The sequence below is a fragment of the Pseudorhodobacter sp. MZDSW-24AT genome (assembly GCF_002794355.1).
In the GTDB taxonomy this organism is placed as follows: Bacteria; Pseudomonadota; Alphaproteobacteria; order Rhodobacterales; family Rhodobacteraceae; genus Pseudotabrizicola.
In genome coordinates, this window is record NZ_PGOI01000001.1 from 167573 (window position 1) to 222114 (window position 54542).

Sequence of the window (54542 nt, forward strand, 5' to 3'; positions counted from 1 at the left end):
CAGCGCGAGGGGCTGCGTCCGGGGGTGGTGCAGCGGCTGATCCCGGACTTCTTCATGGCGCCCGAAATGCGCGGCGCGGGCTGTCAGACCAAGCTGTGCATGTTCGAAGCGGGCGTGGTGCCGGATGATCTGCCAGCCGTGTTCATCGATATCGACACGGTGGTGCTGGGGGATCTGACGCGGCTTTTGGCCTTGCAGACCGAGCGGCGGACGGTGGCGATCTTGCAAAGCGCGGTGCTGCCCTTTGGCGCTTTGGCGCGGGGGGTGTTCCGGCTGACCAAGGGGCGCAAATATGCGCGCGGAAATTCCTCGATCGTGGTCTATCACCCGGCGGAAACCGCGCATATCGCGGCGCGCTACCGGGCTTTGGTGGCGGCGCATGGCTTCAACGGCCTGCGTCCGATGATTGCGGATGAGCGCTTCATGAGCTGGGCGCATCAGCCGCAGATGCGGGCGATCCCGCGGCGCCTTGCGGTGAAGCTGCCGACCGAATTCATGCTGCCCTATCGCTGGTTGATCCTGCTGCGCGCGCGCCTGCCTTGGGTGCGCCGTCGCTGGGCGGGGCTGGTGGCGCTGACCCTGCCGGGGGCGGAGGTGAAGGGCGAGGCGCTCTTGGCGCTGCCGGAGGGTGGCGAGGTGGTGGACCGCAAAGGGCGGCGGCTGATCTGGTCAGAGGCCGCCTTGGGCCCGGTGAAGGCGCGGTTGACGGACTATTACACATCCCTTCAGGCAAGCGGGAGGACACCTTGATTCTAGGTCATATCGGGGCGCGCAAAGGATCGAAGGGCGTGCCGGGCAAGAACTTTCGCACGCTCTGTGGCAAGCCGCTGATCGACTGGTCGCTGGACCAGCTGTTTGCCAATCCGCGCGTGGGCGCGGTGGTGGTGTCGACCGATGATCCGGCCATTTACGCCCATGCCGTGGCGCGCGGCGCGCTGGCCATTGGTCTGCGCCCGCCGGAACTGGCCACCGATACCGCGCCCAAATGGGGCGTGTGGCAGCACGCGCTGGCGGCATCCGAGGCGATCTGCGGGCCGGTTTCGGCCTTTCTGGATCTGGACTGCACCTCGCCCTTGCGGGTGCCCGAGGATATCGACGGCGCGCTGGACCGGTTCGCAAGCGAAGCCCCCGATATGGTGATGAGCGTCTGCGAGGCGCGCAAGAACCCCTATTTCAATCTGGTGGAACCGGATGCCACAGGCGCCTTGCAGGTGTCAAAGCCGCTGCCCGGCGGGGTTTGGGCGCGGCAGGATGCGCCGGTGGTTTATGAGCATGTCGGCGTCGTCTATGTGGTTGATCCCGCCTATCTGCGGCGGGCAAAAACCATCTATGAGGGGCGCGTGCTGCCCTTCGTGCTGCCTTCGGAGCGCTGCCATGACATTGACACGCCTTACGATTTCCGGCTGGTCGAGTTCCTGTTGAGCGAGCAGCTGGCGGCGGGGGTCAGGAAGGTCTGATCGCCGCCAGAAGCTGCGGGATCGCGGCCATGGTTTTGGCGGTGGCATTGGAATGCGCGGCGGTGAAGGCGGCGATGCGGGCCGGATCGGTGGCGGCATCGGCGATGAGGGCGGCGGCAAGGGCGGCGGCATCGGGGACGGAGGCGGCCACACCCGCCGCCTCGGCCTCGGCGAAGGGATATTCGATGGTGTGGGTGTGCGGACCGGTCAGCACCGGCTTGCCCAGCACCAAGGCTTCGGAAATGTTATGCGCGCCCTTGGGGTTGAAGCCGCCGCCGACGATGACCTGATCGGCGAGGGCAAGGTAGCCATACATCTCGCCCAAGGAGTCGCCATAGAAGATGTCGGGCGAGAGGACGGGGGACGCGCCCCAGACGGCGGGGTCAAACGCGGGGCCAAGGCTGGAGCGCCGCAGGAGGCTGAGGCCTTCGGCGGCGAGGATCTGTGCGACCGCATCGAACCGCTCGGGGCGGCGGGGCACGTAGACGAAGAGCGGCATCGGCAGGCCCCGCGCGGCGTGATCGGCGCGCAAGGCGTGGATGGCGTGGAGATAGGTGGCATCCTCGCCTTCGATGGCGGAGGCGATGGTGAGGACGCGGCGGGCGCTGGCGCCGAGCCATGGCCGGGCCGCCTGCCCTGCCGCCACCAGCGCAGGCGGCACCGGTTGGTCAAAGCGCAATTCGCCGGTGACGGCGATGTTGCGCACGCCCACCGCGGCAAAGCGCTGCGCCTGCAGATCCGATTTCACCAGCGCCCCGGCAAAGCCCTGCATCACCTTTTGCCGCAAGCGCAGACCGCCACTGTCACGTGCGAGGGCGCGGCGGGGATATTGCGCGTTGCACATGAAGAGCGGCACCTTCTGCGCACGGGCGGCGGCGACCATGCGCGGCCAGATCTCGATTTCCATCACCAGACCATAGGCGGGGCGGAAGCTGCGGAAAAAGCCGCGGTAGGCCCAAGCGGTTTCAAACGGCACCCAGACGGCGGTGAGTCGGCCTTCAGCGATGTCTTCGGCGAAAATGCGATGCGCCTCGGCCCGGCCCGCGGGGGTGAAATGGGTGGTGACGACTTGGCTGCCGCTGTCGAGCAGCGCGCGGATCAGCGGCACGGCAGAGCGCAACTCGCCCAGCGAGACGGCATGGACCCAGATGGCGCGTCCGGGCACGAATTTTCTGCGAAAATTCGGCGACGGACGGTGGCGGCCGAAACGCTCGGCCAGATGGGAGGTATAGGCAGGGTCCTTGCGGCCGCGCTTCCACAGATAGGCGAGGAGGAGTGGCAGGCCCAGTGTCCAGAGCGCCGACCACACAAGGAGAAAGGCCCGAATCATGGGCGCACCAGCCTGAGCAGATCGGCGGCCAGCGGGTCGAGTGCATCGGCGGCGCGGGTCACGATGGCCTGCGCGCGCGCGGCCCTATGGTGCAGGTCGGGCTGTTGCAAGGCTGCCGTCAAAGCGCCCGGCGCGACGGCGATGGCCGCCGCTTCGTCTTGCAGGGCTTTGTAATCGGCGATGAAATTCGCGACATCGGGGCCATGCAGGATGGCTGCGCCCAGATGGGCAGCCTCCCATGGGTTATGGCCGCCGATGCTGTCGAACCCGCCGCCGATCAGCGCGGCTTCCGCAAGACGATACCACAGACCAAGCTCGCCATAGGTGTCGGCCAGCCAGACCGCATCTCCGGACGCGGGCACCCGGCCAAGGCTGCGGCGGGCGAAGGGCAGGCGTGCATCGGTCAGGCGAGCGGCAATGGCGCCTGCGCGGGCGGCATCGCGTGGGGCAAGGATGAGGAGCCAGCGCGGGTCTTGCGCCCAGAGCGCGGCTTGGGCGGCCAGTGCCTGCGTCTCGTCGCCGGGATGGGTCGAGGCGGCCACCCAGACGCGGCGGCCTTGCACGGCGGCCTTTGCCGCGGCCAGCGTGGCCGGATCGGCGGCGAGCGGCGGCGCGGCGGATTTGAGCGAGCCGCTGACCCAGACGCCGTCGCCGCCCAAGGCCCGCAGGTGCGCGGCGCTGCGCGCATCTTGCGCGGTGATGCGGGCGAAGCGGGCCAAGAGATCGCCATAAAGGCCGCCCGCCTTGGCGCGGCGGGCAAAGCCTGCGTCGGTCATCCGGGCGTTGACCAGCGCCAAGGGCACCCCCCGCGCATGGGCGGCCACCACCGCACCGGGCCAGAGCTCTTGCTCGGCCCAGATCGAGAGAGCGGGCTGCCAATGATCGAGAAAGCGGGCAAGGTAGCGCGGCGCGTCCAGCGGCAGGAATTGGTGGCGGGTGCGCGGCGGCAGGTTGCTGGCGATCACCTGCGCCGAAGAGCGTGCCGAAGAGGTGATGAGAAAGTGCAGCTCGGGTTCGGCGCGGGCGAGCGCCGTGATCAGGCCGCGCAAGGCCAGCACCTCGCCCAAGCCCACCGCATGCAGCCAGATCAGCTGTCCCGGCGGTCGGGGCGCGCTGGGATGGCCGCGCTTTTCGGCGACGCGGGCCGGATCTTCCTTCCCGCGCGCGAGGCGGCGGCGCAGCACCAAGGGCCCTGCCAGCGCAATCAGCGGGCTGGCGGCCAGATAGGCACGCAAGGCAAGGCCCATGGGAACGGGTTCAGCCATGGTCTTGATCGCGGAAGGCCTTTTGCAGGCCCTGGGCCCAGAAGGCGGGATCGGCCAAGGTTTGGGCGAAGCGGTCGGCCGCCCTGCCCTCGCCAAAGCCGCTGTCGCGGGCGGTGCGTCGACCCCAATGGTCGGCCAGAAACCGCGCCACCGCGGCCCCATCACCGGCGGCGGCGAAGGCGACAGAGGCCGCCATTGCCCGGTTTGTCTGGCGGGTGCCGACATCGAGCGAGGGCAGACCGAGGAACGGCGCCTCGCGCACGCCCGCGCTGGAGTTGCCCACCATGCAGGCGGCATGTTTCATCAGTTCCGAGAAATGCGCGAAACGCATGGAAGGGATCAGACGGAAGCGGTCTTTCGGCAGGCCAGCCAGCACCGCGAAGATCTGATCCGAGCCGGGGTCGTTGTTGGGGGCGATCACCACGAAGTTGCGCCCCGAGGCATTGAGCGCACCGAAAAGCGCCTCTGCCTGCGCGCCCATGCTCGCCTGTTCGCTGGTGACGGGATGAAAGACCGCGATGCCGTAATCGTCGAAGGGAATGTCATAGCGCGCCCGCACCTCGGCAAGGCTGACGCCCGAGGGGCTGGCGTGGAAATCCAGCTCGGGCGAGCCGATGACATGGATGGTCTCGGGCGGTTCGCCCAGCGTCATCACCCGGCGGGCGGCGGCCTGTGACGACACGAAGTGATGGGTGGCAAGCTTGGTGTTGCAATGGCGGAACACCTCATCGATGGTGCCCGACACCTCGCCGCCTTCGATATGGGCGGAAGGGATGTAGTTGGTGGCGGCGACAAGCGCGCCTGCCAGCGCCTCGATCCGGTCGCCGTGCAGCACGATCAGATCGGGCTTGTGTTCGGTGATGAAGTCGGAAAAGCCGACCACGGTCTTGGCCAGCACGACATCCTGCCCATCCCCGGGACGCTGGTTGAGGAATTCATGCACCCGCACGCCCGGCATCCGCTGCACCTCAAGCTTGGTCAGGCCATAACGCTCCATCATATGCATGCCGGTGACGAAAAAGGTCACCGCATGCCCCGCATCGCGCGCGGCAGCCGCGAGAGGTTCAAGCTTGCCGAAATCGGCGCGGGTGCCGGTGAGGAAGAGGAGATGGCGGGTCACAATGTACGCTCTGCAGTTCTGGGATCATGGGAGGCGACAAGCGCCTTCACTTCGGCGTGGAGTATAGGATCAGGCGAAGCGATGTGGCCATCTTCGATCGCAAGAAGATACTTGTTGCGCATATCGTGGAAATAGGTCTGCGAGTTCTTTTTCAAATACGTCATGCCAAAGAGCTGATGCCAAGCCAGACAAAAACTGGTGTTGAACGGACGCCGCAAGGCGACATTTCGCAGATGCGCCAAAGCGCGCTGACGCCAGACATCGCTTTCCTCATAGCTTGCAAGCAGCGCTTGGGCTTCACGTGCATAATTTGCATCCGCATAAGCGCCATAGTTGAGGACGAGACGCAAAAAATCGGACGGGCAGCTTTCGATCCTTTCGAGAAAGAGCGACCTGCGAAGCAAGCCCGAAAACTTTGCCCCTCGTGCCATTGCATAAGCCGAAAACCCGATTTCGCCATTTTTGATCGTATAGCTCTTGTCGCTCGACATGCGATACTGTCGCCAGAAGCTGCGAAACAGATCAGATTTCCAAAACTCTGATGAGAACAAATAGAAGTAGGACTCTATGTGCCGCAATTCGTATTTTACCGACCCGTCCGGCTGATAGCGGATCTTTTCATCCTGGTTCAGGCCTGCTGCATCAAGACGATGCTCATCAAGATGGGCTTCCACCGTCTGGATCGGATCGCCTGACATCGGGAACCACACGCTGTCATTCATGATGATCAAGCGCTCGGGGTCGATCCCACGTTCTTGCAGGAGTCTGATACCGTCTTGATAGCCGCCGAAATCGTAGCCAAAGTTTGGACGCTGCAAGAGGAGCCAAGCATAGCGGCGCAATTGGCTTTCGCTGCCCTGCGGAACCTTGCCGTTGATCACGATCAGGGGGGTATAACCGCTTTTCAAGAGGTAGGTGAGCGTCAGAAAGACCGAGCCGGGGATCGACTTGGGTTGAAAAAGCAAGAAAATCACGACCTTTTGGCCGAGCGGCACCTCTCCCTCTGTCAGTTGGACCAGCTTGTGAAAGTCGCGGCGATAATTGAGCACCTCGCGCCGCTGCGCGATCTTTGACGGGGTCGAGGCGATTTTCCGCGGCAAGCCTGTGATCTGACGCGCCAGTCGAAGCAATTCACGTCGAATTTTCCATCGGGGGATCATACGTCTACCTTAATAATGACAAAATAATACAGTGACTTAGACATCACAGTGCAGCGCGGAGCACAGCACTGCGCATTACGGGTGCCAAAGCGCGGGGGCCACCGGCAATAGAAATGGGCCGTCGGCACCAGAGGCTTTGCCTCCAGCCATGGGGGTGGCGGCGAGGGGCGTGCGGGGCAACGTGTCCCAGTTGGTTGACATCTAAACGCCCACCCATTTTCCTGAACCGACGCAACCGGGTCCCGATTGGCAGTCTGGCGACTTGCACGCGCGCGAAACCAAGCCCTGACGTCACAGGCTTGGCCCCAAGGCCAATAAGGAAAAGGAGGTGACGGGTCATGCGGATCGCTTTTGCTGTCGGTGGCACCTATCTGCAAAACGCTTTGGGCGCAATGTCGGTGGGTTGTGGCGATCGGCAAGATCATGCATATCGATGCCACCATCGGCATAGGAATTCAGCGTCAAAATGACACGGATTGTTGTCTCGCTTACTGCGGTTCCTCCGCGGTTCCCGTTCCTCAACGATGTTTTATCGGGTTTTTTGAACCAGACGGTGAAGCCTGTCGAGATCTTGCTGCATATTCCGGATGCGTATCGGCGGGCCAGTTTCAATCCTGTGGTGCCGCCTGTGGTGCCGGAGGGGATCACGCTGAACCGGGTCGCGCAGGACTTTGGGCCAGCAACCAAGGTTCTTCCCACAGTGCAGAGATACCGGAACGAAGATGTCCTGATTTTCTTTTGCGATGATGACAAGATTTATGACCCCAAAGCGCTGGAGCGCTTTGCGGAGGCGGCGGCCAAGCGCCCTGATTGTTGCATCGTCGAGGAAGGCAGTGATCTGTTCGAATGCACGGATGTGCCGTTTCGTGGGGCGCTGTTGCCGCGATACGATCGGCGCAAGAAGGATTTGATGTATCGCCTGAAACGTGCGGCAAGCCTTGGGACATGGAAATCGCGCAAGGCCACGTCCAGCGGTTATACCGATATTCTGGAAGGCTGGGGCGGCGTCATGGTGCGCCCGCATTTCTTTGGGGATGATGTTTTCGACATTCCACACCCCTTTTGGATGGTGGATGATGTCTGGCTGTCAGGACATCTTACGGCGCGCAATGTTCCGATCTGGCTTGAATTTGGCGGGCCTCGCGTGCGGGGATCGCGCAATGAGGTGAAGCGCGTCGCGCTTCACAAGCAGGTGGTGGACGGGATGGACCGTATTGCCCTGAACACAGCCTGTGTGCGCTATTATCAAGACAAGCATAAAATCTGGCTGCCCTGAACCCACCGATCAGCGGGAGGGCAAGAGCATCCCGTGTTTGCCAAGCCAAATGGCACGGCGCAGGTAATTGGCTGCGCGCATGGCATAATTCCCGAGCCGCTTGTGGCGGGGCGGTTTTGTCACCTCTGCGAAGTTTTGTCCGGTGATGGTGCTTGTTCCGCCGTCATCAACGTGGCTGGGGAAAGGCTCAAGACCCATCAGGCGAAAATCATGTTCGAAAAAGCGCGTCGCTTCATAGTCGACGGGGAGCCGGATCGGCAGCATGGCGGGGAGCAGTCGCAGGGCAAGATCGCGTTTCAGCAGATAGGCGCCAAATCCCGTGGCCGGCCCCAGATAGGCGTTCAAAGACCAGTTCCCCACCCTGCCCTGCCGGACCGGGATTTTGGCACGGATGCGGTTGAGCTTCAGCATATCCCATTGGTCGCTGACAGTCAGCGCCGCGCGAATGGCAGGCAGGAAGTCGTCGTGAAAGACCACATCATCTTCGAGCACCAAGCCAACCTCTGCCCCGGAGTCCACCAGCCTTTGCCAAACCTCCAGGTGTGAAAGGTAGCACCCCAATTCCGCCGACAGCGGCGGACGGCCCATCAGCTTGGCGAAACCGGGCATATCGGCCATGGGCGCAAGGCGCGCGGCCTCGGCCTTTCCATCAATGGCCGGAACGCGCGTGACGGTGAGGCCCATCGCTTCAAACTGCGCCTCCATCTTGGCACGACGCTCGGTGGCACGATCAAGGTTGATCATCCAGATCGGCAGGCGCAGACCGTCACTCACGCGAGGTCGCTCCACTTCAACTGCGTGTTGCGCGTTACGCTGCGGGTCAGGCGTTTGCCGAGCACTTTGTCGAAGTCATAGCCCGCGATCTCGCCCGAGCCGGGGCGGCGGGCCCAGATGTCTTGTTCGCGGATCACATGGCCTTCGGGCAGGTCGGCGTCGGCCACCACAGAGGCGCGGGCGAAGCGGTAGACGTCTTCCTCGGGGGCGGAGCGTTGCTTGGGGTTGTTGGCGGCAATCCAGATCTCACGCGCGCGGTCAATCAGGTGGCGCAGTTCCGACGGGTCCATCGAGTTGATGATGTCGGGGCCTTTGCGATAGCGGGTGTCGGTGTAGTGACGCTCGAGAATGCAGGCGCCCAGCGCCACGCTGGCCAGCGCCATCTCGGGGCCGATGGAATGGTCGGAAAAGCCCACCACCGCCTTCGGAAAGGCGCTGCGCAGCTCTGTCACGCCGCGCAAGGACACGATTTCGGGCGGGCTGGGATACAGGTTGGTGCATTCCAGCAGCGCATAATCCACCCCCGCCGCATCCAGAATGGCCACGCTGGCACGCAGGGTTTCGATCGTCTGCATTCCGGTGGACAGGATCACCGGCTTGCCCTTGCGCGCGATGTGGCGAATGAGCGGCAGGTTATCCGCCTCGCCGCTGCCGATCTTATAGGCGGGCACGTCGAGGCTTTCGAGGTAATCGGCGGCGGCGCGCGAAAACGGCGTGGAAATCCAGATCATGCCAAGGGATTCGGTGTAGCGCTTGAGTTCGGCCTCGTCCTCGAGGCTGAGCGCGCAACGCTCCATCACATGCCAGATCGAGACATCGGCATTGGGCGGAAAGATCGACTTCGCCTCGTCTGTCATCTCGTCTTCAAGGATATGGGTCTGGTGCTTGATCATCTCGCAGCCTGCCCCGGCGGCGAGGCGCACCATCTCTTTGGCGACGTCGAGGCTGCCGCCATGGTTGATGCCGATTTCGGCGATGACCAGCGGCGGGTGGTGGGGGCCAATCTCACGAGTGCCGATTTTCATGGGGGCGGTCCTTGCAAAGGGTTTGCCCTGATCTACCCCCCTCACCCGCGCAAGGGAAGCCCTATGCCCGCAAGCGCGCCGCCAGATGGGCGATCCTTGGCCGCAGGTCATCGCGCAAGGGGCCCTCGCGCGGCGGATCGAGAAGCGTGGTGAGCAGATGGGGGGCGGGCGGCGGGCGGCCACCGCCGCCCCAAGACAGCGCGCGGAAGATGGCCTGCGCCGCGTCTGGCAGGGTATCGGGGATCTCATACCCCGCAAGCGTGGCCCAAAGCGCGGTCCAGCAGCGTCCCACGCTCCACGGGTTATAGCCGCCGCCCCCCAGCAGCAGCAGGCGCGGGGCAAGGGGGCGCAACGCCCGCAGCACCTCGATATAGGCGCGGTTCGAGAGCGACAGGCGGGCAAGCGGATCTTCCTCGAGCGAATCCGCCCCGGCCTGAAGCAGGATGACATCGGGCCGATGCGCCTGCACATGCGGCAGGATCACCTGATGCAGCACCGCGCGCATTTCGGTATCGTTCAGCCCGCGCGGGAGCGGCAGGTTCACGCAATTGCCGCCGCCATCATCGCTCAGCGCGCCGGTAAAGGGCCAGCGCCCTTCTTCATGGGTGGAGACCAGCAGGGTTTCGGGATCGCCCGCAAAGCCGTGCTGGACGCCGTCGCAATGATGGGCGTCAATGTCGACATAGGCGATGCGGGCAAAGCCCGCGCGCCGCAAGGCAAGGATCGCCAGCACGGGGTCGTTGAGGTAGCAAAAGCCATTGGCCCGGTCCGGCAGGCCGTGATGGGTGCCGCCGCCCGGCACATGCACCGCGGGCGTGCCGCTGGCCAGAAGCTCGGCCGCCAGCATCACCCCCCCGGCCCCGGTGGCGGGGCGGGCATAGATCTCGGGGAAGATCGGGTTTGACAGCGTGCCCAGATGGTGACGCGCCTGCACTTCGGGCGACACCGTCCCCTGCGCTTCGGCAGCTTGCAGGGCCGCGATATAGGCGGGCGTGTGCCAGTGAATGAGGGCGGCAGGCTTGGCACGCGGGCTGGTGCGATATTGCGCGGGCGGCAGCCAGCCCAGCGCATGCCCCAGATCCATCACCGTGGAGACACGCGGCACGCGCAACGGATGCGTGGCGCCATAGGACGAGCCGCGATAGACGGCGGAGCCGACAAAGATCGGCAAGGTCACGGCAACAGCGGCTCGATCTGACGGGTGATGACGGCGGAGGTCGGCTTGACCGCGGCGCCCCAGGTGCCCACCACCTCCCCCTCGGGGCCGAGCAGCACCTTGTTGAAATTCCAGCCGGGCGTGAAACCCTCTTCCAGCGCGAGCCACTGATAAAAAGGATGCGCCTTTGGACCGCGGACATGGGTGATGTCGGTCATCGCAAGGGTCAGGTCAAAGCGCAACGCGCAGAACTCTTTCACGGCCTGCGCATCGGCCAGTTCTTGGTTGAAATCATCCGAAGGCACCGCCAAGACCAGAAGGCCGCGCGGGCCGTAGCGGTCATGCAAGGCTTGCAGGTCATCAAACTGCCCGGCAAATCCGCAAAGCGATGCGGTATTGACCACCAGCACCGGACGCCCACGCCAGGTTTCGAGCGCGATCTGGCCGCCATCGATCGAGGCAAAGGTGAAGCGCGGCGCCTCGGCCGCGGCCCCTGCACCGCCCGCCTGCAAGGCGAGCGCCGCTCCAAAGCAGGCAAGAAACGTCCGACGGCGCATGAAACCCCTCCCCTTCTCTACGGCGCAGATAGTCTTTCTTGTCCTTGCGTCAAAGGGGCAAAACAGCCTGCGCAAAAAATGCGCGGGAGGCCGCCAGCGAGGCGGGCGCAGGAAAAGTTTCAGTGCAAGAGGGGGTGACAAGCTGTGCAAGAGCCTCAATATAGGATTGCACAGCCGCGCAATGGTCCGATGCAAGGATTTTTTTCCGAAGTCCGCGTATCCGAAAAATCAGACGCAGGCATGAGGCAGGCCCAGACCAAGAAAAACACGCCATGAAACAGACAGCGCCAGAGCAGTTCCACCCGAGCCCCGCCAAGAAAAGCGGCAGCCAGATTGCCGCCCTGTGTTGGCGGATGCATCGCGGGCGCGTGCAGGTGCTGTTGATCACCAGCCGCGACACCGGCCGCTGGATCGTGCCCAAGGGGTGGCCGATGGTCGGCAAGACCGCCGCAGAGGCCGCGGCCACCGAGGCTTGGGAAGAGGCCGGCGTGCAAGGCGCGCTCGAAACAGATGAACCCATCGGCCGTTATGGCTATGACAAGCAACGCGCCGCCAAGGCGCCGCTGCCCTGCGACGTAAGCGTGTATGCGCTGCGCGTCAGCGCCTTGGCCGAAAAATTCCCCGAGCGCAAAGAGCGGCGGCGCAAGTGGTTTGACGCGCGCAAGGCGGCGCGCAAGGTGGCCGAACCAGAGTTGCGCAGCCTGCTTGCCGGACTGTGCCTTGACGGACAAAACCTGTCGCAGCGGCCAGCACAAGAGAAGGCGACTTGAATTTGACCGGGCGATCGTTAGCTCTGTCGCTGAAGACACCGCCCCGATCCATGGTTTGCCGATGATCCGCTACAGCCTGAAATGCGCCCAAGCCCATGAGTTTGAAAGCTGGTTTCAATCGGCTGAAGCCTACGACGCCTTGCGCAAGGCCGGGCATGTCAGCTGTGCCGTCTGTGGATCGGCAGAGGTGGACAAGCTGTTGATGGCGCCTGCGGTGCGCCCGGCCCGCAAAGCGGCACAAGGAGCCCCGGCCCCGCTGTCACAGCCGCAATCCGAAAAGGAAAAAGCGCTGGCGGCCTTGCGCGCGCAGGTCGAGGCGAATTCGGAATATGTCGGGATGAACTTTGCCGCCGAGGCGCGCGCCATGCATGACGGCGCCGCCCCCGAACGCGCCATCTATGGCGAGGCGCGCCCGGAAGAGGCGCGCAAGCTGATTGAGGATGGCGTGCCCGTCGCCCCCCTGCCGTTCCTGCCGCGCCGCAAGGCAAACTGACCAGGGCCAGCGCCCTGCCCGGCCGGGGGATGCCTCCGGCGGGAGTATTTCAGAAAGGTGCAATCAAGGACAGCGCGTCAGGATTGCACCTTTTCCAAATACTCATCTTATTTCCCGAACTTGCCCCGCAGCGCATCGGCAAAAGGATTGGCGCTGTTGCCTTGCGGCGCGGATTGCATCGGCAGCGGTTTGCCGCGGGGGGCGGGTTTCTCGGCGCGTGTGGCGGCGCGGTCGCGGGCCGTTTCGCGCGCGTCGCTGCTGTCCTTGCGCATGGTCAGGGCAATGCGTTTGCGGGCGGCGTCCACCTCGACCACACGGACCTGCACGACATCTCCGGCTTTGACCACCTCATGCGGGTCTTTGACGAAGCGGTCGGCGAGTTGACTGACATGGACCAGACCGTCCTGATGCACACCCACATCGACGAAAGCGCCAAAGGCCGCCACGTTGGTGACGGTGCCTTCCAGCAACATGCCGGGTTTCAGGTCGCGGATTTCGTTCACGCCTTCGGTGAAGGTGGCGGTGCGAAAGCTGGGGCGCGGGTCGCGGCCGGGCTTTTCGAGTTCGGCCAGAATGTCCTTGACCGTGGGCAGACCAAAGCGGTCGTCGATGAACTGTCGCGGGTCGAGTTTTTGCAGCGCCGCCGCATCGCCCATCAGGCTGCGGATGTCGCGGCCGCAGGCGGCGGTGATGCGGCGGGCGACGTCATAGGCCTCGGGGTGGACCGAGGAGGCGTCAAGCGGTTCCTTGCCGCCGGCGATGCGCAAGAAGCCTGCGGCCTGTTCAAAGGCCTTTGGCCCCAGCCGCGCGACCTTGAGCAGCTCGCGGCGGGTGGTGAAAGGGCCGTTCGCGTCGCGATGCGCGACGATGGCCTCGGCCAGACCCGGCCCCACGCCCGAGACGCGGGCCAAGAGCGGCGCCGAGGCGGTGTTGAGGTCCACCCCCACCGCGTTCACCGCATCTTCGACCACGGCCTCCAGCTGACGCGCGAGGCGGTGCTGATCGACATCGTGCTGATACTGGCCGACGCCGATGCTCTTGGGTTCGATCTTCACCAGTTCGGCCAACGGGTCTTGCAGGCGGCGGGCGATGCTGACCGCGCCGCGCAAGGACACGTCGAGATCGGGAAACTCGCGCGCGGCAAGCTCGGACGCGGAATAGACCGAGGCCCCGGCTTCCGACACGATGACCTTCACCGGCTTTTCCGCCCCCGGCAGCACGGCCAGCAGGTCGGCCACCATCTTTTCCGTCTCGCGGCTGGCGGTGCCATTGCCGATGGCGATGAGCTGCACCTTGTGCTTGGCGATCAGCTGCGCCAGTGCCACCTGTGCGCCGCGCAGGTCATTCTTGGGCTGGAACGGATAGACGGTGTCGGTGGCGAGCACCTTGCCGGTGGCATCCACCACCGCGACCTTGACCCCGGTGCGGATGCCGGGGTCCAGCCCCATGGTCGCCTTGCCGCCTGCGGGGGCGGCCAGCAAAAGATCCTTGAGGTTGCGGGCAAAGACGTTGATCGCCTCGGCCTCGGCGCGGTCGCGCAGCTCGCCCATCAGGTCGAGGGTGAGCGAGGTTTTCAGCTTGATCCGCCACGCCCAGCTTGCAGCCTCGCGCAGCCACGCATCAGCAGCCCCCTTGCCCGCCGCCGAGAGCGCCGCACCGCAGGCGAGTTCTGCCGGGCTTTGGCCGCGCGGGGCGTCGGCGTCGATCTCGAGATCGAGGGTCAGAAAGCCTTCGTTGCGGCCGCGCAGCATGGCGAGCACCCGGTGGCTGGGGGCGGTGGCCCAAGGTTCGTCATGCGCGAAGTAATCGGAGAACTTGGCGCCTTCCGCCTCTTTCCCCGGCACCGCCTTGGCCGAAAGGCGGGAGACTTGTTTCATGTGGTCGCGCAGACGGCCCAGAAGGCTTGCGTTTTCCGACAGGCCTTCGGCGATGATGTCGCGCGCACCCTCCAGCGCGGATTTGGCATCGGGCACGGCTTCGGTCACAAAGCCTGCCGCCAGTGTCGCCGGATCGGCGGTGCGGTCGGCCAGAATCGCGTCGACCAGAGGTTGCAGCCCGTTTTCGCGGGCGATCATCGCCTTGGTGCGGCGTTTGGGCTTGTAGGGCAGATAGATGTCTTCCAGTTCGGCCTTGGTGGTGGCCTTGGCGATGGAAAGGGCCAGCGGATCGGTCATCTTGCCCTGTTCCGTGATAGACCCGAAGATCGCGGCGCGCCGGGCCTCCATCTCGCGCAGATAGACCAGACGATCGGCCAGCAGGCGCAGTTGCGAATCGTCCAGACCGCCCGTCACCTCTTTGCGGTAGCGCGCGATGAAAGGCACCGTGGCGCCTTCGTCCAGCAAGGCCACGGCGGCGGTGACCTGAGGCGTTTGCGCGTTGATTTCGGTGGCGATGGTCTGCGCGATGCGGCGGGTGGTGTCTGGCGTCATGATGGTCTGGTCCCTCTCGGTCGGAGGGCGACCATAGCCAAGCCGCAGGCGGAGCGAAAGAGGAGGAGAGACGCCCCTGCCCCCATGCGGCGGCGTGTCGCCCGAAGGACGACCAGACCGCACGCAAGGAGGGAGGATGGTACCAGCTCCCCGGCTCGAACGGGGGACCCCTAGATCCACAATCTAGTGCTCTAACCAACTGAGCTAAGCCGGCACACGGGGCGATTTAACGCCCCTTACCCGGGATTGCAAGCGGGGTTTGCCGCAAAAATTTCGTGAATCGCACGGAGAGGGGCGCGCGGGCACATCAAGACTTGGGGCTGCGGCTTGCGAAACGGACCAAAGGGCGCTAGGCGGAACGCACTGCCACAAAGGGGATCACGATGGGCATCGACAAGGAAAGCGATATCGCCGCAAACCTTCAGATCGGGCCGACCTCGGCCGGAATGGTGCGCATTTATGTGGAAGCCGATGGGGGAATCGAGCTGCCACTGGATTTCGAACCGGAAGAGGCCGAGGAAATCGCCGAAGAATTGCGCGCGGCCGCCGAAGCGGCGCGGGCGATGGGAACCGGCAAGCCCAAGGCTAAGCCCAAGCGGAAATAACGCCTGCCGGATCGCGCAATGCTTGCAGCCGCAAGGCGGCGTGGCGCGCGAAGCCTTGCAGCACGGCCTTGCGCCGGGCGGGTGCCAGCGGTGTTTCTGGCCCCATGCGCATGATCTCGGCCCCGTAGGCATCGGCCAGAATCAGGCCGCTGTCCGGTGGCAAAAGCGTTTGCGGGAACGCGGCGTCGACCGCCCAGAAGAAGCGATCACACCACGGCAGGTAGTTTTGCCACTTGCGGTCGGATTGAAAATCGGCGCGACAGGATTTGCATTCGATCACCCAGACCTGCCCTTTCGGGCCCAGCGCCATCAGATCGACACGCAGTCCCGGGGCGGGAACCAGCTCTTCCACGGAGACAAAGCCCATGTCGCGCAGGCCACGGGCGACCCCGCGGGCAAGGCGTTGGCCGGGCATCGGCGGCAGGACTTCTGATGTATTTTCCATGCGCAGAGTATGAATAAAACGTGAACATCTGACAAGAGGGGCCGTCGCGGAAGCTTTACGCGCCGTGGCAAGCGATTGGCTGCGTGCCGGGTCTTGTTCTGAACCGGCGGGGCGCCTATCTTGGTGCTTGGCGGGTGCTGCTCTTCGCGTGCTGGGGCTTTTTTCCAGTGGCCGATAAGCAATCGAATGGGTGCTGGCTCTGGCAGGATCCTGGTCTTGTTACCTGGTGCCCCCCTGAGACCTCTGGCTCTCGGGAAACCATGCCGCCCACGGTCGCTGCGGGCCCGCCACCTTCTCTTTTACCGGCAGATACGAAAAAGGGGCGGATTTCTCCGCCCCTTTCCGGCTGTGTGGGGTTATCCGGCTCAGAAGCCGAACACCAGCGAAACGCCCAGCTTGTTGTCGGTTTTGATCGCACGGCTGTCGTTATACTCGGTCAGATAGCTGACGCGGGTCGAGATCGTGTCGGTCATCTTGACGTTCAAGCCCAGATCGTTGTTGGCGCGCAGAGCCGAGTCAGACTTCAGCACGTCGGTATCGTTGGTCACGAAGAAGTTGTCGTTGATCTTGTAGAAGAACCGCGACGCGGCCAGATAGCCGGTTTCCGTTTCGGATTCCCGTGCCCCGTTTTGCAGGTAGCTGACGCCGATACCGGCCTGCACACGCCAGGTCATGTCGGGCGTGTTCACCAGACGGTAGCCGGGACCGAAGCCCAAGAAGCCGTCGCGACGGTTGTCTTCAGCGGTTTCGGCCAGACCGTTGGTTTGCAGACGCGCCAAGGCGAATGCATAGAAGTTCTGGTCGAAATAGTAGTTGGCGTCATAGACGGCGAACACGTCTTCCTTGGTTGCGGTGTTGTTCGATTCCGAGAAATCGAGTGCCGCGCCAAGGGTTTGCACGAACTGGCCTTGAGCATAGCGCAGACGCACGCCGGCCGAGATATCTTGCGACTCGTTGTTGCCGGTCTTGCCCGAATAGCCAATCGAGGCGCTTCCGCTCAGGCCCGGACGGAATTCCGGGTTGCCAAAGCGGGCTGCGTCTTCTGCGCGCGCCATGTCATCCGCAACAGCCTCATTGATGTCGTCGAGCCGGTCGTTGAGGGTTTCGACGCCCGTGATTTCCACCTGAGCCAGAGCAGCAGGCGTGAAAGCGACTTGAGCGGCGGCAATGGCAAGCACGCCAGCACCAAGGGTGCGGAGTTTGACTGTCATCATGTTATCCTTTTCACACACACCGGCCTCTCTCGTGCCGGTCGCGGAGGAAACGTCTGGACGGCGTTCAAGTTCCGGCTTCTCACCGTCCTGTTACCCGGCGTGAGGTGACCCTAGGGCAAGCATCGGCTTGGCGCTGTGCTACGGCGGCCATGCAGACAGGGGGATGACGTCCGGGGCTTCAGCGGCGGTGGAAGGGTCGCCGGGGGGCCGATGGGGTGACGCGCACCGGGATGGGGTCTTGGCGCAGGCGCGGGCCGCGCGGCGGGGTGTCGTCGCTTTCGGCGAGCCGCATGATGGCGATGGCAAACTGGACCCCGGCAAAGACCACGCCATTGAACATGACCAACATCAGCGCCGCCACCCAGCCCATCGGCGCCTGCAAGATCAGGCGCTGCAACCCGCCGACATCCAGCCAAACGAGACCCGCGACAAAAGCAGCGGCGATGGCAAAGCCGATGGCGACATTCACGATGTAAAGGCGGATGAGTTTGGGCATGGCACACTCCTGATCACGTCCTGACGATAGCGTGACTGCGGCAAAGGGAAAGGCCCAAATCGCCGCAGGCGCAGGCCGCCCTAGTTCATCGGGCGGACAAATTCCATGCTGCCGCCTTTGGGGCCGGTCAGCAGCAGGGTGGTGGGGCCGGTGACTTCGGCGCGGGTCATGCCTTCGAGTGCGGCAAACATCGCGGATTCGGCGGCGAGATCGGCGCAAGCCATGCGGGTGGAGACGAGCGCGCCGGGGCGGAAGTCGGGCAAGGTGCCGTCATAACGGCCGGAGAACCGGTTGCAGGGGCCTTGCCCTGTCACCTCGCCCGGGGTGGCAAGATCGATGCGGGCCTCGGCCAGAAAGGGCTGGCCATCGATGGCGACCAGTTTCCATTCGATGGCGGTGTAATCGGCGGGCACCGGTTGCGCAGGGGCAGGCAGGCTGGCGGCAAGGGTGAGCGCGAAGGCGCAAGCAAAGACAGAGGCGGTGCGGGACATGATCAGGCTCCTGTAAAAAGCGGTTTGTCCCTGTGACGCATCAGAAGCCTTCGGGCTTGGCCTCATGCGCCATGTGATCGAGCACCGCGTTGACAAACTTGGATTCTTTTCCGTCTGGAAAGAAGGCTTTGGCCACGTCGACGAATTCGGTGATCACCACCTTGGGTGGGGTGGGCATCTGCGTCATCTCGGCCCCGGCGGCGCGGAACAGCGCGCGCAGCACCGGATCGATGCGGTCGATCGGCCATTTCGCCACCAAAGCGCGGTCGGTCATCTGGTCGATGCGCGCCTGATAGTTCACGGCGTGATCGACCAGCAGGCGGAAGTGATCGACATCGCCTTCGGCAAATTCGCCCTCGTCATAGGTGGCGCCAAAGCGGTGCACCTCGAATTCGCGGCAGACGGCTTTGATGGTCTGGCCCGACACTTCCATCTGGAACAGCGCCTGCACGGCATAAAGCCGGGCGGCAGAGCGCATCTGCTTTTTCTCGGCGTTGCTCGGCTTGGCGGCCGGTTTTGACTCTGTCATGCGCGGAATCCGATCCCTTTCGTCTGGCCCGCCCATTTGCGCGAAAGCGCGATCAGGTGCAAGGCCGCCGCAGCGGCGCCGCCGCCTTTATTCTGCCCGGCCGGATCGGCGCGCACTTCGGCCTGCGTGCGGTTTTCCACCGTCAGAATGCCATTGCCGATGCAAGCGCCTTGCAGGCCCAAAAGGCTGATGGCGCGGCTCGAGTCGTTGCAGACGGTGTCATAATGCGTGGTCTCGCCCCGGATGACGCAGCCAAGGGCAACGTAGCCGTCATACTTGGCTTGGCGTTCGGCCATGGCGATGGCGGTCGGCACCTCGAGCGCGCCGGGCACTTCGACCAGATCGACCTCGGCCCCGCATTGGGCGGCGATGGCGCGGGCGCCCGCAACCATATTGTCGGCAATGTCCTTGTAATAGGGCGCGACCACGATCAGCAGCTTTACGGGACGATCAAATTCCGGCAGCGGCAGGGTGTAATGGGTTTCGTGCGTGGCCATGGGTCACTCCGTAATCCGGCGGGTGCCGGTAATTGACAGGCCATAGGCATCGAGCCCCACAACCTTGGGCTTGGGTGAGTTCGTGAGGAGTGTCAGTTCATTGACACCCAGCGAGACAAGGATCTGCGCGCCGATGCCATATTGCTTGAGCGTTTGCGGCGAGGCTTCGGTGTCCGAGGTAAGCTTGCGGTCCAGCTCGCGCAAGAGCACCAGCACACCACGCCCCTCTGCCGCGATCAGCTTCATCGAGTCGGCGAATTCGGCCGTGCGCCCTGCCCCGCCCAGACCCACCACATCCAGCAGCGGATCGAGCGTGTGCATCCGGGTCAGCACCGGGCCGGGGGTGGTGATGTCGCCCTTGATCAGCACCACATGCTCAGCGCCTTCGGTGACATCGGTGTAGATGCGCAAGGCCCAGTCGCCGCCAAACTCGGACGTGACGCTGCGCTCTTGGCTCAGCTTCACCAGATTGTCGTTGCGGCGGCGATAGGCGATCAGGTCGGAAATGGTGCCGATCTTCAGCCCATGCTTTTGGGCAAAGGTGATCAGGTCCGGCAGCCGGGCCATAGTGCCATCGTCATTCATCACCTCGCAGATGACGCCCGACGGGTTCAGCCCGGCCAGCCGCGACACATCGACCGCCGCTTCGGTATGACCCGCGCGCACCAGCACGCCGCCGTCGCGCGCGCGCAAGGGAAAGATGTGGCCGGGGGTGGCAATGTCCTGCGGGCCCTTGGTCTGGTCGATGGCGACTGCAACCGTGCGCGCACGGTCCGCCGCCGAGATTCCGGTGGAAATGCCATCGCGTGCTTCGATCGACAGGGTGAAGGCCGAGGCGTGACGCGACTGGTTCTTCGGGCTCATCGGTTGCAGGCCCAACTGATCCACCCGCTCTTCGGTCAGCGCAAGGCAGATCAGGCCGCGGCCATGGGTGGCCATGAAATTGATCGCCTGCGGTGTGCACATCTGCGCCGGGATCACCAGATCACCTTCGTTTTCACGGTCTTCGTGGTCGACCAGAATGAACATGCGGCCATTGCGTGCATCGTCGATGATGTCTTCGACGGACGAGATGGCGGCGGAATATTGAGTCATTGCGCGTGTTCCTGAACGGGTTTGACAGGCTTTACCGCGACAGAGGCACAAAAGCCAGAGGCTGGCCGTGCAGAGCGGCTGTGCGGGAAAGTGCCTCAGGCGCCGAAATAGCGCGCGGCAGGCAGGTATCCGGCAAGGCGGCCCGCGGCGCACCACTCGGCCTCGAGCCCGTGATCACCGATCAACAGGACGGTGTCAGAGGGCGTTTTGCCCAGCACGGCCCGCAACTGATCGCGCGCTTGGTTGAAGCTGCCCAAAAGTGGCGGTGCGCTGTGGGTTTGCGCGAGGATCGGCGCGGCTTCAGCAAGGGTTTGGGCGGCCAGTGGCGGCACCGCAAGGCCGATCAGCCGGGTGGACTGGATGGCCCCAAGCTTGACCGCGCGGTCGGCGGGGAGCGCCTGACCTTGGCGCAGGATGCGCAAGGCATTGGAGGAAAACAAAAAGGCCACCAGATCATGCCCGGTGCTGGCGCGGATCCCGGCGTAGGTCTTGTAGTCGAGCCCCAGTTCCGCCGCGCGTCGCACCCGCAGGCGCACCACCTCGAGCGGCAAGTTTGGCAAAAGCCGGGCCCGCGCCGTGCGCCAGCAATGGCCGCGCCAAGACAGGCCCGCCAGTTCGGGGCCGCCGTTGTGGCCCAGACCGGCGCTCAGTCCCATTCGCGCAACCGTGCGACATAGCGCGCCATGGTATCCACCTCGAGATTCACGAGATCCCCCACCGCCACATCGCCCCAAGTGGTGGCCTTTTGCGTATGCGGGATGAAGTTGATGCCAAAATCGGTGCCCTCCACTTCATTCACGGTCAGCGAGGTGCCGTTCAGAGCCACCGAGCCTTTGGGCGCGATGAAACGGGCCAGATCGCGGGGGGCGCGGAAGGTGACGCGCAGGCTGTCGCCTTCGGGCTGCACGGCCACCACCTCGGCCACGCCATCGACATGGCCCGAGACGATGTGGCCGCCCAGTTCATCCCCCACCTTCAGTGCGCGTTCCAGATTGACGCGCGCGCCGGGTTTCCAGCGGGCCAGATTGGTCTTGCGCACGGTTTCGGCCGAGATCTGCACATCATACCAGTTGCGCGGACTGGTGCCGGTGGCGATCACCGTAAGACAGACGCCGTCTGACGCGATGGAGGCCCCGATGTCGATGCCCGCCACATCATAGCGGGTGCCGATGCGGGCGCGCAGATCGCCTTGCTGCTCGGTTTCAAGCACTTCGCCGATATCGCTGACGATCCCTGTGAACATGGCCGATCTCCTTTGCTGCAAGGACTAGCCTGCGACCCGGGCCTGCGCAAGGTCAGACGGATTTTGTCAAAAATTCGCCGTGCTTTGACCTTGCCCCTTCGCTATTGGTCAAGAGGGCCGGACCTAGGATGGCTGCGAAGCAAACTGACGGGCAAGATGCGCAAGACCGGGGAAAACCGCCACTTTCTGTTCTTGCAAGGGCCGCACGGGCCCTTTTTCCACCAGTTGGGCAAGATGGTGCAGACGGCGGGCGCGACGGTGTGGCGCGTGGGATTCAACCGGGGCGACCGGGCATTCTGGCCATCGAACGACAGTTTCATCGCCTTTCGTGACCCGGCCGCGCTTTGGCCAGAGCGGATCGCCGCGCTGCTGCGCGATCTGACCATCACCGATCTGGTGCTCTATGGCGACACCCGCCCCTTGCATGCCGAAGCGGTGCGTGCCGCCAAGGCCGCCGGGGTGACAGTGCATGTCTTCGAAGAAGGCTACCTGCGCCCGCATTGGGTGACCTATGAACGCGACGGCGTGAACGGCCATTCCCGGCTGATGCAGATGCGTGTCGCTGACATGCAGGCCGCTTTGGCCGAAGCCGAGATGGACCAGCCCGAAGCCGCTGCGCGCTGGGGCGACATGCGCCAGCATATCTTCTGGGGCGCGCTCTATCATTGGTTCGTGCTGACCGGGTTTTGGGATTTCCGCCATTTCCGCCCCCATCGCAAGCAGACGGTGTGGCAGGAATTCCTGCTCTATTGCAAACGCTTGGTGATGTTGCCCTTTCACCGCTGGGAAAGGATGATCGCGCAATTTCGCATCCGGCACGGTGGATTCCCCTATCATCTGGTGTTGCTGCAACTGGAACATGACGCAAGCTTTCAGATGCATTCCCCGTTCCAGAGCATGGCTGAGTTTCTGGCCGTGGTCACCGAAGGCTTTGCCAAAGGTGCGGCATCGCACCACCATCTGGTGTTCAAGGCACATCCGCTGGAAGACGGGCGTGCGCCGCTCAAGGCCGAGATCCGGCGGCTGGCGCGGCTGCACGGGGTGGAAGGGCGGGTGCATTTCGTGCGGGGCGGGAAGCTGGCGCGCCTGTTGAACCATGCGCGCTCTGCCGTCACCGTCAATTCGACCGCGGGGCAACAGGTGCTTTGGCGCGGCATGCCGCTGAAAATCTTTGGCGCTGCGGTCTATGCCAAACCCGAGTTCGTCTCGTCGCAACCGATTGCGCAGTTTTTCGCGCATCCCTCCCGTCCGGATGCACGCGCGTACCGCGAGTATCGGCACTACCTGCTGGAAACCAGCCAGATCACCGGTGGCTTCTACAGCGCGCGCGGGCGGCGCGAGGTTCTGCGGCAGGTGGTCGATATGATGCTGTCGGCGGAAGATCCCTATGACGCCCTGGTGTCAGGAAACGCGGCGCCGCGGCAACAGTTGCGGCTGGTGAATTGAGCGCCAAACCCGGCACTTTCATTTTCTCGGGTCATTCTTTAGACTTGCACGCAAAACTTGAGGCAAATCCACTTAAAGGAGCCCGAGCAGTGAAAGTGCTTGCAACGAAAGGGGCGAAAGCCCTTTGCCTTGTCGCGTTGATGGCGACCACGGCAGCCTGTGGCCTGCCAAGATCCGGGCCCAACAAGGCCGAGATCTTCCGGGGATCTGTGCTGAAGGACGGGGATGCCTTTGTCGTGACCGTCAATCAGCGCGTGACACGGGCGACGGCGGTGGTGCCGGCTTTTGGCTTTTCCTCGGCCTTCCTGAATGCCGGCGTGGTGGGATCTGATACGATCAACCCCGGCGACACGCTGGCGCTGACCATCTTCGAGAACGTGCGGGATGACCCGCTTTTGGGCAACACCGGCCAGCGTGTCAGCGCGCTGGAGGAGGTGCAGGTCGATGGTCAGGGCTTTATCTTCGTGCCCTATGCCGGGCGGATCAAGGCCGCAGGCCAGACGCCAGAAGGGCTGCGCAGCGCGATCACCCGGAAGCTGGACACCCAGACGCCCGATCCGCAGGTGACGGTGGCGCGCGTGGCCGGAGACGGATCGACGGTGTCTGTCCAAGGGGCCGTCGGGGCGACCGGGGTTTATGCCATCGAACGCCCCACCCGCAAACTTTCGGCGATGATCGCCCGCGCGGGCGGTGTGGCGATTGAGCCCGAGGTGGCGGTGATCCGTGTCACGCGCGGCAGCCACACCGGCAAGGTTTGGTTGCAGGATCTGTATTCCAACCCGGCGCTTGATATCGCGCTGCGCCCCAGCGACAAGATCGTGGTGGAGCGCGACACGCGGGCCTTTGTGGCGCTGGGGGCGACAGGAACCCAGAACCGCGTCCCCTTCGAGACGCAGACCCTTTCGGCGATCGAGGCGATTGCGATTGTGGGCGGGTTGAACACCAACCTCGCCGATCCGACCGGCGTCTTTGTGTTCCGCAACGAACCCGAAGCGATTGCCAACGCCGTGCTGGGCCGCAATGATCTGCGCGGCGACCAGCGGATGGTGTATGTGCTGGACCTGACGCAGCCAACCGGCATGTTCGAGGCACGGGATTTCGTCGTGCGGGATCAGGATACGGTTTACGTGACCGAGGCCCCCTTCGTGCAATGGCAGAAAACGCTGTCGGCGATCACGGGCACGACCGGGGCAGCCAATTCGCTGTCCGACGTGGGCAGCGGCGGCTGAGGCCCGCTTGGCACCCCGCCCCGATGACAGACCTGAAGCCGCCGCGGACCTTCCCCGGCGGCTTTACCATTACAACGCCGGCTTCTTGCAGAACAAAAGGCTGCGGCGGATGCTGGAATTGTCCGGCCATAGGCTTGCGCTTGGCCTGCCGGGCCCCGAGGATGGCGTTGTCGTCTGGGGACGCAGCCCTTTTGCGCAACGCGGCGAGCGGGTGGCCACCCGGCGCGGGGTGCCGCTGATCCGACTGGAGGATGCCTTTCTGCGCAGCGTGAAGCCAGGGCGCCTGGGTGGCGGGGCGCTCGGGCTGATGATTGATCCGCTTGGCGTGCATTTCGACGCCAGCATGCCATCGCGGCTGGAGCAGATCCTCAGCCGCAATCTATTAGACGATTCCAACCTTTTGTCGCGTGCACGGGATGGAATAGGGCGCCTGCGCGCGCTTGAATTGTCAAAATACAATATACACGACCCATGCGCCGCCCTGCCGCGGCCGGGCTATGTTCTGGTGATCGACCAAACCCGTGGCGATGCGGCGATCCGCTGGTCGGGCGCCACGGCGCAGAGTTTCGCGCAGATGCTGGCTGCGGCGATGGAGGCGCACCCCAAGGCTCGGATCGTGATCAAAGTGCATCCGGAAACCGCGCTTGGCCTGAGGCCGGGGCATTTCTCGGCAGCGGATGCCTCAGATCGGGTGAGCATTCTGGCCGCGCCGGTTTCGCCCTATCCGCTGCTTGAGGGGGCGATCGCGGTCTATACCGTGTCTTCGCAACTGGGGTTCGAAGCCATTCTGGCGGGCCACCGCCCGCAGGTGTTCGGCCAGCCCTTTTATGCCGGATGGGGGCTGACACAGGATCAGATCGCGCCCGCGCGCCGGGGCCGGACACTGACCAAGACGCAGCTTTTCGCGGCCGCGATGATTTTGGCGCCGCTGTGGTATGATCCTTGTCGTGACCGGCTGTGCAGCTTTGAAGAGGCGGTTGATCAGCTGGAGGCCGAGGTGCGGGCGTTTCGAGAGGACCGCGCGGGCCATGTGGCGATCGGCATGCGGCTGTGGAAGCGCGCGCGGTTGCAGGCGGTGTTCGGACAAGAGCGGCCGCTGATCTTCCGCGACCGTCCCGGCACGCTTGATGGCCGAGGGATTCTGGTCTGGGCAGGGAAGGAAAGCGCCGATCTGCCGCAAGGCGCAGCCCCTGTCCGACGGGTGGAAGATGGGTTCTTGCGCTCTCGGGGGTTGGGGGCGGATCTGGTGCCGCCCCTGTCACTGGTGACGGATGATCTGGGCATCTATTACGATCCCCACCGCGAAAGCCGGTTGGAGCGGTTGATCCTTGCGCCGCCGCCGCCGGGTGGGCTGGCGCGGGCGGCGCGCTTACGCGCCCGGCTGGTGGCGCTCGGGCTCACGAAATATAACCTGCCGGGCGCTTTGCCCGACCTGCCGCCCGGACACCGGATTCTGGTGCCCGGACAGGTGGAGGATGATGCGTCGATCCTGAAAGGGGGAGGTGCTGTGCGCAGCAACCTTGGCCTGTTGCAGGCGGCGCGTGCGGCACATCCAAAGGCGGTGCTGATTTACAAGCCCCACCCCGATGTCGAGGCTGGGCTGCGACCGGGGGCGATCTCTGCCGCTGATCTGGCGGGGCTGGCAGATGTGGTGGCCGCTCGCGCCGATCCTGTGGCGCTGATGGCGGCTTGTGACGAGATCTGGACGATGACCAGCCTGCTGGGCTTTGAAGCGCTGTTGCGCGGCAAAAAAGTGACCTGTCTGGGCGCGCCCTTTTATGCGGGCTGGGGACTGACGCAGGATCTGGGCCCGGTCCCGCAGCGGCGGGTGCGCGGGGCGGATGGCGGGCTGCTGCCGCGCCCCAGCCTTGACCATCTGGTGCATGCAACACTGATCGCCTATCCGCGGTATTATGATCCGCTGAGCCGACGCCCTTGTCCGCCCGAAGTCGCCATGGATCGGTTGGCAGCGGGAGATCTGCCACATCCGGGGCTGGCGAACCGGTTGCTCGCCAAGCTGCAAGGGCGCTTTGCCACCCATGCCGCGTGGTGGCGTCAGTAGATGTAGCGGATCTGATCGGTCCAGAAGCGTTCCAAACGCTTGAGCGCGTGGTTCACCTCTTCCATCCCGGCCGGGTCGATGATGGCCTTGCGCAACAACACCTCGGCATGGCGGGTAAAGAGATCCTTTAACAGCGCCCGCACCCGCCGCCCCTTTTCCGTCAGGCGCACACGGACCGAGCGCCGATCAAGTTCGGACCGCTGGTGGTGCATATACCCCAGCTCAACCAGTTTCTTGAGGTTGTAGCTGACATTGCTGCCTTGGTAATAGCCACGGCTTTTCAGCTCTCCGGCGGTGACTTCATTGTCACCGATGTTGAACAGCAAAAGCGCCTGCACGGCATTGATTTCCAGCAGCCCCAGCCGCTCAAACTCATCCTTGATGACGTCGAGCAAAAGACGGTGAAGCCGTTCAACCAAGGCAAGGCTTTCAAGATAGCCCACCGTCAGAAGCTTATGTGTGCCATCCAGAACCGGTGCCTGATGGGTCATGCGTCCCCTCCGCCTTGCGAGAAACAGGGGCAGAATCAGCATAAACCTCCAACATTCGGTAAACCCACCCTGGGTTTGGCTCAAACCTTACGCAATCTGTCACGGGCGAAGGCTGTGATCCGCTCAAGAAGGGGGGCAATCTCGGGGCGTGGCTCGGCCTGATTGAACAGGCAGGCCATCAAATCCTGATCATTTTCCGCCAAGAGAAGCTCGTATATGTCCAGCTCTGCGGCGGTCAGCTGTTCCAGATGGGCGTCCGCCCATGGCCCCAGCACCAGATCCATCTCTTTGGTGCCGCGCCGCCACGAACGCATCTTCATCCGCTTCAGCCGGTCTTGCGGGGTTTCCGTTCCGATCATTCTGCATCCACCTGTTGCCGCCGCATCAGGTGATGCAGCCGGGTTTCCATCTGCCCCAGATCCTGCGCCAAGGCCAGCATCTGCGCCCGCATGCGGGCCAAATCTGCCAGCGCCTCAAGCGTGGCGGCATCATGGCTGACGGGGGCCATGGGTGCATCGAGCCCATCGCCCTGCCCTGTCAGCAACCAGCGGATCGAAACGTTCAGCATGCCTGCCAGCATCTGCAAACGGTTGGCGCGCGGTTCGGAGGCGTCATCTTCCCACGCCTGCACGGTGGTCAGGCGCACACCCAGCCGCTTGGCCAGATCGCTTTGGCTGAGCCCTGCCGCTTCGCGCGCCCCTGCGAGCCGGTCTCCGAAGGTGGCCACTTCGGCTGAAAACCACGTCGCCGCCATGTCATTATCCGCCATCTTGCCTCTCCTGAAGGTCGATATCGCTTGATTGGGTTCACGGGCGACCATAAGAGCAAAGGCCGGAAATGACAAATCAGGAGCCGATGATGCCCTTCTTGTCCGACACGCTGGCACGCGTGAAACCTTCGCCGACCATTGCGGTGACAACCAAGGCGGCGCAGCTGAAAGCGGCGGGCAAGGATGTGATCGGCCTCGGCGCAGGCGAGCCGGACTTTGACACGCCCCAGAACATCAAGGATGCCGCCAAGCGGGCGATCGATGCGGGGCGCACGAAATATACGGCCGTGGATGGCATCCCCGAACTGAAAGCGGCGATCTGCACCAAGTTTCTGCGCGAGAACGGGCTGACTTACACCCCTGCACAGGTGACGGTGGGGACGGGCGGCAAACAGATTTTGTACAACGCCTTGATGGCCACCTGTAATCCCGGCGATGAGGTCATCATTCCCGCGCCGTATTGGGTCAGCTATCCGGATATGGTGCTGCTGGCGGGCGGCACGCCGGTGCCGGTCGTGGCCGGGATCGAAACGAATTTCAAGCTGACGCCAGAGCAGCTGGAAGCGGCGATCACGCCGAAAACCAAGTGGTTCATCTTCAACAGCCCGTCGAACCCGACAGGTGCGGGCTATACCCGCGACGAGCTGAAGGCGCTGTGTGCGGTGCTGTTGCGGCATCCGCATGTGTGGATCATGTCGGATGACATGTATGAGCATCTGGTGTTCGGCGACTTCACCTTTTGCACGCCAGCCGAGGTGGAGCCTGCGCTCTACGACCGCACGCTGACCTGCAACGGGGTGTCGAAATCCTATGCGATGACGGGCTGGCGCATCGGCTATGCGGCGGGCCCGGTGGCCTTGATCAAGGCCATGGGCACGATCCAGTCGCAATCCACCTCGAACCCGTCGTCGGTCAGCCAATATGCGGCGCTGGAGGCCCTGACCGGGCCGCAGGAGTTTCTGGCCGAGAACCGCAAGCTGTTCGAACGGCGGCGCGATCTGGTGGTGTCGATGCTGAACGCGGCCGAAGGGGTCACCTGCCCCAACCCGGAAGGCGCCTTTTACGTCTACCCCGATATTTCGGGGTGTATCGGAAAGGTCAGCGCCGGGGGCACGTTGATCACCAATGATGAGGTCTTTGCGACTGCGCTGCTCGAGGAAACCGGCGTCGCGGTGGTGTTCGGAGCGGCCTTCGGGCTTTCGCCAAACTTTCGGGTCAGCTACGCTACGTCAGACGAGACGCTGCGCGAGGCTTGCGCGCGCATCCAGAGCTTTTGTGCTGCACTGACCTGAGGAGCCTTCATGGCGGGCGATTTGCCGGAGTATTACTTCCGCATCCGCGAAAACGGGGCGGCTGTGTTCAAGGTTGATACGGAAAATCGCCAGCGCCGGATCGAGATGGAAGAAATCGCCATCGCGAATGTCCGGAACGGCACCATCAAGCCGCATGGAGACCGCAAGCTGACGGCGGCCGAAACCGCCGTCATCGCCGACTGGATCGCGCGACGCAGCGCCATTTTGGCCGAGCGCGATGTGGATGACATTCACCGCGCGGTGGATCACCTGAACCTTGTGACGCAATGGGCCCAGTCAAAGGCGAGCGCGGCGCAATTGGAAGAGGTGACCGATGCGCTGCTGCTTGCGATGCACGACCTGCGCAGCGTGCTGGTGCGCAAGAAAGCCGATCGTCTGATGAAAGAGCACCCCGAGGCCGAATAGGCCTCAGGTCCCGCAGAAGGTGACATAATCGCCAAAGCCGGTGGGCGCAGGCAAGACATAGGCCTCACGCCCCGGACGGTCTGTGTAAGGATCGGTGACTTCGGCGACAAGCGCGCGGAAGGGCGCGAGATCTCCGAGATCTGCGGCCTCCAGCGCGGCCTCGACCATGTGATTGCGCGGGATGACCACGGGATTGGCTGCCCGCAGATGGGGGGCTGCATCGTCGCGCCGACGGCTTTGCCAGTGGGGCAACCACAGATCCAAGCGCTCTGGATTAGCAAAAAGCGCGCGCAGCGGGGACACATTGCCTTCGGCGGCCTCGGCCAGACGGCGGAAGGACAGTGTCCAATCGGCCCCCTGCCCTTCCATCGCAGCCAGAAACCCGGTGGCAAGATCGGCGTCGCCTTCTTCCTCCCCCGCGAGGGCCAGCTTGCTCCGCATGACGGCCAGCCATGCGGCCTGATAACGCGCCTCAACCGCAGCCAGACGGTCGTTCAGCAAGGCGACATTGGCATCGGTATTGCCCAGCAGCGGCAACAGGCTTTCAGCAAGCTTGGCAAGGTTCCAGCCCAGTATCAGCGGCTGATTGGCATAGGCATAGCGGCCTTGCCGGTCGATCGAGGAAAAGACGGTGCCGGGGGCATAAGCCTCCATGAAGGCGCAGGGGCCGTAGTCGATGGTCTCTCCCGACAAGGCGACGTTGTCGGTGTTGAGCACGCCATGCACAAAGCCCAAGCCCATCCATGCCGCAACCAGACGGACCTGACGGGCCGTGACACGATCAAAGAAGGCAAGCACCCTGTCTTCGCGCCCGATCAGATCGGGGTCATGGCGCGCAATTGCATAATCGACCACCCGCGCAAGCGTGGCATGGTCCCCCCGCGCCGCCCAGAACTGGAGGGTGCCCACCCGCAAGTGGCTGGCGGCCACCCGTGTGACCACCGCTCCGGGCAAAAGGCCCGGCTCGCGCCGCACATCTTCCCCCGTCAGCGCGACCGCAAGGCTGCGCGTGGTGGGCACGCCCATGGCGGCCATGGCTTCGGAAATGACATATTCGCGCAGCATGGGGCCAAGCGCGGCCTTGCCATCTCCACCGCGCGAAAAAGGTGTGCGGCCAGATCCCTTGAGCTGGATGTCACGGCGCTGCCCGGCGGGGGTCAGATGCTCGCCGATCAGATGCGCGCGCCCGTCCCCCAGTTGCGGAGAAAAGCCGCCGAACTGATGTCCGGCGTAGGCCAAAGCGATGGGAGCCGCGCCTGCCGGCAAAGCGCCGCCCGCGAACCAGCCGGGGTGCTGCGCAAGACTGGCGGCATCAAGCCCCAGATCCGCCGCCAGCGCATCGTTCAGCACCAAAAGCTGAGGAGCGGGCGCGGTATCGGGAGCCTGTTCGACATAGGTGCCCGGCAGATCACGGTGCCACGAATTGTCAAAACGGAAGCCGCCGTTCGAGGCGACGGGCGGCGATGATAGATCGGTCATTTTCCCTCGGCAGTCTGCCCATCCGTTGCGGACTGGCCTTAGGGATATGGGGAGACGACGGCCAAGGACAAGCGCAGAGTGACGCAGATCAGGGCAGAACCTCGATTGTGGTCAACTGCCAGATCGAGCGGGAATAGCTGACCTCATTCTTGTAATCTGGATTGGTGTCATAGGGGTAGACCATCCACAGCGGCCCCTTGTCGCGCGGCGACAGGTCGATGCCATTCATGCGATAGGCGAGCAAAGGACCGCCTTCCACCGCCTCGGTCATCGGGATCTCCACCGCATATTCGTTCAGCGCGATCAGCCGTAGGTGAGACCCGTGCGCGCCCAGTTTCTGCATCAGACTGGACAGTTCGACCCCTTCAAAGGTGCTTGTGCCCTCGGTCCAGATGGTGCCGGTTTCCATCGTCTTCACACCGACAGATCTGAGCGCCTCAAGATCAAGCTGCACGTCAACGCCGCCGGGCGTGGCCGCCGTCTCTCCGCGCACGGTCAGGACGACCGGTCCTTCGGGTGGCCCGAAGGGTTCGGCCATAGGTTCGGATGGCGTGCAGAAAAAGGTTAGCGTGGCCACGCACAGGGCCTTGGCCCATGAGCAGCGTCCCATCCAACGCATCGCATGCATGCAGGATCTCCCACCATTGTCTGCACTGGCATAGCGGATCACCGTGCAGCGATCTCCTATCCATCCGCATAGGAGGGCCGCTTCTGACCGCCATGTGATCAGGAGCAGCGCATATACTGAGGCCCGCGCGAAGGAAATGGGCGTTCTGTGCGCGCGTGGAACCTGCGCGGCGCGGGCCTTTGTGGCCGCAAATCGGCTGTATGGGGCTTGCGCGCGGGGCACCTGCCTCTGCCCTCTCACATTCCGGAAACGGAGTGTTTCAGCAAAGCAAAGGGAAACCAAGCAGAAACCACTGTCATGATAGTGGGGTCATGCGGCATAGATTTGTGACAGGGAAGACTCGTTTCCCCCTCAGTAACGATGGGTGTGTAGTAAATGGTGGAGTAAAAGTAATGTCCAGGCTGCCGCCTGGCTGGTGGATCGTTCCGGCCTTTGTGATCTGTGCGTTTTTGTGGCTCGCCCTGATGGGGTGGATATTATGAGCCTCGCGCCGTCTTCACACCGTGCCATATGGCGAAAACGGTCCCGCCTGATGCGCGGCGTCAACAAGCCCAGAAAACAAGCATATTCCGCACGCAGTCGGAACGACGGCCCTCAGCCGCTGCCCATTGCCGCGCCCGCAGCCAAGAGCGTTGGCGGCCCCTGCGCCCCGCGCCTGCACAGCAACATTTTTAAAAGCCTTTTTTTGTCCCCGGGTGACGGGAGGCCCGAGTACTGACATGCCCAAAACGATTGAATTGGAAAACCCCACTGCCTTTGCTGGCCGCGCTGCCACGGGCCGACCAAGGCTTGCCTCGGGCTGGTGGATCGTGCCCGGTGTCGCGCTTTGCGCCGTGTTCTGGATCTGGCTGGCGTCTTGGGCTTTTGCCGCAGTCATTCGCGAAGATCGCGGCGGCGGCTTGGCCGAGCGTCTTGCCCAGATCGAGACCTTGCGCCAGAGCGGGGAGCGGATCGAGATTGCGGGCTGGTGCGCCTCGTCCTGCACGCTGTATCTGGCCTTGCCCAACACCTGCGTGCGGGCGTCGGCACGCCTTGGCTTTCACGGCCCCCAGTCCCAATTCTACGGCATTGGCTTGCCCCCCGCCGAATTTGACCACTGGTCCCGTATCATGGCCGCGCACTACCCCGCACCGCTGGCAGGATGGTTCATGCGCGAAGGCCGCCATGAGATCCTGGATGTCATCCGGCTGAGCGGGCACGAGGTGATCCGCATGGGCGCCAAGGAGTGCTGAGGCGCGATCACAGCGGATGTCGGGCCATCGCCTGACAGCGCGCGACAGGGGGCCGCAAAGTTTCACTCTCGAGTCAGCACCAAAGGACCTATGCGCCCTGCTATGTGCGCAAGCCAATTACTTTTGGTCTGTGAAAGATGGTCGGGGCGGAGGGATTCGAACTCTCGACCTACGGTACCCAAAACCGTCGCGCTACCAGGCTGCGCTACGCCCCGACTGAGGGGGTCTTAGCGAATGCCAAGCGGAATGAAAAGGGCTATTCGGCACAAGGCCATGCGGGATTTGAAATTGAAGGATGGCGCATCTCGGCCCCTTCGGCGATGCCAAGCCGGGCAGCAAGCCCGCCGTTGATTTCCAGCACGAACTTGACACCCTCACCACCGTCGATGGTGGTCAGGTCTTGCGGTATCGCATTGGCATGCACCTTCGTCACCCGCCCCGAGGGATCGGCAAAAATCATGTCGAGCGGAATCAGGGTGTTCTTCATCCAGAACGTCGCCCGACGCGGCGACTCGTAGATGAAGAGCATACCGGCCGACCGCGCCATCGACTCGCGATGCATCAAGCCCCGGCTGCGGGACGCATCGGTATCCGCCACTTCGACGGTAAAACGCGCCTGCCCGCCGGGCCAGCGCACCTCTACCTGATCGTCACGGCATGCCGCTGCTGCCGGGGCCGCGATGAGCCCCGCAAGGATGACCGATGCCGCAAGAGACCCGATCAGCCTCCGGCGCGTGTTGCTGCTTCCCATGATGCCACCTGAACCGCCATGCGCCCGCGCTTGCCTTGGATGATCCGCAGGCACACCGCTTCGCCTGCTTGTAGATCGGCAAAGCCCGACATGCGCAACACTTCAATGTGAATGAACACGTCATCGCCATTGCCAAACACATTGGCAAAGCCGAACCCTTTGGCCTTGTCGAACCATTTCACGCGCGACGGCTCCAGCGGCAAGGCTGCAACCTCTTCGGCGCTGATCATGCTGCCTTCATCAGCCAGCGGAATTCCACCGCCGGCAGGGGCTTGCACGGACAAGACCTCTACCGCCTGAACCCCCCGCGGGCTTTGCTGAACGCGCACGGAAATTGTGGCGCCGTCCGCGACGGAGTTCTGGCCGTAGTTCCGCAAGACATTGGCATGCAACAGAATATCGCTATCAGCCTCATCCGAAACGATGAAGCCAAAGCCTTTTGCCGGATCAAACCATTTCACTTGGCCATGCACAATATGCAGGACCTTATCTTCTTCAGTCATAACAGAGCCGTTCCCCAGATAGACCCCAAGCGCCGACATGACGCTATTCGGGGACGGGATTCAAGAGCATTTCTGTAAGGAATCCTTATACATTTGTATGGAAACCCTACACCTTTACGCGCTCAAGGACAACAATCAGGGGTTGAGCCTTTGGATGTCCCATGACCCCGCCCCCGGCTCGGTGGTCCACCGAAACCGGTCATGAAGCCTGAAAGCCCCGTCCGCCCAAAACTCTATCTCAACCGGGCGCAGCCGGAAACCTCCCCAAAAGGATGGGCGCGGCGGATTGGGCCCTTTGGTCACCGTAAGCTTGGCCACCTCGGCCATAAGATGCTCTCGGCTGGACAAAGGCTGCGATTGCTGGCTTGCCCAAGCCCCCAGACGTGATTTCAGGCTGCGGCTGGCGTAATACTCATCGGCCTTGGGCCCCTCTTCCCGCTCTGTGAAGCCGCGCACCCGAATCTGGCGGCGCAGGGATTTCCAATGCATCACGAAGGCGGCCTTTCCGGCCCCCTCAATCTCTTGTGCCTTCTTGGACCCGTAATTGGTGTAAAAGACAAAGGCATCGGCCTCGATCTCTTTGAGAAGAACCATGCGCACATTGGGCAAACCTTGCGCGTCCACCGTGGCCAGCGCGATGGCATTGGGATCATTCGGTTCGGTGGCCTCGGCCTCGGCAAGCCAGCGCCGCGCAATGGCAAACGGGTCGTCGCCCGCGAAAATTCCGCTCCGGTCCATGATCGCAGTCCTTTGTTCTGGGCGATGCGCCCGTCAGCCTCTGGCTTGAACGGGAATTGCCTTTCGCCTACACGTCAATCTCAACGCGAGAAATGTGCGAGGGACAACAGATGTCAACAGGGCTTATGGCGGGCAAGCGCGGGCTGATCATGGGACTTGCCAATGACAAGTCCATTGCATGGGGCATTGCCAAGACGCTGGCCGACCATGGCGCAGAGCTTGCCTTCTCGTATCAGGGTGAGGCGCTCAAAAAGCGGGTGGAGCCTTTGGCAGCCTCGCTTGGCACGGTGCGCATGGCAGAATGCGATGTGGCCAGCGAGGAAAGCATGGACGCGCTGTTCGCTTGGCTTGAGGCGGAATGGGGCACGATCGATTTCGTGGTCCATGCGATCGGCTTTTCCGACAAGAATGAACTGCGCGGCCGCTATGTCGAAACCAGCCGCGCCAACTTCCTGATGTCGATGGATATTTCGGTCTACTCCTTCACGGCGATCTGCCAGCGCGCGGCCAAGCTGATGCCCAAGGGCGGCAGCCTGCTGACGCTCACCTATTACGGCGCGGAAAAGGTGATGCCACATTACAACGTGATGGGGCTGTGCAAGGCCGCGCTGGAGGCTTCGGTCAAATACATCGCCGAAGATCTGGGCAAGGATGGCATCCGCGTGAATGCGATCTCGGCGGGTCCGATCAAAACCCTTGCCGCAAGTGGCATCGGTGACTTCCGCTACATCATGAAATGGAACGAGCTGAACTCGCCCCTGCGCCGCAATGTCACGCAGGAAGAGGTCGGCAAGGCCGCGCTGTTCCTGATCTCCGATCTCGGCTCGGGCACCACGGGCGAAAACCTGCATGTGGATGCGGGCTATCATGTCGTCGGGATGAAGGCGGTCGATGCGCCCGACATCGACGTGGTGACCGGACGCAAAGAGTGACACTCGCCACGCTGGCCACGGTCTGGTTCGTGCATCTGCTGGCCGCGGCAAGCCCGGGGCCGGCCATCCTGATGGCCGCGCGCACCGGGGTGACGCAAGGCTTTGTCACCGGCGTCTGGCTGTCGGTCGGCATCGGGCTTGGCGCGCTGTTCTGGGCGGTGGCGGCGCTGTTTGGCATGGCCACCTTGTTTCTGCTGGCGCCATCGCTGCTCTGGGGCTTCAAGATCGCCGGCGGGCTGTTCTTGTGCTGGATCGCGTTCCAGATGTGGCGCCATGCGTCCGACCCGCTGATCATCGTAGGGGACAGCCCCGCCCCGCAAAGCCGCCTCTCGGCCTTGCGTCTTGGGCTGTTCACCCAATTGTCCAACCCGAAGCCTGCGGTGTTTTTCGGGGCGGTGTTCGTCAATACGATCCCCGTGGGCACCAGCCTGCCTTGGATCGCGCTGATCCTGGGACTGGTGTTCCTGAATGAACTGGCCTGCACCATCACGGTCGCCCGTGCGTTCAGTCTCGACCGGCCGCGTCAGCTTTACATGCGTTTCAAAACCGCGATCGACCGCAGCTTTGGCGGTCTTCTCGCCTTGCTCGGCGCCAAGATCGCCGCCACCTGAAGGAGCCTGCCATGAACGACCGCCTGCCCCATGAAAAAGGTTTCCACGTCAGCTGGGACCAGATCCACCGAGACGCCCGCGCCTTGGCTTGGCGGCTCGATGGCAAGGGGCCGGACAATGGCGCGTGGAAAGCGGTGGTGGGCATCACCCGGGGCGGTCTGGTACCCGCGATGATCGTAAGCCGTGAACTCGACATCCGCGTGGTCGATACGATCAGCGTGAAATCCTACAACCACCAGTCACAAACCGAGGCCCGGGTGATCAAATCGCCGCAGGATGAGCTGATGGGCGATGGCACCGGTATCCTGATCGTTGATGATCTGGTCGACAGCGGCAAGACGCTTGAACTGGTGCGCAAGCTCTATCCCAACGCGCATTTCGCCACCGTCTATGCCAAGCCCTCGGGCCGCCCGCAGGTCGACACTTATATCACGGAAGTCAGCCAGGACACCTGGATCTTCTTCCCGTGGGATATGGCCCTGCAATATGTCCAGCCCTACCGCGGCACCGACTGATCTTGCCCGCAGACCCCGTGTCATCTGTTTACAAATATCCCACGGGGGTCCGGGGGTGTGAAACCCCCGGTTCCGCCGACAGCCAAAGGTGCGACCGATGACGTTTCCGCTCAACCCTGCCATGGCCGCCACCGAGGCACCGCCCGTGATGGAGGCGCGCCGTTGGCTCTCGGGGGTCACCTTCCCGGCCGACCGACCGCTGATCAACATCAGCCAGGCTGCGCCTGTTGAGCCGCCGCCCTTGGGCCTGCGCCAGGCGATCGCCGAGGCCGCGTTGCGGGACGATGCCGCGCATCTCTATGGCCCGGTGCTGGGGCTGCCTGACTTGCGCGCCGAAATCGCGCTGCAATGGTCGCGCGCCTATGGCGGAGACATCCGGGCGGATCAGGTGGCGATCACCCAAGGCTGCAATCAGGCCTTCACCGCCGTGATGTCGACGCTTGCCGGGGCCGGGGATGAGGTTATCCTGCCAACGCCTTGGTATTTCAACCATAAGATGTGGTTCGACATGCAAGGCGTCACCACCGTGGCACTGGACACCGGCGCCACACTGATCCCCGAGGCCGAGGCCGCGCGCGCCCTTATTACCTCCCGCACCCGTGCCATCGTCCTCGTGTCGCCCAACAATCCGGGCGGCGTGGAATATCCCGCCGAAACGCTGACCGCCTTCCGCGATCTGTGCCGGAGCCATGGTCTTGCGCTGATCGTGGATGAAACCTACCGTGATTTCGACAGCCGCCATTCGGTCGAGCTGGGTGGCCGCCCGCATGACCTGTTCTGTGATCCCGACTGGTCGGATACCCTGATCCATCTTTACAGTTTTTCCAAGGCCTACCGCCTGACGGGCCACCGGGTGGGCGCGGTGGTGGCGCATGCCGGACGGCTGGCCGAGGTCGAAAAGTTCCTCGACACCGTGGCGATCTGCCCCGGCCAGCTGGGCCAGATCGCGGCTCTTTGGGGGATGCGCAACCTTGGCCAATGGGTGGCGGGCGAGCGGGATGAGATTCTGGCCCGGCGCCGCGCCATGGTGGATGGCTTTGCCACGCTGGACGGGTGGGAACTGCTGGGATGCGGCGCGTATTTTGCCTATGTCGCGCATCCTTTCGACATGGCGTCGGATGTCTTGTGCAAAAGGCTGGTGTCCGAAGCCTCGCTTCTGATGCTGCCCGGCACCATGTTCCAGCCCCCCGGCTCGGAAGCCGGCAAACGCCAGATCCGCATCGCCTTTGCCAATGTCGACGCGGCGGGGATTGCCGAAGTGTTCCGCAGGCTCAAAGCCTTTCGCCCCTGAGGACTTGCGCCCCGCCCTCTTGTTCCCTCATGTCATAGCGCATAGACAGTCGCAAAGCAGGTTCTACAGGGGCGGACGATGGCAAAAGACGACGACAACAGCCCGCGCAAAAAGGGCAAGGGCAGCCAGATCGTGATCTGGGTGCTGATGGCGATGCTGGTCGTCGGCCTTGGCGGCTTTGGGGTCACCAATTTTGGCGGTGGCTTGACCGCCATCGGTCGGGTCGGCGACCGCGAGATCGAAACCAACACCTATGCCCGCGCGCTTCAGCAAGAGCTTTCGGCGCTGTCCGCCCAGTTCGGGCAGACGGTCTCGCTGTCGCAGGCGCAAAGCCTTGGGGTGGACCGCCAGGTGCTCCAGTCGCTGGTGGCACAGGCGGCGCTCGACAACGAGGCCGATCGCATCGGCCTGTCGGTGGGCGATGCCGTGGTGGCACAAACCATCACCGAGTCCCCCGCCTTCCAAGGCACCGCCGGCCGGTTCGACCGCGAAACCTACCGCTTCACCTTGGACCGCAACAATCTGACCGAAAGCGCATATGAGGCGACGTTGCGGTCGGATCTGGCGCGGCAATTGCTGACCGGGGCGATTGCGGGCGGCTTTGTGGCCCCTGCGCCGCTGACCGATACGCTTTACAACTGGGTGGGGGAGCGTCGCGGCTTTTCTGTGCTGCGTCTCACCGCCGAAGATCTGGAAACCCCGGTGGCCGCACCGAGCGAGGCAGAGTTGACCGCCTATTATGAGGCCAACATCGACCGCTTCACCGCGCCAGAGGCCAAACGCATCCGTTACGCTGCCCTCTTGCCCGACGCGATCGCCGCCGATCAGCCCGTCGACGAAGAGGCGCTGCGCCGGATGTATGACGCACGCATCGCCGAATTCGTTCAGCCTGAGCGCCGCTTGGTGGAACGTTTGATTTATCCTTCGACCGAAGCCGCTGCCGAGGCCAAGGCGCGGCTGGATGCGGGCGAGGCCTTTGAGACCTTGGTGGCAGAGCGCGGTCTGGAGCTGGAAGACATCGATCTGGGCGACGTGTCGCGCGAAGATCTTGGCGCTGCGGCGGATGCCGTCTTCGCGCTGGAAGAACCCGGCGTTGTCGGACCGTTCGAAAGCACCCTTGGCCCTGCGCTGTTCCGCATGAACGCCATTCTGGCAGCGCAGGAAATCGATTTCGAAGCCGCGCGGCCGGACCTTGCGGTGGAGATTCAGGCCGACGCCGCGCGTCGCGCCATTGCCGACCGGGTCGAGGCCATCGATGACATGCTTGCCGGCGGCTCCACCTTGGACGAGGTGGCGCAAGAGCAGGGCATGACGGTGGACACCGTGGATTTCGTGGCCAATGAAACCGCGCCTGAAGGCATTTCCGCCTATCCTGCCTTCCGGACGGCGGCGACTGCACTGGAAGAGGGCGATTTCCCGGAAGCCGTGTTGCTCGCCGATGGCGGCGTGGTTGCCATGGAATTCGTCGAACTTGTTCCTGCGGCTCCGATCCCGTTTGAAACCGCGCGCGCCGATGTTCTGGCGGCCGCCACCGCCGATGCCGCCGCCCGCGCCCTGTCTGAGCGCGCGGTGGAGGTTAAGGCAGCGGTCGAGGGCGGAGCTTCGCTGGGGGCATTTGGCATCGTGCAGCGCACCGCCAACATCGCCCGCGATGGCTTTGTAGAAGGTGCCCCGCCCGAATTGCTCTCCGCCGTCTTCGAGATGGAAGCGGGCGATCTGCGGGTGATCGAAGGAACAGATTTCATCGGTGTCGTGCGTCTGGATGAGGTGCGCGCGGCCGCCCAAGAGGGCGAGGACGTCGCCGCCTTGAAAGAGGCCATCTCGGCTCAGGTCGAACAGGCCTTGGCACAGGATGCCCTTCTGCTCTTCTCGAACGCGCTGACCGACGAGGCCGGGGTTTTCCTTGACCAGAACGCCATCAACGCGGTCCACGCGCAATTCAACTGACCTGTCCTGTTGACACCACAGACCGAAAGCCCTTTCCGATGATCCTTTCCCCCGGCTTTGAAGACTTCGAGCGCAACTGGAACGCGGGGAAGAATCAGCTGGTCTGGGTCCGGCTGGCGGCTGATCTGGACACGCCTGTCAGCCTGATGCTGAAACTCGGAGAGGCGCGGCCCGACACCTTCATGCTGGAATCCGTGACCGGTGGCGAGGTGCGGGGGCGCTATTCCATCGTGGGGATGAAACCCGATCTGATCTGGCGTTGCCATGGCGCGGAGTCGCAGATCAACCGCGAGGCGCGCTATGATGCAGGTGCCTTCCACCCATTGGACGGCCATCCGCTGGAAACGCTGCGCGCCCTGATCGCCGAATGCGCCATTGAGATGCCCGAAGGCCTGCCCGCAGTGTCTGCCGGGCTGTTCGGCTATCTGGGTTATGACATGATCCGGCTGGTGGAAAACTTGCCCAACGTGAACCCAGACCCGCTGGGCCTGCCCGATGCGGTGCTGATGCGGCCCACGGTGATTGCCGTGCTGGATGGCGTGAAGGGCGAGGTGACGCTGGTGTCTCCGGCATGGGCCAGCAGCGGCCTGTCGGCGCGTGCGGCCTATGCGCAAGCGGGCGAGCGCGTGATGGATGCCCTGCGCGATCTGGATCGGGCACCGGCGGCGCAGCGCGACCTTGGCGAGGCTTCCCCCGTGGGAGAGGCGGTTTCCAACTTCACCCATGAAGGCTACAAACAGGCGGTCGAGAAGGCCAAGGATTACATCCGCGCGGGTGACATTTTTCAGGTGGTCCCAAGCCAACGTTGGGCACAGCGGTTCGAGTTGCCGCCCTTTGCGCTTTACCGGTCCTTGCGGCGCACCAACCCCTCGCCTTTCCTGTTCTTCTTCAACTTTGGCGGCTTTCAGGTGATTGGGGCAAGCCCGGAAATCCTTGTGCGGCTGCGCGATGGGGAAGTGACGATCCGACCCATCGCTGGCACCCGCAAGCGGGGCGAAACGCCCGAAGAAGACAAGGCGCTGGAGCTGGATCTTCTGGCTGACAAGAAAGAGCTGGCCGAGCATCTGATGCTGCTGGATCTGGGGCGCAATGATGTGGGCCGGGTTGCCAAGGTGGGCACGGTGCATCCGACCGAGAAATTCACCATCGAACGCTACAGCCATGTGATGCACATCGTGAGCAACGTGGTGGGTCAGATCAACGAAGGCGAAGACGCGCTGTCGGCGCTGCTGGCGGGCTTGCCTGCGGGAACGGTCTCGGGTGCGCCCAAGGTGCGGGCGATGGAAATCATCGACGAGCTGGAGCCGGAAAAGCGCGGTGTCTACGGGGGCGGCGTCGGCTATTTTGCGGCCAATGGCGAAATGGACTTCTGCATCGCGCTGCGCACGGCCGTGCTGAAGGACGAGACGCTCTATGTGCAGGCCGGTGGCGGTGTGGTTTTTGACAGTGATCCCGAGGCCGAATTTCAGGAAACCGTCAACAAGTCGCGCGCCTTGCGCCGGGCGGCCGAAGACGCAGGGCTTTTTGCACGGCGTGGCAACCGCTGAGCGCCGCGCACACGGGGCCATCACAAGGCTTTGAGACATCGTAACAGGGTTTGCATTGCGTTCGGCGCTACTTACCTGATGATATGCTACAGCCTGCTGGCGACCCGGCGCGGATATTCGCACCACGGGCCTGCCGTCCAAACGAAGAGGAGTTCGGGAGTGCAGTCCAAAGCCACAACTTATTCTGCCCATCCGGGTTTTGGCGCGCGTGGTCGCGCCACGCTCATGGCGCTGGGTCTCGGCCTCGCGCTGGCCTTGGGTCAGGCGCAGGGGGCCTTTGCCCGCGCGCCAGACAGCTTTGCCGATCTGGCGCAACAGATCAGCCCATCGGTGGTGAACATCACCACCTCGGCGGTGGTGTCTGGCCCTGCCGCCGGCGGCCCCATCGTGCCCGAGGGGAGCCCGTTTGAAGACTTCTTCCGCGATTTCATGGACCGCAACAATCCGGGCGGGAACGGTGCGCCACGCCGTTCGGAAGCGCTTGGTTCGGGCTTTGTGATCTCGGAAGACGGCTATATCGTCACCAACAATCACGTGATTGAAAACGCGGATGAAATCGAGATCGAGTTTTTCTCTGGCACCCGGCTTACGGCCAAGCTGGTGGGGACCGACCCGAAAACCGACATCGCCTTGCTGAAGGTGGAAAGTGACACCCCCCTGCCCTTCGTCACCTTTGGCAACTCGGACCTGAGCCGGGTGGGCGACTGGGTGGTGGCCATGGGCAACCCGCTGGGACAAGGGTTCTCGGTCTCGGCCGGGATCGTGTCGGCCCGCAATCGGGCCCTTTCGGGCACCTATGACGACTACATCCAGACCGATGCTGCGATCAACCGCGGCAACTCGGGCGGGCCGCTGTTCAACATGGACGGTCAGGTGATCGGCGTGAACACCGCCATTCTGTCGCCCAACGGCGGGTCCATCGGGATTGGCTTTTCGATGGCGTCCAATGTGGTCACCAAAGTGGTGGATCAGTTGAAAGAGTTCGGCGAAACGCGGCGCGGCTGGCTGGGTGTGCGCATCCAGGACGTCACACCAGACGTGGCCGAGGCCATGGGTCTGGCCGAAGCGTCGGGTGCCTTGGTGACCGATGTGCCAGAGGGTCCGGCCAAGGATTCGGGGATCATCGCCGGTGACGTGATCACGCAATTCGCAGGACAGCCGGTGCGTGACACCCGCGATCTGACGCGCCGTGTGGCCGACAGCCCGGTGGGCGAAGCGGTGCCGGTGATCGTGATGCGCGAAGGCAAATCCGAAACGCTGCAAGTGACCCTTGGCCGCCGCGAAGAGGCGGAAGCCGCCGAAGTGCGCCCCGCCGCCGCCGACGGCCCGGCAGAGCCTCAGGAAGCGGAAATCCTTGGCATGTCGCTGGCCCCGGTGTCAGAGGAACTGAAGCAATCGCTGAATCTGCCAGCCGATGCCGAAGGTCTGGTCGTGGGTGAAGTGGACCCAGCATCGGAAGCCTATGCCAAAGGTCTGCGCGACGGCGATCTGATCACCGAAGCCGGGCAGCAAAAGGTGGTGCGCCTGAAGGATCTGGAAGACCGGATCACCGAAGCAGAGGCCGCAGGGCGCAAGTCTATTCTGCTTTTGGTGCGCCGCGCCGGTGATCCGCGCTTTGTCGCACTGGGGATCGAATAACCTTTTCCCTGAGTCCAGAAAACCCAAACGCGCGGCAGCCCCCTGCCGCGCGTTTTACGTTGGGTGAGCGCAATCAGAAAAACGAGGTGCCGCTGCCGAGTTCGCGCAGCAGACGCGAGCGAAAGCTGGCCATCCATTCCGCCCGCTCTTCCGCCATGGCGCGGCCGGTGGGAGTTTGCATGGTTTGCGCGATGCGGAACAGTTTGACCTCCAGATGGTCCAGCGCATAGGCGCGGTCATCAAGGGGGCGCCGTTGAGCCAAAGGGTCATCCGCATTCCAAAGCGCGCCCCCCAGAGCGCCCGCCACGGCAAACATCCGCGCCAGCCCGATGGCCCCCAAAGCCTCGAGCCGGTCCGCGTCTTGCAAGACGCGCGCTTCGGCACTGCGCGGCGCGACCCCGGCCGAAAAGCTGTGCGCCTCGATGGCATGGGTGACGCGGGCAATACGCTCGGGCGTCCAGCCTTGCGCCGCCAACCAGTCTGCCGCCACCTGTGCCGAAAGCGCGGCGGCCTCGGCCCGGTTGGGCGCGTCTTTCGGCAGGTTCACCGCATCATGAAACAACGCAGCCATGTGCAGCGCATCACGGTCGATCTGGGGCTCATCGGGCAGAATCTGCACGCAGTTGGCCCAGACGCGGTCGATATGCCCAAGATCATGCGCCGCGTCGCGCGTGTTTGCCCAAAGCCGGGTCAATTCCCGCCGGGCCGCTTGCGCCAAGTCCATCATCGCGGCCTCACATCGGTTGTGACCAACCCCAGTTCGCGCGCCGCCGTCAGAGAGAGGCGATCACTTTCGAGGCCGCGCTCCGCCTGATAGCGCCGCAAGGCGGCCCGGGTAGGGAAATCCATTTGCCCGGTCAGGGGCAAGACATAAAGCCCGCGCGCCTTGAGCGCACGCTGCAAGCTGGCGATGAAATCGACCGTCATTTCCGAAGGGCACGGGCTGCGGAACCACACTTCCTGACGCTCTTGCACAATCTTCTGCCGCGCTTCGCTGCGAAACACAGCCGGGGCGATCACCGCGCCATCGGGCCCGCGCCGGGCGTCGGACACCATCACCTGTTCGGTCACCGTTTCGATCACCATAGGTGTCACATCCGATGCCCAGCATTCGCCTTCGGCGCTTTTGGGAGGACCCGGTTCCGTCAAACGCACCAGATCACGCGAAAGATCGGCGCGGCCGGGCGCTTTGGGAACAGCCGCCTGCTGGCAACTGACAAGGCAGATCGCTGCCCCCAAAAGGGTCAAGGACGCATGGCGCATCATCTGGATGTCAATTCCTGCCTGCTCCGGTTGGCCCGGCGTTGGCCAAGACGCTAGCATAGGCCCGCCGAGCGGCCTAGCGCCGCCCGGAAAAACGCGGCGGTGGCGTTGCAGCATGGCAACCCCTGCCCCCGTGTGGCACCGCTTGCGGCGCGCGCGCCTCTGGCAAACGGGATGAATCTGGCCTATGTCCAAGAGAAGACGCGCATTTGCGATAGAGGACACGCACAGACCATGGCCAAGATCAAATATGTGGAATTCGGCGGCAAAGAACACATCGTAGACGTGGCCAATGGGCTGACTGTTATGGAGGGCGCGCGCGACAACGGAATACCGGGGATCGAGGCGGATTGCGGCGGCGCCTGCGCCTGTTCGACCTGTCATGTCTATGTGGCGCCGGAATGGGTGGAGAAGCTGCCGAAAAAAGACAGCATGGAAGAGGACATGCTGGATTTCGCCTATCAGCCAGACCCGGTCCGCTCACGCCTGACCTGCCAGCTCAAGGTGTCGGATGCGCTGGACGGTCTGGTTGTGCATATGCCTGAAAAGCAGATCTGATGCGCCGCGCGCTTGCGCTGATCGCGGTCTTCAGCGGTCCGGCATCAGCGCAAGACATCGTCAGCGCCGCATTGGCACTTCCGACCGACCGCTATGATCACGCGGTTCTGGGCGATGCACTGGAATGGGCTGGGCTTGACCTCACCCTGTCCGATGGCCAGCGCGTGCGGTTCACGCTTCCCGAGAGCCATGTGTTCGAGGATGTCACGGCCCGTCTGGGCGATTTTGACGGCGATGGCCGCCCCGAGGTGATGGTGGTGGAAACCGCGACCGCCGCCGGAGCTTCACTTGCCATCTATGATGCAAAGGGACGGCGCGCAGCGACGCCCTATATCGGGGAGCCGCATCGCTGGCTTGCCCCTGCCGGTTGGGGCGATTTTGACGGCGATGGCCGGATCGAGATTGCCTATGTCGACCGCCCTCATCTGGCCAAAGAACTGGTCTTTCTGCGGCTGGAGGGCCATCAGCTGACCGAAATCGCGCGGGCGCCGGGGTTTACGAACCATCGTATCGGCGATGACCGGATTTCAGGCGGCGTTCAGACGTGCGCTGGTCGGGCGTCACTTGTGTTGGCCTCTGCCGATTGGTCGCGCGCGGTTGCCGTGCGGCTGGCGGCCGGGCGTATCGTTTCGCAGGATCTGGGGCCTTGGCGCGGCGGGGGGCCGGATCTGACGGTGTGCCGCTAAAGCCCGATCCAGCGCACCAAGGCGATCAGTGTCGCGCCAAGCGCCAGCGACACCAGACCGATCAGCCTGCGGGTTTCGAGCGACAGGTTGGCCATCATCGCCAGCACCTGTTCAACACGCGAAGGGGCCAGTGCAAGCACCAGCCCCTCGGCAACGGCGACCAGCCCAAGGGCCAGAACGATCCAGATCACGGCGCGGTGGTCGGCGCCGGGGCGGCCGGGGCGGGCGTTGGGGCCGCCGCAGGCGCGACACCACGGTCTGCCGGGGCCACATCGCTGCGCAGATAGGTGAAGAACTCGCTATCCGGCTGCATGACGATCGACGAGTTGCCGCTTTGCAGTGCCCGCTCATACGAGGTGAGCGAGCGGGTGAATGCAAAGAACTCCGGGTCACGACCAAAGGCTTCGGCGTAAATCCCGTTGCGCTCGGCGTCGGCTTCACCGCGGGCCACTTCGGCCATGCGACGCGCTTCGGAGGTGAGTTCCACCACAGTCCGGTCCGCGGTTGCCCGCACCCGCTGCGCGGCTTCGCCCCCGCGGGCGATTTCATCCGCAGCTTCCCGCTCACGTTCGGCCCGCATCCGGGCGAAGGTTGCGGCAAGGTTCTGCTCGGGCAGATCGGTGCGCGTCAGGCGAACGTCGATCACCTCAATCCCCAAGGCCCCCGATTCCGCCCGCGCGCGGTCACGGATCTGGTTCATCAGCGCGGTCCGGTCTTCGGACAGAACACGGTTTGACGGCACAGCACCCAGCACCTCGCGGATGGCGGCGTTCAGGATACGATCAAGCCGGGTCTGAGCCGCATCAATGCCGCCCACCCCCACCGCTTCGCGGAATTCGACCAGATCGGTGATCCGCCAACGGGCGAAGGCGTCCACCACAAGGCGGCGGTCATCGAGCGGGGTGACTTCCAGAGGCTGGGTCGGCAGACCCAGGATACGGGCGTCGTATTTCACGACTTCCTGAATCAGCGGGATCTTGAAGCCAAGACCCGGCTCTTCTTTCACTTGCTTGACCTGACCAAATTGCAGAACGAGTGCCTTTTCACGCTCATCCACGATGAACAGCGAGGACAGGACTGCAGCCCCGAGAACAACCGCCACCGGCAGAAGAAGTTGCGCTTTCATCAGTTGGTCCCTCCGGTGCTGGTGGCTGCGGCAGGGCTGGCGGTCGAAGACTGACGCCCCAGCTCGTTCAAGGGCAGGAATGGCACAACACCCTGCCCACCGTTTTCGCCGCCTTGAACGCCGTCCAAGATCACCTTGTCCATACTGCCCAGCACACGCTCCATCGTTTCCAGATACATGCGTCGGCGCGTCACTTCGGGCGCCTTGACGTATTCTTCGTAGACTGAAAGGAAGCGGCTGGCTTCACCGGCAGCGTCGTTCACGACCTGCGCGCGATAAGCTTCGGCCTCTTCCACGATGCGGGCGGCTTCACCGCGGGCACCTGCGGTCACACGGTTGGCATAGGCATCAGCCTCTTTCTCCAACCGATCACGCTCTTGCTGCGCGGCCTGCACGGCGCGGAAGGCATCAATCACCTCACGCGGCGGATCGGCCTTTTCGAAGTTCACCCGGATCACGTTCAGCCCGGCATTATAGCTGTCAAGCGTGCCTTGCACCGCCGCGCGCAGGTCGGCCGCGATGGCGCCCCGGTCACGGTTGAGGATGGGCGAAAGCTCCGAGCGCGCGATGATGTCGCGCATGGCCGATTCCGACACCGCACGGATGGTGTCTGCCGGATCGGCAAGGTTGAAGAGGAAGGCTGCCGGATCATTGATGTTCCAGACGACCTGAAACCCGATGTCGACAATGTTCTGGTCGCGGGTCAGCATCAGCCCGCCATCTTCGCCCGTGCGGCCAACGCCGATATCGGTGGTGCGTTCGTTCGTCACCTGAATGATTTCGGCCGTAACCAGCGGCCAAGGCGCGAAGTTCAGGCCCGGGCTTCCGATCGTCGAGAATTCACCAAGGAAAAGCTCGACCGAGCGTTCTTCCGGGCGCACGGTATAGAACGACATGAAGCCCCAAAGGGCCACGGCGGCCAAGGCCCCCAGTGCGATGCCCTGTTTGGTCATGCGCGGGCCGGAAGGTCCGCGGCCACCGCCGCCCCCGCCGTTGCCCATGCCTTTGCCGCGACCGCCCATCAGAACGCGCAGCTGCTCTTGCCCCTTCTTCACGATCTCATCGATCTCGGGAATCTGAGGGCCCCCGTTCGCGGGCCTTTGCCCGGCCGGTCTGCGATCGTCGTCGCGTCCGTTGCCCCGATCATCTCCGCCCGAGCCGCCACCGCCGCCCCAGGGACCTCCACTTGCCATCCGTTGAAACCCTTCTTCTTATGCTGTGTCTTTAACTGGTCATTCCCACGCGAAAATCAAGCGAATCCGGTCACGCCTTGCGGGTGGGTGTCCGCATCGTGACCAGTTCTTCGGCCATTGTGGGATGGACCGCCACGGTGCGGTCAAAATCCTCTTTTGTGGCCCCCATTTTGATCGCAATTGCCGCCAATTGGATCATTTCCCCTGCCTCGGGTGCGACGATGTGACATCCCAGCACACGGCGTGTCGCCTGGCTGACAATCAGCTTCATCAGCACCCGCGCCTCGCTTCCGGCAAAGGCCGTGCGCATCGGCCGGAAGCTGGTGCAATACACTTCGATCGGTTCTTGTTCACGCGCGGCTTCTTCGGTCAGGCCCACGGTCCCCAGTTCGGGTTGCGTGAAAACGGCGCTGGGGATCAGGTCGTGATCGACCGGGGTCGGCTCGCCTTCGAATACGGTGCGGACAAAGGCCATGCCTTCGCGGATGGCCACCGGGGTCAGGTTGACGCGGTTGGTCACATCGCCGACAGCATAGATCGAAGGCACGGCCGTCTGGCTATAGGCGTCCACCACGATCTCGCCACGCCGACCCAGCTTAACACCCAGTTCCTCCAGCCCCAGACCTTCCGTCGTGGGGCGGCGTCCGGTGGCGAAAAGCACCGTGTCAAAGGTGCATTCCATGCCATTGGTCGCCTTGATCCAGACCGGACAGCCGCGCTTGCCCGACTGCGGCAGCAGATCCGCCGCCGAGTCGACGCCCGCCCCCATATTGGAATCGTCCGAGGCCATCGCCGCCGCCTCGGCCATTTCGACAATGTTTGTGCCCAGATGCAGCTCGATCCCTTGTGCCTTCATCGCTTCGGCGATCAGGCCACGCGCTTCGTCATCAAAGCCGCGCAGAATTTGCGCCCCGCGGTAGAATTGCGTCACCTTGACGCCCAGCCCCGCAAGGATGCAGGCCATTTCGCAGGCGATGAAGCCGCCGCCCACGATCAGAATGGACTTGGGCAAAGTGGTCAGCTCGAAAATGTCATCCGACACCAAGCCAAGTCCGGCATTGGGCAGATCAGGGCGTTCGGGCCAGCCGCCGGTTGCAACCAGAATGTGCTTGGCCGTCACCACCTCACCGGTGGAAAGCGCCACGATGTGGGGGTCGGTCAGCCGAGCCTTGGCGTCATGCACCTGCACCCCAGAGCCATCCAGCAAACGGCGATAAGCGCCTTCCAGACGGTCCAACTCGGCATGAAGCTTTGCGCGGAACACCGACCAGTCAAAACCGCCATCCGCAATGTCCCAGCCATAGGCCCGCGCCTCGGACGGTAGTTCGCGAAAGGACGAGGCAAAGACCATCAGCTTTTTCGGCACGCAGCCACGGATGACGCAGGTGCCCCCCAGACGGCTGGATTCGGCCAAGGCGACCTTGGCCCCCGTCGCTGCCGCCATCCGGGCCGCACGCACCCCGCCCGAACCGCCGCCGATGACGAAAAGATCAACGTCAAATGCCATCAGTCCAGATCCGCAAAAATGTTGGAGGTTGGGGCAAATTCCATCCGTTCGTCTTCTGTTTCGCCCGAGTTGATGTCGCGCACCGTGACGCGCCCATCCCCATGGCCGATCACCACGATGTCGCAGATATCAATGAACAATCCGTTCTCGACCACGCCCGGAATCTGGTTCAGCACCAGCGCCAATTGCCGCGGGTTGCCGATGCGCTTGAGGTGCAGATCGAGGATGTAATTCGACTCGTCAGTCACCAGTGGCGCCCCACCGTTCATGCGCAGCGTCACATCGCGGTTGAGCACGTCCAATGAAACCAGCGTCTCTTCCACCAGCGCCTTTGTGGTCTGCCATCCGAAAGGGATCACCTCGATGGGAAGCGGAAAGGCACCCAGCTGGTTCACATCCTTGGCGGCATCGGCGATGACGATCATCTGATCCGATGCGGTCGCCACAATCTTTTCCTGCAAAAGGGCCGCGCCGCCGCCCTTGATCAGATTGAGGTTGCCGTCAAACTCGTCAGCGCCGTCGATCGTCAGATCCAGCCATTTCGCCTCGTCCAGCGTGGTCAGGGGCACGCCCAGCTGCGCTGCCAGTTGCGCCGTCCGGCTGGAGGTCGGCACCCCCACCACGCGCAGACCTTCTTCGCGGATACGCTCGGCCAAGCAGCGCACCATCCAGGCGGCGGTGGACCCGGTGCCCAGACCCAGCTTCATCCCATCCTCGACAAAATCGGTGGCGCGCTTTGCGGCCAGAAACTTGGCCTTGTCGATGGGCGAAAGGTCGGCAGGCATGGATCGATTCCCCGAAGCTAAGAATGTGGCGTGCCCGGGTTATAGGCAAAGCCGCCCCTGCGTGCGAGCGTGAATTGCCCCGCGGCTTGGCGGCGCTGTGCCCCGGTTGGAAGAACCTCTGGCATGACGCGCGCGCCAGATGCCGCAGACGCCCGTCAGATGTCGCTTTCGTGTGGCGCAGCGGGGGCGTTCCGGCGCAGACTGGCCGCGCACGTCAAAGGAAGCCTGTCGTATGTTCCTGTCTGTCTTCGATATGTTCAAGGTGGGGATCGGCCCCTCTTCCAGCCACACGATGGGGCCGATGGTCGCCGCCGCGCGCTTTCTTGATCTGCTGCGCGCGTCCCCGTTTCAGCCACATGGGCTGCGCGCCTCGCTGCACGGCAGCCTTGCTTTCACCGGGGTAGGCCATGCGACCGATCGCGCGACAATCCTTGGCCTCGCAGGCTTTGCGCCCGATACCTACGACGCTGCACGGGCCGAAGACGCCTTGCACCAGATCCGACAGACCTGCCGCATCACCCCGCCCGGGCTGCCCAGCCTCCAGTTCGATCCGGAACGGGATCTGACCTTCGACTACGGCCCTGCCCTGCCCGGCCATGCCAATGGCATGATCCTGCGCGCGACGGATGCGCAAGGCGACGTCATCCTGCAGGAAACCTATTATTCGATCGGCGGGGGCTTTGTCTTGACCGAGGCCGAGCTGCAAAGCACCACCGCGGAAAAGAAGAAACCGCGCGCGGATGTGCCCTACCCCTTTGAAACCGCCACAGAAATGCTGGCCATGGCCAAGGAAAGCGGGCTGTCGATTGCCGCCATGAAACGCGCCAACGAGCTGCGCTTTCGCAGCGCGACGGAGCTGGATCAGGGGATCACCCGTCTGTGGCAGGTGATGTCGGCCTGCATCGACCGCGGCATGGCGGGCAGCGGCATTCTGCCCGGTGGGCTCAAAGTGCGACGGCGCGCCGCGGGCATTCATGCGCAGTTGCAGGCCGAACGCGGCCTGAACATGCAGGCCCCGCACACGATCAACGACTGGATGAGCCTTTACGCCATGGCGGTGAACGAAGAAAATGCAGCGGGCGGCCAAGTGGTTACCGCCCCCACCAATGGCGCGGCAGGCGTGGTGCCGGCTGTGATCCGCTATTGGCTGGACCATGTGCCGGGCGCTGCTCCTTCACGCGTGGGAGAATTCCTGCTGACCGCCGCTGCCATCGGCGGCTTGTGCAAGCATAACGCCAGCATCTCGGGTGCGGAATGCGGCTGTCAGGCAGAGGTGGGAAGCGCTGCTGCGATGGCCGCAGCGGGCCTGTGCTCTGTGCTGGGAGGCACCCCGGAACAGGTGGAAAACGCCGCGGAAATCGCGCTGGAGCATCACCTTGGCATGACCTGCGACCCGGTCAAGGGCTTGGTGCAGGTGCCATGCATCGAGCGAAATGGTCTGGGCGCCATCAAGGCCGTGTCGGCGGCCTCGCTCTCGATGCGTGGCGACGGGCAGCATCTGGTCAGCCTTGATGCCTGTATCGAAACCATGCGCCAGACGGGGCGCGACATGCATGAGAAATACAAGGAAACCTCGCTCGGCGGATTGGCCGTGAACGTCCCCAACTGCTAAAGGCGCGGCGGCGTCTGGTGTGAAGCGACGGCGGCGCGCCCCTTTCCGCCACGGGTAAGGTGAAACCGCGGGTTTCTGTTGCACCCTCGTGAAACCTTTAAGTCTTTGACTGCGCAGGCGTATGCAGAACCGTCTTGGCCTTCACCTGTTCATACAGCGCAAACTCTGTCGCATGCGCCCTGTGCAGGCGGGCCAACAGGTCGGCGGGCAGCGCAAGCAAGGCCGGGTCCCCTTTGGGCGAAGCGTTGCGATGGGGCAGCGTGAGCGGCGCGCCCAGCCGTGCGGAGAAAAAGCCGATCATCTGGTCGCGTGCGGCATAATCGAACACATGGGTCACCGGCGGGCCGCCATCGAGAAAGCCAAGGAACCGGTCCTGTCGGCCGATACGGGCAAAGGGCGGCGGGTCCTCGGACAGGCGGGCCTCGACGAAAGCGGCGAAGCTCAGGCCATGGGTGGAATTCTCATGCCCGCGCAGCGCATCGCGCTGACGGTAGCGAAACCAACTCCCCAGATGCTCGAGCGGGTCGCGCATGACCGCCACGGTCTCCAGCGACCTGCCAAGATCTCGGGCCAGACGGTCGGCCCAGTTGCGCGCATAGGTCTGCGCATTGATATGCTTGCCAGCGGTGGCCAAAGGTGTCGCTTGGGCAAAGGGGGCGAGCATGGCGCGCATCGACTGCGTGGCCGTCTTGGGGTTGGCCAGATACACCAGCCCCGCCTGTTCCAGAACCAGCATGCCCACCCCCCGCCATGGCCCGATTTGCCCTTTGCATCGGAAAGGCTAGCGGCAGGATCGGTGCTGCGGCAAGGCGGCGATCAACAATCGGCGCATGGCGTGTCGTTTTTGCGATGGACCTGCGGGCCGCCGCAAGTTAGCTCGGTGGAATGAGCCGCCAACCTGACCGCATCCTTCCTGGCGTCGTGCTGATGCTTGCCTTCTGCGTGCTGGCGCCTTTGCTGGATGTATCGGCAAAGCTGGCGGCGGCCACCCTTCCTGTGGCGCAGATCGTGACAGCGCGTTTCGTGGTGCAAGGCGCTTTGATGTTGCCGGTCATTCTGGCCATGGGGCTGTCGCTTTACATGACGCGGCGGGCCTTGGGGCTCATCTGCCTGCGGGCCGTCTTCCTGATGCTGTCCACCTTCAGTTTTGTCGCCGCCATTTCGGTCATGCCCGTTGCCGATGCGCTTGCGATTGCCTTTGTCGAGCCCTTCATCCTCTTGCTTCTGGGCCGTATCCTGTTCGGAGATGAGGTTGGGCCGCGCCGGATTGCCGCCTCCTGTGTCGGGTTTCTGGGGGCGCTGCTGGTGATCCAGCCTTCGCTTGCCGCCTTTGGCTATGTCGCGCTCTGGCCTTTGGGCACGGCGTTTTTCTTTGCCTTCTACATGCTCTCGACACGGCAGGTTTCGGGCTTCATGCATCCGGTGGCCATGCAGTTTCACACGTCATGGACCGGTCTGTTGATGTGCCTGCCGGTGATGATCTTGGCCGAAGGCACTGGCTGGCGGCACTTTGATGCGATCATGCCGCAGGGGGTGGAGTGGCTGTGGCTGTTCGGTGTGGGGTTCTGGGCCGCACTCAGCCACATGTGCATGACCTATGCCTTGAAATTCGCGCCCTCCGCCACACTCGCACCGTTGCATTATCTCGAGATCGTGGCCGCCGTCGCGCTTGGCTACTGGATTTTCGGCGATTTTCCGAATGCGCTCACTTGGGCCGGGATTGCCGTCATCACAGCATCGGGCCTGTACATCATTCATCGTGAAAGGCTGTCGGCGCGGGCCTCGCTGGCCAAAGCGGTCAGCACCTGATCCAGCCGCCCCCGCGGCAGGATGCAGAGCATGCCCGGTCCGGAAAAAGACAGCCGCACCGGCCCGTCGCTCACCCGGTTGGACGTCCCCACCCGGGCATGGGGTGCGAAATCCAGCCCGTCAATAGGCCAGTCCAATCCGTGGCTTGTGCCACGCACCGGGCGCATCGGAAACAGGCTGAACCGATCGCCGCGCCGCAGATCAAGCTGCAATCGGGGCGGGGCATGGAACACCACATCCTGCGACCCCAACAGCACACAAGACCGGTGCTGGCGGACCAGTGTGGTCAACACCGCAAGCCCGTGGTCGACGCGTGCCCCGATGAAGCCCAAAGCAATCACGAAAGGCGCATCAAGCGACCGCAACGCCTTGTCAAAGTCGGTCGTGTCCTGCTCGGGGATGTGGTGGACCCGCTCGGGCGGCAGTGCGGCGCGCGTGGCGTCTGACAAAGAGTCCATGTCGCCGATGACCGCCTGCGGCCAAAGCCCTTGCGCCAGACATCGGTTCGCTCCCCCATCCGCCGCCACAAGCACCGGGGCTCTTTGCAGCGCCGTACGAAACAATGCGGCAGAAACCGGCGCGCCTCCCACAAGCGTGATCCCGTCCGAGGATTGCACAATGGCTTGATTCATGCGGATACTGTCTTTCAATTGCGGCAAAATCTCGGGGTGCCTGCCACAAACAATCCATCAAATGACCCAGATCTGTCCACGGATTCGAACCTGTGGCGCGAGACAAGCAGATATTGAGTTTTGCAGAAAGCGAGCATCCGATGACCGGTGCGAGTAAGATCCTTACGGTTTCCTATGGAACCTTCTCTTGTACATTGGAAGGCTTTGACGACCCTTTCAATACGATGAAGGCCATTGCTGAATACTTCCGCGATCTGGCTGCCGAAGACCGTTATTTTGGTGCCGAACCGCCGCAGCCGGATGCGGCGATGCTGCACAAGATTGCAGAACGCGAAATTCAGCGCCGGGTGGAAGCAAAGATTCAAGACAACGGCGTGATTTTGCGCGCCGAAGAAAACGAGGCGCTTGCCGCACCGC

Annotated in this window: 59 protein-coding genes and 2 tRNA genes (2 of these 61 running past the window's edge); 24 read left to right on the forward strand and 37 right to left on the reverse strand. The window is 63.6% G+C overall.

Annotated features, from left to right (window positions below):
- Window positions 1-750: the 3' portion of a hypothetical protein gene (locus tag CUR21_RS18510; protein WP_157791908.1), read on the forward strand. It extends 174 nt beyond the left edge of the window; 750 of the gene's 924 nt are visible here — the last part of the coding sequence; its start codon lies off the left edge, out of view; its stop codon occupies window positions 748-750.
- A complete protein-coding gene (locus tag CUR21_RS00815; protein WP_100195115.1) occupies window positions 747-1457 on the forward strand; it encodes a cytidylyltransferase domain-containing protein in 711 nt (236 codons plus the stop codon). Before CUR21_RS18510 ends, CUR21_RS00815 begins: the two co-directional genes overlap by 4 nt.
- Here CUR21_RS00815 and CUR21_RS00820 read toward each other — a convergent pair.
- From CUR21_RS00820 to CUR21_RS00835, 4 genes are read right to left on the reverse strand one after another with little or no spacing between them, the layout of a single operon-like run.
- The gene (locus tag CUR21_RS00820) at window positions 1444-2787 is read right to left on the reverse strand and encodes a 3-deoxy-D-manno-octulosonic acid transferase (RefSeq protein WP_100195116.1); all 1344 of its coding nucleotides are present in this window, start codon (window positions 2785-2787) and stop codon (window positions 1444-1446) included. The two genes, CUR21_RS00815 and CUR21_RS00820, sit on opposite strands and share 14 nt — an antisense overlap.
- Complete coding sequence (locus tag CUR21_RS00825; RefSeq protein ID WP_100195117.1) at window positions 2784-4052, reverse strand: 3-deoxy-D-manno-octulosonic acid transferase; 1269 nt, start codon at window positions 4050-4052, stop codon at window positions 2784-2786. Before CUR21_RS00825 ends, CUR21_RS00820 begins: the two co-directional genes overlap by 4 nt.
- A complete protein-coding gene (gene neuC / locus CUR21_RS00830; RefSeq protein ID WP_100195118.1) occupies window positions 4045-5172 on the reverse strand; it encodes a UDP-N-acetylglucosamine 2-epimerase in 1128 nt (375 codons plus the stop codon). Before neuC ends, CUR21_RS00825 begins: the two co-directional genes overlap by 8 nt.
- Window positions 5169-6332, reverse strand: a complete 1164-nt coding sequence (locus CUR21_RS00835) for a rhamnan synthesis F family protein (protein ID WP_100195119.1) — start codon at window positions 6330-6332, stop codon at window positions 5169-5171. The genes neuC and CUR21_RS00835 overlap by 4 nt, the downstream gene beginning before the upstream one ends.
- A 466-nt stretch (window positions 6333-6798) precedes the next feature.
- On the opposite strand from CUR21_RS00835, the gene CUR21_RS00840 reads away from it, so the two are divergent.
- The gene (locus CUR21_RS00840) at window positions 6799-7608 is read left to right on the forward strand and encodes a glycosyltransferase family 2 protein (protein WP_157791909.1); all 810 of its coding nucleotides are present in this window, start codon (window positions 6799-6801) and stop codon (window positions 7606-7608) included.
- A 9-nt stretch (window positions 7609-7617) separates the two neighbouring features.
- Here the strand turns inward: CUR21_RS00840 and CUR21_RS00845 are convergent, their stop codons facing one another.
- The 4 genes from CUR21_RS00845 to CUR21_RS00860 form a co-directional block, all read right to left on the reverse strand.
- The gene (locus CUR21_RS00845) at window positions 7618-8382 is read right to left on the reverse strand and encodes a glycosyltransferase family 25 protein (protein WP_232622634.1); all 765 of its coding nucleotides are present in this window, start codon (window positions 8380-8382) and stop codon (window positions 7618-7620) included.
- On the reverse strand, window positions 8379-9407 hold the full coding sequence (locus tag CUR21_RS00850) for an N-acetylneuraminate synthase family protein (RefSeq protein WP_100195121.1): 1029 nt from the start codon (window positions 9405-9407) through the stop codon (window positions 8379-8381). Before CUR21_RS00850 ends, CUR21_RS00845 begins: the two co-directional genes overlap by 4 nt.
- Before the next feature lie 61 nt (window positions 9408-9468).
- Window positions 9469-10584 (reverse strand): acetoin utilization protein AcuC, encoded by a 1116-nt coding sequence (locus CUR21_RS00855; protein ID WP_100195122.1) that lies wholly within the window; start codon window positions 10582-10584, stop codon window positions 9469-9471.
- The gene (locus CUR21_RS00860; RefSeq protein ID WP_100195123.1) at window positions 10581-11120 is read right to left on the reverse strand and encodes a glutathione peroxidase; all 540 of its coding nucleotides are present in this window, start codon (window positions 11118-11120) and stop codon (window positions 10581-10583) included. Before CUR21_RS00860 ends, CUR21_RS00855 begins: the two co-directional genes overlap by 4 nt.
- Window positions 11121-11392: 272 nt before the next feature.
- Here CUR21_RS00860 and CUR21_RS00865 point away from each other — a divergent pair, with 272 nt between their 5' ends.
- Both CUR21_RS00865 and CUR21_RS00870 read left to right on the forward strand, forming a co-directional pair.
- The gene (locus tag CUR21_RS00865) at window positions 11393-11890 is read left to right on the forward strand and encodes an NUDIX hydrolase (protein WP_100195124.1); all 498 of its coding nucleotides are present in this window, start codon (window positions 11393-11395) and stop codon (window positions 11888-11890) included.
- 61 nt (window positions 11891-11951) lie between these two features.
- A complete protein-coding gene (locus tag CUR21_RS00870) occupies window positions 11952-12383 on the forward strand; it encodes a DUF1178 family protein (RefSeq protein ID WP_100195125.1) in 432 nt (143 codons plus the stop codon).
- A 107-nt stretch (window positions 12384-12490) separates the two neighbouring features.
- On the opposite strand, the gene CUR21_RS00875 is transcribed toward CUR21_RS00870, so the two are convergent.
- Together CUR21_RS00875 and CUR21_RS00880 are read right to left on the reverse strand one after the other, a co-directional pair.
- A complete protein-coding gene (locus tag CUR21_RS00875) occupies window positions 12491-14812 on the reverse strand; it encodes a Tex family protein (protein ID WP_100195126.1) in 2322 nt (773 codons plus the stop codon).
- Between the two features lie 137 nt (window positions 14813-14949).
- Window positions 14950-15026, reverse strand: a tRNA-His gene (locus CUR21_RS00880).
- Window positions 15027-15195: 169 nt separating this feature from the next.
- Here CUR21_RS00880 and CUR21_RS00885 point away from each other — a divergent pair.
- Window positions 15196-15417, forward strand: coding sequence for a DUF6324 family protein (locus tag CUR21_RS00885; protein ID WP_100195127.1), 222 nt, complete (start codon window positions 15196-15198; stop codon window positions 15415-15417).
- On the opposite strand, the gene CUR21_RS00890 is transcribed toward CUR21_RS00885, so the two are convergent.
- The 9 genes from CUR21_RS00890 to CUR21_RS00930 all read right to left on the reverse strand — a co-directional run bounded on the left by CUR21_RS00890 (window position 15398) and on the right by CUR21_RS00930 (window position 21427).
- Entirely contained in the window at window positions 15398-15862 is a 465-nt protein-coding gene (locus CUR21_RS00890; RefSeq protein ID WP_100195128.1) for an MmcB family DNA repair protein, read from the reverse strand. The genes CUR21_RS00885 and CUR21_RS00890 overlap by 20 nt on opposite strands.
- Before the next feature lie 365 nt (window positions 15863-16227).
- Window positions 16228-17073 (reverse strand): YdiY family protein, encoded by an 846-nt coding sequence (locus CUR21_RS00895; protein WP_100195129.1) that lies wholly within the window; start codon window positions 17071-17073, stop codon window positions 16228-16230.
- Window positions 17074-17254: 181 nt separating this feature from the next.
- Window positions 17255-17572 carry a hypothetical protein gene (locus CUR21_RS00900; RefSeq protein ID WP_100195130.1) on the reverse strand — a complete coding sequence of 106 codons (318 nt, stop codon included), beginning with the start codon at window positions 17570-17572 and terminating at the stop codon, window positions 17255-17257.
- Window positions 17573-17652: 80 nt separating this feature from the next.
- Complete coding sequence (locus CUR21_RS00905) at window positions 17653-18063, reverse strand: META domain-containing protein (RefSeq protein ID WP_157791910.1); 411 nt, start codon at window positions 18061-18063, stop codon at window positions 17653-17655.
- A 40-nt stretch (window positions 18064-18103) separates the two neighbouring features.
- Window positions 18104-18592 carry a transcription antitermination factor NusB gene (gene nusB, locus CUR21_RS00910; RefSeq protein ID WP_100195132.1) on the reverse strand — a complete coding sequence of 163 codons (489 nt, stop codon included), beginning with the start codon at window positions 18590-18592 and terminating at the stop codon, window positions 18104-18106.
- Window positions 18589-19089: a 6,7-dimethyl-8-ribityllumazine synthase gene (locus CUR21_RS00915; protein WP_100195133.1), complete on the reverse strand. Its 501-nt coding sequence runs from the start codon at window positions 19087-19089 to the stop codon at window positions 18589-18591. The genes nusB and CUR21_RS00915 overlap by 4 nt, the downstream gene beginning before the upstream one ends.
- Before the next feature lie 3 nt (window positions 19090-19092).
- Window positions 19093-20184, reverse strand: a complete 1092-nt coding sequence (gene ribB, locus CUR21_RS00920; RefSeq protein ID WP_100195134.1) for a 3,4-dihydroxy-2-butanone-4-phosphate synthase — start codon at window positions 20182-20184, stop codon at window positions 19093-19095.
- A 95-nt stretch (window positions 20185-20279) separates the two neighbouring features.
- Window positions 20280-20840 carry a hypothetical protein gene (locus CUR21_RS00925; protein WP_100195135.1) on the reverse strand — a complete coding sequence of 187 codons (561 nt, stop codon included), beginning with the start codon at window positions 20838-20840 and terminating at the stop codon, window positions 20280-20282.
- The gene (locus tag CUR21_RS00930) at window positions 20831-21427 is read right to left on the reverse strand and encodes a riboflavin synthase (protein WP_100195136.1); all 597 of its coding nucleotides are present in this window, start codon (window positions 21425-21427) and stop codon (window positions 20831-20833) included. Before CUR21_RS00930 ends, CUR21_RS00925 begins: the two co-directional genes overlap by 10 nt.
- A gap of 156 nt (window positions 21428-21583) precedes the next feature.
- On the opposite strand from CUR21_RS00930, the gene CUR21_RS00935 reads away from it, so the two are divergent.
- The 3 genes from CUR21_RS00935 to CUR21_RS00945 all read left to right on the forward strand — a co-directional run bounded on the left by CUR21_RS00935 (window position 21584) and on the right by CUR21_RS00945 (window position 26164).
- A complete protein-coding gene (locus CUR21_RS00935; protein ID WP_100195137.1) occupies window positions 21584-22873 on the forward strand; it encodes a capsule biosynthesis protein in 1290 nt (429 codons plus the stop codon).
- A 140-nt stretch (window positions 22874-23013) separates the two neighbouring features.
- Window positions 23014-24102, forward strand: a complete 1089-nt coding sequence (locus CUR21_RS00940; protein ID WP_100195263.1) for a polysaccharide biosynthesis/export family protein — start codon at window positions 23014-23016, stop codon at window positions 24100-24102.
- Between the two features lie 109 nt (window positions 24103-24211).
- Window positions 24212-26164, forward strand: coding sequence for a capsular polysaccharide biosynthesis protein (locus CUR21_RS00945; protein WP_100195138.1), 1953 nt, complete (start codon window positions 24212-24214; stop codon window positions 26162-26164).
- On the opposite strand, the gene CUR21_RS00950 is transcribed toward CUR21_RS00945, so the two are convergent.
- The 3 genes from CUR21_RS00950 to CUR21_RS00960 all read right to left on the reverse strand — a co-directional run bounded on the left by CUR21_RS00950 (window position 26158) and on the right by CUR21_RS00960 (window position 27424).
- Window positions 26158-26655, reverse strand: a complete 498-nt coding sequence (locus CUR21_RS00950; protein ID WP_100195139.1) for a MarR family winged helix-turn-helix transcriptional regulator — start codon at window positions 26653-26655, stop codon at window positions 26158-26160. The two genes, CUR21_RS00945 and CUR21_RS00950, sit on opposite strands and share 7 nt — an antisense overlap.
- 80 nt (window positions 26656-26735) lie before the next feature.
- Window positions 26736-27014, reverse strand: coding sequence for a succinate dehydrogenase assembly factor 2 (locus tag CUR21_RS00955; protein ID WP_232622636.1), 279 nt, complete (start codon window positions 27012-27014; stop codon window positions 26736-26738).
- Window positions 27011-27424 (reverse strand): helix-turn-helix transcriptional regulator, encoded by a 414-nt coding sequence (locus CUR21_RS00960; RefSeq protein WP_198431574.1) that lies wholly within the window; start codon window positions 27422-27424, stop codon window positions 27011-27013. The genes CUR21_RS00955 and CUR21_RS00960 overlap by 4 nt, the downstream gene beginning before the upstream one ends.
- Window positions 27425-27513: 89 nt before the next feature.
- Here CUR21_RS00960 and CUR21_RS00965 point away from each other — a divergent pair, with 89 nt between their 5' ends.
- Window positions 27514-28716: a pyridoxal phosphate-dependent aminotransferase gene (locus CUR21_RS00965; RefSeq protein WP_100195266.1), complete on the forward strand. Its 1203-nt coding sequence runs from the start codon at window positions 27514-27516 to the stop codon at window positions 28714-28716.
- 9 nt (window positions 28717-28725) lie between these two features.
- The gene (locus CUR21_RS00970; protein ID WP_100195140.1) at window positions 28726-29142 is read left to right on the forward strand and encodes a hypothetical protein; all 417 of its coding nucleotides are present in this window, start codon (window positions 28726-28728) and stop codon (window positions 29140-29142) included.
- Window positions 29143-29145: 3 nt separating this feature from the next.
- Here the strand turns inward: CUR21_RS00970 and CUR21_RS00975 are convergent, their stop codons facing one another.
- Both CUR21_RS00975 and CUR21_RS00980 read right to left on the reverse strand, forming a co-directional pair.
- The gene (locus CUR21_RS00975; protein WP_100195141.1) at window positions 29146-30621 is read right to left on the reverse strand and encodes a YdiU family protein; all 1476 of its coding nucleotides are present in this window, start codon (window positions 30619-30621) and stop codon (window positions 29146-29148) included.
- A gap of 88 nt (window positions 30622-30709) precedes the next feature.
- Entirely contained in the window at window positions 30710-31198 is a 489-nt protein-coding gene (locus CUR21_RS00980) for a molybdopterin-dependent oxidoreductase (RefSeq protein ID WP_198431575.1), read from the reverse strand.
- Window positions 31199-31968: 770 nt separating this feature from the next.
- Here CUR21_RS00980 and CUR21_RS00985 point away from each other — a divergent pair.
- Window positions 31969-32481, forward strand: a complete 513-nt coding sequence (locus tag CUR21_RS00985; protein ID WP_100195142.1) for a hypothetical protein — start codon at window positions 31969-31971, stop codon at window positions 32479-32481.
- Window positions 32482-32619: 138 nt separating this feature from the next.
- Here CUR21_RS00985 and CUR21_RS00990 read toward each other — a convergent pair.
- The 4 genes from CUR21_RS00990 to pdxH form a co-directional block, all read right to left on the reverse strand.
- Window positions 32620-32696 (reverse strand) — tRNA-Pro (locus CUR21_RS00990).
- A gap of 41 nt (window positions 32697-32737) precedes the next feature.
- Complete coding sequence (locus CUR21_RS00995; RefSeq protein WP_100195143.1) at window positions 32738-33232, reverse strand: DUF192 domain-containing protein; 495 nt, start codon at window positions 33230-33232, stop codon at window positions 32738-32740.
- Window positions 33202-33735, reverse strand: coding sequence for a cold-shock protein (locus tag CUR21_RS01000; RefSeq protein WP_100195268.1), 534 nt, complete (start codon window positions 33733-33735; stop codon window positions 33202-33204). Before CUR21_RS01000 ends, CUR21_RS00995 begins: the two co-directional genes overlap by 31 nt.
- Before the next feature lie 135 nt (window positions 33736-33870).
- Window positions 33871-34473 carry a pyridoxamine 5'-phosphate oxidase gene (pdxH, locus tag CUR21_RS01005; RefSeq protein ID WP_100195144.1) on the reverse strand — a complete coding sequence of 201 codons (603 nt, stop codon included), beginning with the start codon at window positions 34471-34473 and terminating at the stop codon, window positions 33871-33873.
- Between the two features lie 110 nt (window positions 34474-34583).
- Between pdxH and fabI the strand changes: the two genes are divergently transcribed.
- The 7 genes from fabI (at window position 34584) to CUR21_RS01040 (ending at window position 42954) form a co-directional block, all read left to right on the forward strand.
- Entirely contained in the window at window positions 34584-35405 is an 822-nt protein-coding gene (gene fabI / locus CUR21_RS01010) for an enoyl-ACP reductase FabI (protein ID WP_100195145.1), read from the forward strand.
- Entirely contained in the window at window positions 35402-36016 is a 615-nt protein-coding gene (locus CUR21_RS01015; RefSeq protein WP_100195146.1) for a LysE family translocator, read from the forward strand. The genes fabI and CUR21_RS01015 overlap by 4 nt, the downstream gene beginning before the upstream one ends.
- An 11-nt stretch (window positions 36017-36027) precedes the next feature.
- On the forward strand, window positions 36028-36531 hold the full coding sequence (gene gpt, locus CUR21_RS01020; protein ID WP_100195147.1) for a xanthine phosphoribosyltransferase: 504 nt from the start codon (window positions 36028-36030) through the stop codon (window positions 36529-36531).
- A 97-nt stretch (window positions 36532-36628) separates the two neighbouring features.
- Entirely contained in the window at window positions 36629-37822 is a 1194-nt protein-coding gene (locus tag CUR21_RS01025) for an aminotransferase (RefSeq protein WP_100195148.1), read from the forward strand.
- Between the two features lie 78 nt (window positions 37823-37900).
- Window positions 37901-39769, forward strand: coding sequence for a peptidylprolyl isomerase (locus CUR21_RS01030; RefSeq protein WP_100195149.1), 1869 nt, complete (start codon window positions 37901-37903; stop codon window positions 39767-39769).
- A 38-nt stretch (window positions 39770-39807) separates the two neighbouring features.
- A complete protein-coding gene (gene trpE / locus CUR21_RS01035) occupies window positions 39808-41316 on the forward strand; it encodes an anthranilate synthase component I (protein WP_100195150.1) in 1509 nt (502 codons plus the stop codon).
- 159 nt (window positions 41317-41475) lie between these two features.
- Window positions 41476-42954: a Do family serine endopeptidase gene (locus CUR21_RS01040; protein WP_369802489.1), complete on the forward strand. Its 1479-nt coding sequence runs from the start codon at window positions 41476-41478 to the stop codon at window positions 42952-42954.
- 73 nt (window positions 42955-43027) lie between these two features.
- Here the strand turns inward: CUR21_RS01040 and CUR21_RS01045 are convergent, their stop codons facing one another.
- Window positions 43028-43681 carry an HD domain-containing protein gene (locus tag CUR21_RS01045; RefSeq protein WP_198431576.1) on the reverse strand — a complete coding sequence of 218 codons (654 nt, stop codon included), beginning with the start codon at window positions 43679-43681 and terminating at the stop codon, window positions 43028-43030.
- Window positions 43678-44220 carry a peptidoglycan-binding domain-containing protein gene (locus tag CUR21_RS01050; RefSeq protein ID WP_232622637.1) on the reverse strand — a complete coding sequence of 181 codons (543 nt, stop codon included), beginning with the start codon at window positions 44218-44220 and terminating at the stop codon, window positions 43678-43680. Before CUR21_RS01050 ends, CUR21_RS01045 begins: the two co-directional genes overlap by 4 nt.
- Window positions 44221-44451: 231 nt before the next feature.
- Here CUR21_RS01050 and CUR21_RS01055 point away from each other — a divergent pair, with 231 nt between their 5' ends.
- Together CUR21_RS01055 and CUR21_RS01060 are read left to right on the forward strand one after the other, a co-directional pair.
- Window positions 44452-44775: a 2Fe-2S iron-sulfur cluster-binding protein gene (locus CUR21_RS01055; protein ID WP_100195270.1), complete on the forward strand. Its 324-nt coding sequence runs from the start codon at window positions 44452-44454 to the stop codon at window positions 44773-44775.
- On the forward strand, window positions 44775-45461 hold the full coding sequence (locus tag CUR21_RS01060) for a VCBS repeat-containing protein (protein ID WP_100195153.1): 687 nt from the start codon (window positions 44775-44777) through the stop codon (window positions 45459-45461). The genes CUR21_RS01055 and CUR21_RS01060 overlap by 1 nt, the downstream gene beginning before the upstream one ends.
- Here CUR21_RS01060 and CUR21_RS01065 read toward each other — a convergent pair.
- The 5 genes from CUR21_RS01065 to rpiA form a co-directional block, all read right to left on the reverse strand.
- Window positions 45458-45652 (reverse strand): DUF2065 domain-containing protein, encoded by a 195-nt coding sequence (locus tag CUR21_RS01065; RefSeq protein WP_100195154.1) that lies wholly within the window; start codon window positions 45650-45652, stop codon window positions 45458-45460. The two genes, CUR21_RS01060 and CUR21_RS01065, sit on opposite strands and share 4 nt — an antisense overlap.
- Window positions 45649-46587 (reverse strand): protease modulator HflC, encoded by a 939-nt coding sequence (gene hflC, locus CUR21_RS01070; protein ID WP_369802490.1) that lies wholly within the window; start codon window positions 46585-46587, stop codon window positions 45649-45651. The genes CUR21_RS01065 and hflC overlap by 4 nt, the downstream gene beginning before the upstream one ends.
- The gene (gene hflK / locus CUR21_RS01075) at window positions 46587-47780 is read right to left on the reverse strand and encodes an FtsH protease activity modulator HflK (protein ID WP_100195156.1); all 1194 of its coding nucleotides are present in this window, start codon (window positions 47778-47780) and stop codon (window positions 46587-46589) included. The genes hflC and hflK overlap by 1 nt, the downstream gene beginning before the upstream one ends.
- A gap of 70 nt (window positions 47781-47850) precedes the next feature.
- Window positions 47851-49287: an FAD-dependent oxidoreductase gene (locus CUR21_RS01080; protein WP_198431577.1), complete on the reverse strand. Its 1437-nt coding sequence runs from the start codon at window positions 49285-49287 to the stop codon at window positions 47851-47853.
- Window positions 49287-50072 carry a ribose-5-phosphate isomerase RpiA gene (rpiA, locus tag CUR21_RS01085; RefSeq protein WP_100195158.1) on the reverse strand — a complete coding sequence of 262 codons (786 nt, stop codon included), beginning with the start codon at window positions 50070-50072 and terminating at the stop codon, window positions 49287-49289. The genes CUR21_RS01080 and rpiA overlap by 1 nt, the downstream gene beginning before the upstream one ends.
- Window positions 50073-50304: 232 nt before the next feature.
- On the opposite strand from rpiA, the gene CUR21_RS01090 reads away from it, so the two are divergent.
- Window positions 50305-51684 carry an L-serine ammonia-lyase gene (locus CUR21_RS01090; RefSeq protein WP_100195159.1) on the forward strand — a complete coding sequence of 460 codons (1380 nt, stop codon included), beginning with the start codon at window positions 50305-50307 and terminating at the stop codon, window positions 51682-51684.
- A gap of 97 nt (window positions 51685-51781) precedes the next feature.
- On the opposite strand, the gene CUR21_RS01095 is transcribed toward CUR21_RS01090, so the two are convergent.
- Window positions 51782-52420 (reverse strand): gamma-glutamyl kinase, encoded by a 639-nt coding sequence (locus CUR21_RS01095; RefSeq protein ID WP_100195160.1) that lies wholly within the window; start codon window positions 52418-52420, stop codon window positions 51782-51784.
- 149 nt (window positions 52421-52569) lie between these two features.
- Between CUR21_RS01095 and CUR21_RS01100 the strand changes: the two genes are divergently transcribed.
- Window positions 52570-53493, forward strand: coding sequence for a DMT family transporter (locus CUR21_RS01100; RefSeq protein WP_100195161.1), 924 nt, complete (start codon window positions 52570-52572; stop codon window positions 53491-53493).
- On the opposite strand, the gene CUR21_RS01105 is transcribed toward CUR21_RS01100, so the two are convergent.
- A complete protein-coding gene (locus CUR21_RS01105; protein WP_100195162.1) occupies window positions 53439-54125 on the reverse strand; it encodes a thiamine diphosphokinase in 687 nt (228 codons plus the stop codon). The genes CUR21_RS01100 and CUR21_RS01105 overlap by 55 nt on opposite strands.
- Window positions 54126-54265: 140 nt before the next feature.
- Here CUR21_RS01105 and CUR21_RS01110 point away from each other — a divergent pair, with 140 nt between their 5' ends.
- Window positions 54266-54542, forward strand: partial view of a hypothetical protein gene (locus tag CUR21_RS01110; protein WP_100195163.1) — the 5' end (the start) only. Its footprint extends 2180 nt past the window's final position; 277 of the gene's 2457 nt are visible here — the first part of the coding sequence; the start codon lies at window positions 54266-54268; the stop codon falls past the right edge of the window.

Coding starts and splice junctions, on each gene's coding strand:
- CUR21_RS00820 (WP_100195116.1), bottom strand. CDS start 2,787: ATGATTCGGGCCTTTCTCCTTGTGTGGTCGGCGCTCTGGACACTGGGC.
- CUR21_RS00825 (WP_100195117.1), bottom strand. CDS start 4,052: ATGGCTGAACCCGTTCCCATGGGCCTTGCCTTGCGTGCCTATCTGGCC.
- CUR21_RS00835 (WP_100195119.1), bottom strand. CDS start 6,332: ATGATCCCCCGATGGAAAATTCGACGTGAATTGCTTCGACTGGCGCGT.
- CUR21_RS00840 (WP_157791909.1), top strand. CDS start 6,799: ATGACACGGATTGTTGTCTCGCTTACTGCGGTTCCTCCGCGGTTCCCG.
- CUR21_RS00850 (WP_100195121.1), bottom strand. CDS start 9,407: ATGAAAATCGGCACTCGTGAGATTGGCCCCCACCACCCGCCGCTGGTC.
- CUR21_RS00860 (WP_100195123.1), bottom strand. CDS start 11,120: ATGCGCCGTCGGACGTTTCTTGCCTGCTTTGGAGCGGCGCTCGCCTTG.
- CUR21_RS00865 (WP_100195124.1), top strand. CDS start 11,393: ATGAAACAGACAGCGCCAGAGCAGTTCCACCCGAGCCCCGCCAAGAAA.
- CUR21_RS00870 (WP_100195125.1), top strand. CDS start 11,952: ATGATCCGCTACAGCCTGAAATGCGCCCAAGCCCATGAGTTTGAAAGC.
- CUR21_RS00875 (WP_100195126.1), bottom strand. CDS start 14,812: ATGACGCCAGACACCACCCGCCGCATCGCGCAGACCATCGCCACCGAA.
- CUR21_RS00885 (WP_100195127.1), top strand. CDS start 15,196: ATGGGCATCGACAAGGAAAGCGATATCGCCGCAAACCTTCAGATCGGG.
- CUR21_RS00890 (WP_100195128.1), bottom strand. CDS start 15,862: ATGGAAAATACATCAGAAGTCCTGCCGCCGATGCCCGGCCAACGCCTT.
- CUR21_RS00895 (WP_100195129.1), bottom strand. CDS start 17,073: ATGACAGTCAAACTCCGCACCCTTGGTGCTGGCGTGCTTGCCATTGCC.
- CUR21_RS00900 (WP_100195130.1), bottom strand. CDS start 17,572: ATGCCCAAACTCATCCGCCTTTACATCGTGAATGTCGCCATCGGCTTT.
- CUR21_RS00905 (WP_157791910.1), bottom strand. CDS start 18,063: ATGTCCCGCACCGCCTCTGTCTTTGCTTGCGCCTTCGCGCTCACCCTT.
- nusB (WP_100195132.1), bottom strand. CDS start 18,592: ATGACAGAGTCAAAACCGGCCGCCAAGCCGAGCAACGCCGAGAAAAAG.
- CUR21_RS00915 (WP_100195133.1), bottom strand. CDS start 19,089: ATGGCCACGCACGAAACCCATTACACCCTGCCGCTGCCGGAATTTGAT.
- ribB (WP_100195134.1), bottom strand. CDS start 20,184: ATGACTCAATATTCCGCCGCCATCTCGTCCGTCGAAGACATCATCGAC.
- CUR21_RS00925 (WP_100195135.1), bottom strand. CDS start 20,840: ATGGGACTGAGCGCCGGTCTGGGCCACAACGGCGGCCCCGAACTGGCG.
- CUR21_RS00930 (WP_100195136.1), bottom strand. CDS start 21,427: ATGTTCACAGGGATCGTCAGCGATATCGGCGAAGTGCTTGAAACCGAG.
- CUR21_RS00935 (WP_100195137.1), top strand. CDS start 21,584: ATGCGCAAGACCGGGGAAAACCGCCACTTTCTGTTCTTGCAAGGGCCG.
- CUR21_RS00940 (WP_100195263.1), top strand. CDS start 23,014: ATGGCGACCACGGCAGCCTGTGGCCTGCCAAGATCCGGGCCCAACAAG.
- CUR21_RS00945 (WP_100195138.1), top strand. CDS start 24,212: ATGCTGGAATTGTCCGGCCATAGGCTTGCGCTTGGCCTGCCGGGCCCC.
- CUR21_RS00950 (WP_100195139.1), bottom strand. CDS start 26,655: ATGACCCATCAGGCACCGGTTCTGGATGGCACACATAAGCTTCTGACG.
- CUR21_RS00955 (WP_232622636.1), bottom strand. CDS start 27,014: ATGATCGGAACGGAAACCCCGCAAGACCGGCTGAAGCGGATGAAGATG.
- CUR21_RS00960 (WP_198431574.1), bottom strand. CDS start 27,424: ATGGCGGATAATGACATGGCGGCGACGTGGTTTTCAGCCGAAGTGGCC.
- CUR21_RS00965 (WP_100195266.1), top strand. CDS start 27,514: ATGCCCTTCTTGTCCGACACGCTGGCACGCGTGAAACCTTCGCCGACC.
- CUR21_RS00970 (WP_100195140.1), top strand. CDS start 28,726: ATGGCGGGCGATTTGCCGGAGTATTACTTCCGCATCCGCGAAAACGGG.
- CUR21_RS00975 (WP_100195141.1), bottom strand. CDS start 30,621: ATGACCGATCTATCATCGCCGCCCGTCGCCTCGAACGGCGGCTTCCGT.
- CUR21_RS00985 (WP_100195142.1), top strand. CDS start 31,969: ATGCCCAAAACGATTGAATTGGAAAACCCCACTGCCTTTGCTGGCCGC.
- CUR21_RS00995 (WP_100195143.1), bottom strand. CDS start 33,232: ATGGGAAGCAGCAACACGCGCCGGAGGCTGATCGGGTCTCTTGCGGCA.
- CUR21_RS01000 (WP_100195268.1), bottom strand. CDS start 33,735: ATGACTGAAGAAGATAAGGTCCTGCATATTGTGCATGGCCAAGTGAAA.
- pdxH (WP_100195144.1), bottom strand. CDS start 34,473: ATGGACCGGAGCGGAATTTTCGCGGGCGACGACCCGTTTGCCATTGCG.
- fabI (WP_100195145.1), top strand. CDS start 34,584: ATGTCAACAGGGCTTATGGCGGGCAAGCGCGGGCTGATCATGGGACTT.
- gpt (WP_100195147.1), top strand. CDS start 36,028: ATGAACGACCGCCTGCCCCATGAAAAAGGTTTCCACGTCAGCTGGGAC.
- CUR21_RS01025 (WP_100195148.1), top strand. CDS start 36,629: ATGACGTTTCCGCTCAACCCTGCCATGGCCGCCACCGAGGCACCGCCC.
- CUR21_RS01030 (WP_100195149.1), top strand. CDS start 37,901: ATGGCAAAAGACGACGACAACAGCCCGCGCAAAAAGGGCAAGGGCAGC.
- trpE (WP_100195150.1), top strand. CDS start 39,808: ATGATCCTTTCCCCCGGCTTTGAAGACTTCGAGCGCAACTGGAACGCG.
- CUR21_RS01045 (WP_198431576.1), bottom strand. CDS start 43,681: ATGATGGACTTGGCGCAAGCGGCCCGGCGGGAATTGACCCGGCTTTGG.
- CUR21_RS01050 (WP_232622637.1), bottom strand. CDS start 44,220: ATGATGCGCCATGCGTCCTTGACCCTTTTGGGGGCAGCGATCTGCCTT.
- CUR21_RS01055 (WP_100195270.1), top strand. CDS start 44,452: ATGGCCAAGATCAAATATGTGGAATTCGGCGGCAAAGAACACATCGTA.
- CUR21_RS01060 (WP_100195153.1), top strand. CDS start 44,775: ATGCGCCGCGCGCTTGCGCTGATCGCGGTCTTCAGCGGTCCGGCATCA.
- hflC (WP_369802490.1), bottom strand. CDS start 46,587: ATGAAAGCGCAACTTCTTCTGCCGGTGGCGGTTGTTCTCGGGGCTGCA.
- hflK (WP_100195156.1), bottom strand. CDS start 47,780: ATGGCAAGTGGAGGTCCCTGGGGCGGCGGTGGCGGCTCGGGCGGAGAT.
- CUR21_RS01080 (WP_198431577.1), bottom strand. CDS start 49,287: ATGGCATTTGACGTTGATCTTTTCGTCATCGGCGGCGGTTCGGGCGGG.
- rpiA (WP_100195158.1), bottom strand. CDS start 50,072: ATGCCTGCCGACCTTTCGCCCATCGACAAGGCCAAGTTTCTGGCCGCA.
- CUR21_RS01090 (WP_100195159.1), top strand. CDS start 50,305: ATGTTCCTGTCTGTCTTCGATATGTTCAAGGTGGGGATCGGCCCCTCT.
- CUR21_RS01095 (WP_100195160.1), bottom strand. CDS start 52,420: ATGCTGGTTCTGGAACAGGCGGGGCTGGTGTATCTGGCCAACCCCAAG.
- CUR21_RS01100 (WP_100195161.1), top strand. CDS start 52,570: ATGAGCCGCCAACCTGACCGCATCCTTCCTGGCGTCGTGCTGATGCTT.
- CUR21_RS01105 (WP_100195162.1), bottom strand. CDS start 54,125: ATGAATCAAGCCATTGTGCAATCCTCGGACGGGATCACGCTTGTGGGA.